Raw genomic sequence first — 51,296 nt, 5'->3', positions numbered from 1 at the left:
TGCTGCGGCGTACGCGATCGCCTCTTGCGTGGGCAAGGAGGAGCTTTCGGAGGACTACATCATTCCTTCGGTTTTCAACCGGAAGGTGGGTCCTGCGGTCGCCCGTGAGGTATCCCGAGCGGCGCACCGGACGAAGGTCGCCCAGCGGGCATCGAAGGCGTACTCGGAAATCCACCTTGTATCCTAAGGAAGCCGCGGTGCAGCGGGCCGAAGGAGGCGTCGCCACTGCCAGGATGCGGAGGTGCCGGATCCCGGACCTGACCGGGATGACCGTCGGAACCTGGCAGATCCTATACGAGACCACGGAAGAGGACAACCCGTACTGCATGTGCCGGTGCGTACGGTGCGGCGTCAAAAAGAGGATACTGGCCATCAAGATCCGGAAAGGATATGTGCTCAGGTGCCCGGAATGCCGGATCAGGCGGGAGTTTTTCGGGGAAGTTCAAAAAGAGTTTTAAAAAGCCTTTCGGGCGCTTGAACTTATCGGATATGGGGGTAGAATACATTATTTGCGCCAAGGCCGGCCGGGGGTATGCCGGCGGCCAGGCCCGCCGCAACGGAAGTCGGCAAACCCCGTCAGGTCCGGAAGGAAGCAGCGGTAGCCGCACAGCTCCGTGTGCCGGCGGTTTCCCTGGCTGCCGGCGGACCCCCGGCCGGTAATCGGGCATGCCCTCCGAAGCTCCGATGCGTTGGGTTTTTGAATGCCGCATGGAGCGCAGGAGGACGGGGGCGGATACGCATATGGCGTACGAGGCGCTGGCCAGGAAATGGCGCCCGAAGGGGTTCGAGGAGGTCGTCGGCCAGGGGCACGTCACCCGGGCGCTTGCCAACGCGATCTCACTCGGGAAAATCCATCACGCTTACCTTTTCGCGGGAACGCGCGGAGTGGGGAAGACCACATTCGCAAGGATCCTCGCGCGGGCGTTAAACTGCGAAAAAGGCCCCTCCGCGGCTCCATGCCGCCAATGCTCCGCCTGTCTCGAGGTCCTCGCCGGCACGGCGGTGGACGTGCAGGAGATCGACGGCGCGTCCAACACGGGCATCGACGACGTCCGCAGGCTTCGGGAAAACGCCGCGTATGCCCCATCCCGCCTGCGATACAAGATTTACATCATAGACGAAGTTCACATGCTCTCGAAGTCGGCCTTCAACGGGCTGCTGAAGATACTGGAAGAGCCGCCGCCCCACACGGTGTTCGTCTTCGCGACCACCGAGCCGAACCGAATTCCCGACACGATTCTCTCCCGGGTACAGCGTTTCGATTTTCGAATGCTCACGGAAGAGGAGATCCTCGACCGCCTCCGGGAGATGGCGAATGCGGAGAAGATCGAGTGCGAGGAAGACGCCCTGGGCCTCGTGGCGCGCTACGCGTTCGGTTCCATGCGGGACGGGCAGTCGATCTTCGAGCAGGCGGCGGTGTCCGGAAACGGACGTATCGATGCGGCGCTCGTCGAGGAAATGCTCGGGCTGGTCGGCACGGAGGCGGCGCTCGACCTGGTGGGCGAAGTGGCGGCCGGAAATGCGGGAGAGGCGATCCGGAAATTTTCCGTCCTTCTGTCGCGGGGGGCGGACCTGAAATTTCTTTACCTTTCGATCGTGGATGTCCTGCGGGACGCCGCCGTCTGGAAATTCACGGAGAACGACGGCCTGCTTTTCCGGCATTCCCCGTCTTCGCTCGAGCGTTTGAAGGGGCTTTGCGCGGGGAAAAGCCGCGAGGAATGGATGTTCCTGCTGGATATCGCTTTCCGTTCGGAGAAGGACGTTCTCGGCACGGAGTTCCCGCGGTTGGGGTTCGAATTGCTGCTGCTGCGGCTGGTAAACGCTCCGGGGTTGCTCGACGTCGAGGGTCTGGCAGGGGAGGCGGCCCCTCCGCCGAAGCCCAGGCTGCACGCGGTTTCCGGTTCGCCGGAGACGGATTCTCCGCCGAGGGCCGCTTCGACGACCTTCGCGGCGCGCGGACCCGCGCCGGCGCCCGCAGCGGGAGCCAGGGACCAGCTGTGGGACGCCCTCCTGAAAAACCTGACCGGGAAAAAGAAGACGGTGCTGCTGAGTCTCCTTTCGCAGATGAAGGGGCGGCGCGAGGGAGACGAGCTGGTCATCTCGTCCCCCCATCAGTTCGTGCTCGACCGGCTGAAGGAAGACGACAAGTGGCCTGTCCTTATTCAGGCCGTCTCGGAAGCGGCGGGAAAGAAACTCGAGGTCCGGCTGACCGCTTCCGGGGAAAAAAAAACCCCTGAGACCGTAGACGCAGCCGCCGAGGAGGACCGGGCAAGGAGAAAAGCCCTCGACGATCCGTTGCTGGCCGAGGTGCTCAAGGAGTTCGAGGGGTCGACGGTGCTGGAAGTGCGGCCCGCCCCGCGCAAGGCGCCCGCGCCTCCGCCCGCCGCCCCCGAGGCGGAACCCGAAGAACCTGCGCCGGGCGAGTCCGATCCGGACGCCTGAGCGGTCCAGGTGATACATATTACCGGCCTTGGCCCGGAAGGTTTTTGCGCCGAGGTATTTTTCGCGGGCAAGGCGTCCCCCGCGAGGGGTAGCCCGTGAGGCGTGCGTAGCCCGGCAAACAGATCCCGAGGCGAATTGCCTTCCGGGGTCAATGACAGGGGATCGACGATGGATTTTCAGAACATCCTGAAACAGGCGCAGGAGATGCAGGCGCGCCTCGCCAAGCTCCAGGAGGAGCTTGCTCAGAAGACGGTCGAGGCGTCCGCCGGGGGCGGCATGGTGACGGTGACGGCGAACGGCCGCCAGGAGATCCTGTCCGTGCGAATAGAGAAAGAGGTGATCTCGCCGCAGGAAGCGGACCTCCTCCAGGACCTCGTACGCGCCGCGGTGAACGAAGCCCTTTCGCGTTCCCGGGAGATGATCGCCTCGGAGATGTCGAAGGTCACGGGGGGGATGAACCTCCCGGGGCTTCCATAGCGCGATGTCCTACCCGAAGCCGCTTCGGGGGCTGATCGCCCTGCTTTCCCGTCTACCCGGCATCGGGGAGAAGACGGCGACGCGCCTTGCGCTCCACATGCTGCGCATGCCACGAGAGTCCGTCCGGGAATTGGGCCAGGCTATTGCCGGGATCTCCGAGGCTGTGATAAGATGCACCAAATGTTTTAACATCGCGGATGTTGACCCGTGCTCCCTGTGCACGGACCCCGCGCGCCGGGATGACCTGATCTGCGTCGTTGAAGATCCTACCGACATTATCCCGATAGAAAAGAGCGGGGAGTACAAGGGCAGGTACCATGTCCTCGGGGGGGCGATTTCACCGATCGACGGCGTGATGCCGGAGGACCTGCGCATCCGCGAATTGCTGGAAAGGATTTCACGGGGAGGGGTGGAGGAAGTCATCCTCGCCACCAATCTCACCGCCGAAGGGGAAGCCACCGCCTCCTACCTGGCCGGGGTGGTCAAACCGTCGAACGTGCGCATCACCCGCATCGCTTACGGCATGCCCGTGGGCTCGGACCTGGAATTTACCGACGAGGTCACCGTCGGCAGGGCGATCAAGGGACGCCGGGAATTATAGAGAAATTCCATTCGAGAGGGGTTAAAGCAATGAGCAAGAGCGTGGCGGCGGCAAAACTGCCGGTCAAGAATGACCTCGGGTTCTTCGAAATCCGGATGGAGAGCATCGGGGGCCTGGGCGCCAACGTCGCGGGAAAGATCCTGACGGAGGCCGCCATTTTGCGCATGGGAATGAACGGAGCCGGGTTCGCCTCGTACGGCTCGGAGAAAAAGGGGACGCCCGTCAAGGCGTTCGTACGGATCTGCGAGGCGGGCCAGACGGTGCGGGTGAACAGCCCGATCGAGGAGCCGCACGTGCTGGCGATCTTCCACGAGGCGCTGGCCAGGACCGTGCCGGTGACCGCGGGGGCGATCCCCGGAAAGACCACGGTGATCCTCAACACGCGCAAGACCCCCGCGCAGGCGCGCGACTTCCTGAAGATCCAGGGCGGGAAGGTCGGCACGGTCGACGCGATGGAGGTCGCGATGGCCACTGGTTCCCGCGTGAACATGGTCATGATGGGCGCCATCGCCAAGGCCGCCGGTTTCTTCGACTGGAAGGCGCTCGAGGAGGCCATCGGGGAGGCGTTCGGGAAGAAATACCCGGCGCTGATGAAGGGAAACCTCGAGGCGCTGAAGCGCGGTTTCGACGAGGTGAAGTTCGAGGAGTTCCCGGTCGACGGGAAGTACCCGGCCACGCCGTTCAGGCGCGAAGTCCCCAAGCTGGGGTACGAGAACGCGCCCATCGGCGGGACGATCTACTCCGTGGGGAACATGCGGTTCAAGGACCTTTCCACCAGCCGCACCGGGATGATCCCGCTCTTCATCGTGGACAAGTGCACGCGCTGCGGAGAATGCGACCTGACCTGTCCCGACTACTGCTTCGTGTGGGAGAAGGGCAAGGATCCCAAGACCGGTAAGGACGGGATGATTCTACTGGGCATCGACTACCAGTTCTGCAAGGGATGCCTGCGTTGCACCCACATATGCAAGTTCGGGGCGCTGCTCCCCGTCAAGGAAGCGGAGCAGGACATCGACAAAATCACCGTAAAACACAAGCATCTGAAATAAGGAAATGAGGGAGAAAACGATGGTGCAGACGGCGAAGAAGACAGGTGCCCGGCCGGCGCAGGAAGTCGTGGTCAACAGCGGCAACGAGATCGCGGCGGTGGCGGCCAAGCACGTCAACTACCACATCATGGGGTACTACCCCATCACCCCGTCCACGGAGATCGCGGAGACGCTGGACGCGATGAAGGCGGAAGGGGAGCACACCATCCGGATGATCCCGGGAGACGGGGAGCACGGCGCAGCCGGGATTTGCTACGGGGCCACCACGGCGGGCGGGCGCGTCTTCAACGCCACGTCGGCCAACGGGCTGCTGTTCGGATTCGAGCAGCTTCCCGTCCAGTCGGGGACCCGCTTCCCGATGGTGTTCAACATCGTCACCCGTGCGGTATCGGGGCCGCTGGACATCCGCGGCGACCACAGCGACATCATGCTGGCGATGAACACCGGCTGGATCATCCTCATGGCCTCCGACGTCCAGGCGGTCTACGACATGAACATCATGGCGCCCAAGATCGGGGAGGACATGTCGGTCCGGCTCCCCGTGATGGTGGCGTTCGACGGCTTCTTCACCTCGCACCAGAAGCGCCGGGTGGAGATCTTCTCCGAGCCGAAAGAGGTGGTCCAGGAGTTTCTGGGACCGTTCGTCCCGACGGTGACGTCGGTCGATCCGCGCAAGCCCGTCACGATCGGCCCCTACATGAACGACCCCGACCTCATCAACAACAAGAAGCAGCAGGCCGACGCGATCGTGCGGGCCGACGCCGTGATCAAGAAGGTGTTCGCGGAATACGCGAAGATTTCCGGGCGTGAGTACCCCTTCGTCGAGCTTTACCGGATGGAGGATGCGGAGGCGGCGTTGTTCATCCTGAACTCGGCCGCGGAGACGGCCAAGGAGGCCGTGGACGCGCTCCGCAAGCAGGGGAAGAAGGTGGGACTCATCCGCCCGAACGTGATCCGGCCGTTCCCGCAGAAGGAGATCCGCGAAGCCTTGAAGAAAGTGAAGGGCCTCGTGGTCGCCGACCGGCAGGACAACTTCGGCGCATACGGCGGCGCGATGACTATCGAGGTCAAGGCCGCGCTCCAGGGGATCAGGGGGAACGAGACCCAGGTCGCCGGGCGGATCTACGGCGTCGGCGGGAAGGAGTTCTTCGTCGAGGACGCCGAGGCGATGCTGAACGAAGCGCTTGAGATCGCGAAGGACGGAGAAGTGAAAGTCCCCTACGACTACTTCGGGATCAATCCCGGCGAGAAGGGATACGAGCCGCCCAAGGCGTATGAACCCATCACCGAGGAACAGGCGTCCGGGATCGTACGGGTCGAGACTTCGCCTGAAGGAAAAATGGATGTGAGAGGCATCAACATGCGGGCCTTGACGGAGCGGCCTAAACGGGTCGGCCCCGGCCACGGCGCATGCCCCGGCTGCGGGATTTTCGTGAACCTGAACACGTTCCTGAAAGGCATCGAGGGGTTCGTGACCGTGCTGTTCCACACCGGCTGCGGGATGGTGGTCACCACCGGCTACCCGTACACCTCCCACAAGATCACCTACGTCCATAACCTATTCCAGAACGGCGCGGCGACGATGTCGGGAATCGTCGAGATGTTCGAGGAGCGGAAGAAGCGGGGAGAGATCCCGAAGGACGAGAAGATCACCTTCCTCATGGTCACCGGGGACGGCGGGCACGACATCGGCATCGGCCCGTCCCTGGGCGCCGCGGCGCGCAACAGCCGCATGATCATCATCGAATACGACAACCAGGGGTACCAGAACACCGGCTCCCAGCTCTCCTTCACCGTGCCGATCGGGCAGTCGACCTCCACGTCGAACTACGGTCCGGCTCAGAAAGGGAAGGCGACGCACCACAAGGACACGGCGCAGATATTCAACGCTGCGCACATCCCGTACGTCTTCACGGCGGCCGAATCGAACCCGCGGGACATGATCCGCAAGGCGGCCAAGGCGCAGAAGTATGCGGACGAAGGCCTGGTGTTCGGCAAACTGATCTCCATGTGCCCGCTGGCGTGGCGCACTGAAGAGCGTCTCTCGGTGCCGATCATCCAGGCGGCGGTGGACAGCTGTTTCTTCCCGCTCTACGAGATCGAGCACGGGATCACGACGCTCAACTACGACCCGGAGGAGAAGGGGAAGAAGGTCCCGGTTACGGAGTGGATCAAACAGATGGGGAAGACCAAGCACATGCTGAAGCCCGACTGCAAGCACGTGCTCGATGCTTTCCAGACCGAGGTGGACCGCCGCTGGCTCCGCCTAAAGGAGATGCACAAGAACCCGCTTTTATAGGGACGGTCCTGAATACTTGCATGGAAACCCGGGGAGCCCCCAAAAGCCTCCCGGGTTTTTTTATCTTCGACGCGCAGGAATCATATACAGGGACCAGGGCATCAAATCGGCGGTCCAGGTGGAAACCGGTTGGAATACTGTAGCGGAAAGGAATAAACATGGGACCTGTTTCCCATTTTCTCGCGGGAACGGCGGCGATATTACTGGCGGCGGGGCCGGTAAGGGGCTTTGCGGATGAGCACAAACATCACCACGAACATGCAGGACACAAGGAACACATGCATCATCACGGAGGGAAGGCGCCGCAGGAAGGTTATAAGCGGTCCGTTTCCTCTTATGAAGTGCCCGACGTCACCCTGAGGGGACCGGACGGTGCGGGGATTACGCTGCGTGAGGCGCTCGGAGGCGGAAACCCGGTTATGCTGAACTTTATATTCACGACGTGCCCCACAATCTGCCCCTTGTTGACCGCATCCGTCTCCAAGCTCCGGCAGGATCTCGGCGCGGACCGGGATAAAATCCGGATGGTGTCCATCACGATCGATCCTGAATACGACACTCCCGCCGTGATGAAGGAATATGCGAACCGGTTCTCCGCGGATTCCGGATGGATGTTCCTGACGGGGAGCGCGGCCGACATAGTATCGATCCAGCACGCCTTCGACGCCTACCGGGGAAACAAAATGAAGCATGCCCCTTACACCTACCTGCGCGCATCCCACGAAATTTCCTGGACGCGTCTCGACGGGATCCTGAGCGCCGAGGAGCTCGAACGCGAAGCCAGGTCGATCCTGACGGCCCGTTGACCGTACCGCCACGCCGCAGACCGGCAGGAAAGCGTCTCCTGACTCTCCTCGGGGCCATTGCCGTATCGCTTCCTCTTCTTGCAGGAGCAACCGATCCGAAACCCTTACAAACCGGAACAGGTGGCGGGCAAGAAGAACTTCACGGGAAGCGTATCTACCGGGAGGGATTGCTCCCCTCGGGGGAACCGGTGCAGGCGCGGATCCGTGATGACGTGCCTCTGGCGGGAAAACAGGCCGCATGCGTGAGCTGCCACCGCCGCAGCGGGATGGGCTCCATCGAAGGCCGCACGATCGCGCGTCCCGTGACCGGGACGGCCCTCTACCGTCCCTCGGAGCTATATGCGCGCGGGCCGTTCCAATCGCTGCGGAACGGGGCGGGGAAGTGGCCGGCATACACGGACGAGACGCTCGCCCGGGCGATACGCGAGGGGATCGATCCCTCGGAACGGATCCTCGGCCCGGCGATGCCGCGTTATCGGCTCGGCGACGGGGATCTACGCTTCCTGATTTCCTACCTGAAGTCCATGTCCGTTTCCGTCGCACCGGGCGTTACCGAGGAAACCATCCGCTTCGCGACCGTGGTCGACGGCCGGACCGATCCAGCGAAACGGAAAGCGATGCTGGACGTCCTTCGGACCTATTTTGCGGACATCGGCGGCGATCCGCGGAATATTTTACGGAAGGGAAAGCTCCCCGGACTGGCCGGGGCGAAGCAGTTCGGGGCGTTCCGGAAGTGGGAACTCGACGTATGGGAGATGTCGGGGCACGAAGCGGCATGGGAGGCCCAACTCGAGGAGCATTACAGGGCGCGGCCCGTCTTCGCCTTGATCGGCGGAATCGCCGAAAACGGATGGGGGCCGGTCCACCGTTTTTGCGAGAAGTACGAGGTCCCTTCCCTCTTCCCGAACGTTGTCCTTCCCGTCGTATCAGAGACAAACTATTACTCCTTCTACTTTTCCCGGGGGATGGCGCTCGAGGCGGAGGCGCTCGCACGGCACTTGGGAGGAGAAAGGGAGTCGATGCGGGAAGGTACGATCGTCCAGGTCTACCGGAGCGACGAGGCGGGAACGATTTCCGCCGAAGCGTTCAGGAGCGCCCTGCGCAAAAACAACGTCGCAGGCCTCAGGGACCGGCGCATCGGCGAAAACGAAGCACTGACGCCCGCCTTCTGGGCTGGCGTGACGGCGTCGGATCGGCCATACGCGGTCGTGCTCTGGCTTCGCGCCGCCGGACCGGGCGGACTCGGCCTTCCGGATGAGCCTGCGGTCCTCCCCGAACGGATCTATCTCTCTTCGGGACTGACGGGCGGAAGGAACATCCCGGTCCCGGAATCGCTCAGGGACAGGGTCCATCTCCTCCATTCCTTCACGCAACCCCTGGACGAAGAACGGCGAATGGCCCGTTCGAGAGCGTGGCTCCGGAGCCGGGGGATGGGGCGCGCTGAGGAACGCCTGCAGGCGAACACGCTGTTTGCGGCCGCGCTCGCGATGGAGGCGCTGGATCACCTGCTGGGCAATTTCTCGAGGGACTATTTCATCGAATGGATCGAGCACCAGGCGGAGGACGCGCTGACTCCCTCCGCCTATCCCCGCATGGCGCTGGGCCCCGGGCAGCGCTTCGCTTCCAAAGGTTGCTACATCCTGGGGTATTCGAAGGATGCGAAGGATTGGGTGACGCCCGTCGGCGGCTGGATCGTCCCGGATCGGTGACGCGCGGCAACCGCCGTCTTTTGATTTCTCTTTCCCTATGGTATCTTTCGCCTATGGCGCAAGGGCATTTCATCCTACGCGAGAAGGAATTCCTCGATTTTCAGGCCGTCCTGAAGAAACTCCTGGCGAATTCCTTCGCCAAAGTGGTCTTTCTTATCGACAAGAACGGGTCCCTTATCGCCTCTTCGGGAGAAACGGAGAATTTCGACACCACCTCCCTGGCTTCGCTGGCGGCGGGAAACATCGCAGCCACGGGGGGGCTTGCCTCCCTCATCGGTGAAAAGGAGTTTTCCATCCTTTTCCATGAGGGGGAACGGGACAACATGCACATCTCCGTCGTGGCGAACCGGCTGATCCTCGTGGTTATCTTCGACCGGCGCTCCTCCGTCGGGCTCGTGCGGCTGCGGACGCGCAGGGCGTCGGTGGACCTCGAAAGAATCCTCCGCGACATAGACGCCGGGGCAGCGAAAGAGGAAGAGGGAGACATCGAGGAGCTCACCGAGGCCGACATCGAGAGCCTGTTCAAATAATGTCCTTCATCAACTACTCGCTGCGCGAAATCAACTGCAAGATCGTGTACTACGGGCCCGGCCTGTGCGGAAAAACGACGAACTTGCAGTACATCTACCGCAGGATGAACCCGGATTCGCGCGGGAAGATGATCTCCCTTGCCACGGAAAGCGAGCGCACCCTATTCTTCGACTTTCTGCCGCTTTCGCTCGGCGAGATACGGGGCTTCAAGACCCGGTTCCACCTCTACACCGTACCCGGACAGGTGTTTTACGACGCCAGCCGCCGACTTATCCTGCGGGGAGTGGACGGCGTGGTTTTTTCCGCCGACTCCCAGCTCACGCGGATGGACGCCAACGTGGAGTCCCTGGAGAACCTTCAGGGAAACCTGCGGGAACAAGGTTACGACGGTGACAGGATTCCCCTCGTGATGCAGTACAATAAAAGGGATTTGTCCCAGGTGGCATCGGTGTCGCAGCTTCACGCGCTTCTCAATTACCGGAACGTCCCCGAGTTCGAGGCTGTGGCCACGACGGGGGTGGGCGTCTTCGAAACGCTCAAGGCCATCATCAAGCTGATCCTGATCGACTTGAAGAAAGGCGGGAGATAGTGTACCGTCTCGCAATCGGGATGGCGCATTAGCTTACTTCCGAATCCTTTCCCGGATTTCCGCGCCCATGACGGAACTCATTGCGACGATCGCATCACCACGGGAACTTGCCGGTACCGACCTAGGCCCTTATGACGCAGTTTGCCTGGGGAACCCGTATTGCCGCCGCGTAGAAGAAAACTTCGCGGAGGACGTATCCCTCCTCCCAGAAACCGTGGCCTCACTGCGCAAAGCGGGAAAAAAGGCGTACCTGACGACCCCGGCAGCCCCCCGGGGACGCGATCTCCCGCAGGTTGAGCGGATCATCGATGCCGCCCGCGCCGCCGGAGTCCAGGCGCTGGAGATCCACAACATGGGGGTGCTTCGGATCCTGCGCGAGAAGGGGAACCCTCTTCCCGCCCACATGGGAGCGTTCGCCAACGTATACACGCACCTTTCCGCGCAGGTGATGTCGGAGTACGGGGCGGTCCGCGTCCGCCCGAACGCGGAGGTCAGTTTGACGGAGATGGAAATCATCGCCCGCGAGGGAAAGGTGGAAGTCGAGGTCCTGGTTCACGGCAAGATCCCCCTCGGGGTGACCGACCGATGTTCGCTTCTGACGGAGCCGGAAGAGACCGACACGAAGTGCCCCGCCGCATGCCGGGAGGAGCATTGGCTGAACAAGAGCAAGCCCGGCCCTCTCAGCGGTTCCGAAACGGCCGGGAAGGGGAAACGCGAAGGAGGATGGGTGCTGAAAACGGTGGGAAAAGGAGTGTTGAGCGGCCGGGACATGTGCATGCTGGAGCATCTGCCCGCGCTCCTTTCCTCCGGGTTTTCCGTTTTTAAAATCGAGGGCTTATACGAAACAGCCGCCTACCGGTCGCAGATCGGCCGGGTGTATCGCGAAGCCCTGGAACTGGCTGCCTCGGGGCAGGAGTACGAAGTCGGCCGGGCATGGGCTGAAACCGTGAAAAGGCATTCCCGGGAGGGTCTCTGCAACGGCTATTACTTCGGCAAGACCGGAAGGCTTTACGTCGGCGCTGTTTTACAGGAAGGCAAGTCTAAGGTATAATTGCGCTTCCCAGAGCCACAACTTTGAGGAGGACGACTGGAATGGCGGAGCTTCTGGCATCCGGCGGGACCCCCGAGATGGTCCGGGCGGTTCTGGACAACGGAGCGGACGCGGTGTATGTGGGCGCCAAGGGGTGGAGCCGCCGCCGGGCCCAATATGAAATGGCCGACGATCAGATCATCGAGTCGGCGGAATATGCCCGCTCCAAAGGGAAGGTGCTCAGGGTCGCGTTCAATACCCTTCCTGCGTCCAGGGAAATCCCTCTCTTCATGGCCAAAACGGAGAAATTCTACAAAGCCGGGATCCGCGACTTCATCCTGACGGATGCGGGTGCGATGACCGCACTGTCACGCCGTTTCACGGATGTGCAGATCCATGCGAGCGTCGGGTGCACCATCATCAACGCGGAGGACGCCCGGTTCTACAAGGAAGCCGGCGCCACCCAGATCGTGGCCGAATGCCGCATGGGCCGCGACGAGATGCGCAGGATCAAGGAAGAGGCGGGGGTAGGGCTGGAAGTCCTCGTCCATGCCACGACCTGCTACACGCTTCTGGGCCGCTGCACGATGAGCAGCTACACCCGCCAGGAATGGCGATTCGACGAGGAAGGCAAGAACCACTTCCTCGGGAGCCCCAATCGCGGCGGGCTCTGCTACCGGGTCTGCCTGACCGAATGGGACCAGGTGGGGAAGAACGGCGAGGCGGAGGCAAGCGGCGTAGTCCTGCCGAATATCGCGTACTTCCTCGTCGACGACATCCCGTCCCTGATCGATCTGGGTGTGGACACCATCAAGATACAGGGCCGCGAGTATTCGGTCCCGCTGGTTGGGGAGATGGTCCGGTTCTACCGGGAGCTGATCGACGCCTACGTGAAGGATCGCCCTTCCTTCCGCCTCGAGCCGTGGAAGGAGCGGATGGCGGGGATCGTCAGCGCCCGTGACGCCGAACGGCGGGAGAAGACCGCAGGGCTCATCTCCGAGTCGCTGAGCGCTTAACCCTAATCCTCATATTCAATAATTCACTGAGCCTCCCGCGTACCTTGAGTCCGGCTCAGTGGCTCATGTCCCCTTCGCGGAAATACTCCTCGAGGGCGCGTTCCACCACGATGTCCGCCTGCACCTTTTTGTCCCGGCAGAACTCCCTCAGGGTTTCCGCCAGCTCCGCGGGAATCGAGACCGTGATCTGCTCCCTTCTCCCGTTTCCCGCTTTCCTCTGCCGCTCCCCGATCATCTCTTATCCTCCTTGATTTCGGATCTTTCGCTTGCACGCCGGTCGCCCGGCTGGTAGAAGCGGCGAAACACCGAGCGAAGACGCTCCTCGTCGGTGACGTCGCTCCGCTTGCCCAGGTGAAGCAGCTCTCCGTTCAGGAAGATGCAGTACCTGTCGAGCACCCGTAGGGCCGCGCCCAGGTCGTGCTCCGCCAGCAGGATCGTCACCTTCCCCTTGAGCGCCCCCTCGATAACGCCGAGAATCCGGTCGCGCACCTCGTTCGAGAGTCCCAGGAACGGTTCGTCGAACAGGAGGAGCGAAGGGTCCCCCATCAGAGAGCGGCCGATGACCAGCATCTGTCGCTCCCCTCCGGAAAGGATGCCCGCCGGCTCATTCGCCTTATCGCGCAGCACGGGAAAGAGATCGTGCACGTTCCGCCGGGAGATCTCCCGCTGCGCGGAAGTACGCAGGTACCCGCCCACGTCCAGGTTTTCCCGCACGGTCATCCTCAGGGCGACACGCGCCCGGTCGGAAACGTAATACACTCCCCGTGCGACCCGTTCGTGGGCCGGGAGGGGAGTGATGTCCTCCCCGTGGTAAGTGATCCTCCCTTCCGACACCGGCGCAAGCCCCGCAACAGCCTTTAGAAATGTGGTCTTGCCCGATCCGTTCGCACCGAAAACGGCGACGAGCTCCCCCTGTCGTACCGATAGCGTGACGCCGCTCACCGCCCGCACCGGGCCGAGCCGGACCGTCAGGTTCTTTACCTTCAGATCCAACTGCTGCTCCTCCCGACGAACCCTGATGAGAAATGCGGGTTAACCCGCCTCATGGTTCCCGCAGTCGTTCCCGTTCCCGTGCGCGTGGTGCACCGAAGGCACGTACTTCGCGAGGTCTCCCGGCTTCCCCTCCCAGAAGACCCGCCCGTCCTCGATCGCCACTACACGGTCGCATAGTTCCTCGAGGATCAGCGGGTTGTGCGAGATCAGCAGGAACGAAGTGTCCTCTTCCCGGTGCAGGGTGCGCATGAGGGCCACCAGCTCCGCTTCGTCCCGCGCGGAAAGTGCGGAGAACACCTCGTCGAGCAGGACGAACTTCGGCCGGCAGGAGATGGCCCTGGCGAACTCGAGGCGCCGCAGGCATCCCTGGGAAAGTTTCGCCGCAGGCCAGTACCGTTGGGCGAAGAGGCCCGTTCTCACGAGGAGGGCGTCGAGATTTTCCTGGAATCCGGGATGATCCGCTTCCTTGCCGCTCCTCTTTCGAGCCGCCTCGCCGCAAAGCAGCGCAACCCTCACCGATTCGACGACGGTAAGGGAAGGGTACGGATCGGGGATCTGGAACGTGCGGGTGATTCCGATGCGGAAGCGCGCGTCCATGGAGAGGTTCGTCACGTCCTTCTCTCCGAACAATATCCTCCCTTTGTCGGGACGCTCCAATCCGGAGATGATGTTGGCAAGGGTTGTTTTCCCCGAACCGTTCGGCCCGAAGAGGCCGACCACCTCTCCCCGCCCGATGGAGATCGTCACCCCCCGCAGGACGCGGTTGGTCCCGAAGGATTTCACGATCTTTTCCGCGACCAGCAGTCCGCTCAACGGATTTCCCCCATTCTTGCCGTCATCCTGCGCGCCCTCGCCCTTTCCCGCAGCGTGCCCGCGATACCGGCGGGAAAGAACCGCAAGGTGAGCAGCAGCGCCAGCGCGTACAGGAGAACCCTCGCTGCCGGAGAGAACCCGGTTCCCTGGAGAAGCGAATGGAACAGGAGGGCGGCGAGTATCGGTCCCACGATGGTCCCCCTTCCGCCGACGGCCGCGAATGTGGCCGCCTGGAAAGAGAGTTCCAGGGAGAAATCGTCGGCGGTGGCGCGTCCCACGCATGCGGCGAACCCAACTCCCGCAGCCCCCGCCAGCGCTCCCCCGATCACGAACGCAAGGAGTTTCCGCTTTCGGATATCGACTCCCGATGCGCGCGCGGAGAGCTCGCTGCCGGAAAGGGCCGTCCATATGAGCCCTGTTTCCGAACGGGCGATCCGCAGCATGATCCAGGTGCATGCGACGAGGAAGGCGAGCGCGGCGTAGTAGGCGGTCCATGGGGACAACGGCTGGATGCCGAGGACGACCGGGATGCCTCCCTCACCGCCCCACGAATAGGCCCCCTGGGGGCTGAAGAAGGTCTGGCCGAGGAAAAATTCATGCGCCGCTTCTCCCAAAGCGAGGGTCAGGAGCGCGACGAAGGGGCCCTTGAGCGGGGCCGACAGCATCCCCACCGCCGCGCCGGCAGTCGTGGAGAGGACCAGCGCCGCCCCGGCCGCCAGCGGGAACGGCCAGTCGAGAAGGCTCGTGAGAAGCGCGCAGGCGTAGGTCGCGACGCCGAAGAAAAGGGCGTGGCCGAGCGAGATCTGGCCCGCGAGTCCTCCGACGATGTCCCACGACCCCGTGTAGACGGCGATCAGAAAGCCGATCGTCAGCACGTCCAGCAGAAAAGCGTCGAGCCCCGCAAGCGGCAGCAGCAGGAGGATGCCCGCCCCGGCGGCCAGGACGCCTGGGATCTTTCCGATGGGGGGTTTCTTCACATCAGTAGTCCCGCACCGGGCCCGCCGTGCCCAGCCCTTCGTGGCGAATCACAAGGAGAAGGCATATGACGGCCAGCGACAGGACGTACGACCAGTGCGGTGCGATGAGATAGGCGCTCACGTTCGAAAGCAGCCCCAGCCCGGCTGCCAGGAAGAAGATGTTCCACACCTTCTCCATCCCGGAAGCGATGACGACGATGAGAGACAGGATAAGGGGAACCCTGCCCATCGTCGGAGTTATCGTCGCGGCGGGTGCGAGCAGCGCGCCTGCCACGGCGGCGATGGAAGAAGCGGCGCCGAACGTCAGGTAGCGTATCTTCTCGACGTCCATGCCTACCGAGCCGGCGATCTCCTCGTCCTCCGCGATGAGTTTTAAGGGGAGGCCCCACGGTCCGGACAGGAGAAGCGAAAGACCGCCGATAAGCCCCAGGGAAACGAGGAAGGAAACCACCCCCCAGCGCCGGAAAGTGACGCCGCCGATCCGGGCGAGGGGAGCGCCGAGGTCGATCGACAGCGGGTGGGGGCCCCACAGAATCTGGGCCGCCTGCTCGAAGAGGATGGCGAACCCGAGCGAGCCGACCGCCACCGAGAAAGGGTGGGAACGCACGGGGTTGATGAAGCTTTTCCCGAGGAACACGCCGAAAGCGAATGCGATGACCGCGGCCATGAAAACGGACGCGAGAGGGTTCGCGATCCCCCGGCTCCCGAGCACGTACGCGACGTATGCGCCCAGCGTGAAAAACGCCCCGTGGGATAGATTGACCACCTTGACGACGCCGAGGATCAGCGCCAGTCCTGCGGCCATAAGCGCGTAGGAAGCCCCCGTGAAGATGCCGTCGACAAGGACCTGGGCGAGGGATTCCACGGCGGCGCCGTCCGTTACTTCAGCGCCGGGGGAAGACGATCCGGCTGCCGTCCTTTTCCCACCGGATCACGGTTCCGTGGAGGTCCCGCGCCCCGGCGCCCCATGCCGCCTGGTGGGATGCGTCGAACCGGTACGTCCCCGCCACGCCGGGAAAGGCGCCTTTCTCGAGGGCGGAAATCACCGCATCCGTATCCTGCCTTCCCGCCGATCGGATAGCGGCGAGAAGGACCGCCACCGCGTCATGCGGCAGGGTGTCGCTATAACCGACGGGGGAATAACCGAACCGCTTCGCGAAGGCCTCCACGTAACGGGTCGCGGCGTCGGTGGAGCCCTTCCAGGCGGCAGCCTGAACATATAGCGGGCCGGAAAGCGGGAGGGTCGACGCCACCCGCTCGTCTCCCAGCGATCCTCCCACAGAGAGGATGGGGACAACGCTTCCTCCCTCGCGGATCCGCTTGACGAAAGAAATGGAGTTTTTCCCGGGGTCCCCCAGCACGAGAAAGTCGGGGGACGCCGCGGTCGCGGCCACGGCCACCGGCTCGAACGCGGGGTTGCGCGGGCTATAGAACGCCTCGTAGACCGGGACTATCCCGTGCCCGGCCAGGGATCTTTTCAGAGCTCCCGCCAGTTCGCGGTTCCAGCGGATTCCCGCTCCCACGAAAGCGTACGTCTTCGCCTGGTGCTGCCGCAGGAATTCCGCCATCATGGCGGCCCACTGGGGTATCGAATAGCTGACCCGGAAGACGTACCGGTAGCGGGGATAGTCGCGCTTCACTCCGTCGGTAATCTCCGCGGTCGCCGCCACGGGGACAATGAGGATTTTCCGGGCGGCCGTGGCCGCCTCGATCGCGCCGATCGTTTCCTCGGACAGGTAAGCGCCGACTATGGCGAAGACCCTTTCCCTCGAGATCAGGCGCATCGTTTCCGATTTTGCGGTTTCGACGCGTCCCTGGGAATCGGCTACCACAAGCTCAATCCGTCGCCCGAGGACGCCTCCAGCCTCGTTCGCCTGCTCCACGGCCAAGGTGGCGGCCTCGAGAAAAGACGATCCGCCCGAAGCGAACGGACCGGAAAGAGGCGCAACCACCCCTATCCTGATCGACTGTTGGGATGCGGGGCCGGCCGCGAACGACGGAAGGGCGGCGGCAAGCGCGGTCAATCCGGTGATAAGCGCGATGATACGCAACAACCGCGGACCGATCATGGGGAAAAGATACCATATACCGCTTCGTCAACGTGTGCGGGAAGTGAAAAACGCCTCTCCTTCCCAGGCAAGGCTGTCCACACGCATTTCACCGACGATGTCGAAGTTTCCGTCGAACTCGAATACGACGACATAACGGTCGTCCGCATCGAGGACCCTGACCCAGTACCGGTCGTCTCCCAATTCGCCTGCGTCGAGCGTCCAAAGCTCGGGAACATCCATCATCCATTGCGCCAGGACCTGCTTTACGCTGTACTCCTTTCCCCGAACCGCGACCGTACCGGCCCCTTCCCGGATCGCTCCGTACCTCTCCTCCATCCGGATCCTGCCCGCGCTCGGCATTATTTCCTCACCCTCTGATTCCATGATACCGCCTATGCTGGATGGAGATCGGTTGCAGCAACGGATGCCCGCCCCAAAGGTGCGCTTACAGCATGCTTTGTGCTGCCATCGCCGAGGGCTGGCCGGCGGGCGAGCCGCCGAGACGGGGTGCCCCTCGCGGGGGCGTCGAGCGACGAAGCGGGAGCCAGGGAGGGCGGAGCGAGGAGCTCGCGAGCCGTAGCTCGGCCATGGACGGCCGGGCAAGGCGTCCCCCGCGAGGGGTACCCCGCGAGGCGTGCCGAGCCCGCCGGGAAGCCCTCGACTCCGGCGGGGACCCGGCCTTGTCTATGCGCCGGCGGGAGGCTTGCGGGAGGACAGTGACCACTTGAGCAGCGGCGGCGTTGCGAGGGTGGTCAGCAGCACCATGATGATGACGGCGGAATACGTGGTGGCGTCTATGATGCGCTCGCCTGCGAGCACGAGGGTCGCCCCGATGCTGGCGAAAATCAGCCCGACCTCCCCCCGCGGTATCATGCCGAACCCGACGGCCCACCGGTTGATATCCTTCCCCCATACCCCGAGCGAGCAGGCCTGCTTTCCGACGATCGCGGCTATCGTCAGCGCCAAAGCCAGCCATAGCGTTTCCGCGGACGAGAACACCCGCAGGTCCACCTTCGCACCCATCTGCACGAAGAACACGGGCGCGAGAAATTCCGACAGGGGCTTGAGAGCGTTCTCGAGCTGGCGTATGTTGCGCTCTCCGAAAGCCTGGAAGTGGACCGGCTCCAGGATCAGGCCTGCCGCGAACGCGCCGACGATGGGAGCGAGTCCCGCCCGGCCCGCAAGGAAAGAAAGCAGGAAGCAGAAGGCGAGGGAAACGCCGACCAGAACCCCCGGACCGCGCAGCTTCGCGGCCGTCGAGAAGATTTTCGGCGTCAACAGGGCACCGAGCAGGAGCGAGCCGGCGAGAAATCCCACCGCCTTGAGGACGATGACCGCCTGCGGCCATACTCCGGGAGCCTTTCCCCCTTCCGCGGCCAGGATGACCCCCGAGACGGATGCGAGGATTATCAGCCCGAGCACGTCGTCGATCACCGCCGCCCCGAGGATTATCCTCGCCTCTTTCTCGCGCGATTTCCCGATGTCATGCAGCACTCGTGCGGTGATGCCCACGCTTGTCGCGCACAATGTCGCGCCGAGGAATGCGTGGGCGTAAGGGGAGGCCTCCGGCAGCAGCCAGATGCCTACGAGCCATCCCAGTCCGAAGGGGGCCGCCACGCCGAGCACCGCCACCATAAAGGACGAGAGTCCGACGCGCAGAATGTCCCGTATGGTCGATTCAAGCCCGACTTCGAAAAGCAGAACGATAACCCCGATCCGCGCCAGGATGTCGACGTAAGGGTCGGCGGCGATTCCTTCGAAGCCCCCGAGGCCGAACAGTCCGAGGTTTCCTATCAGTATCCCTGCGCAAAGTTCTCCGAGAACGGCGGGTTGCCCCAGCCTGACACAGAAGTGCCCCATGAGTTTCGCCGACAAGAGGATGAAGACGAGGAGGAACAGGAGCGGAAGGGAGGGATCCTCGCCGGCGGCGTGCGCCGCGGACGGCAACAGTAGAACGAGCGGAACGGCGATTATCGACCACCGGTTTCTCGATGTCACTCGGCCCTCCCGTTCTCGCTTTTGATATGGACCGTCCGTTGCGGGAACGGGATCTCGATGCCCTCATCCCGGAGCCTGCGCAGTATCCGCTTCCTGAGTTCGTGCTGCACGAGATACTGGTCGACGAATTCCCCCACCTGGCAGATGAGGGTAAAATCGAGCGAGTATGCCCCGAACCCCGGTATGAAACGGACGAAGGGCGCAGGTTCGCCGAGAAGCCCCGATACCTCTCCGACAGCCTTGGCCGCGACCTCGCCGAGTATCCGCTCCACCTCGTCCGGATCCGCGGAGTAACTGACCGATACCGGGATGAGCAGGGACATTTTCTTCTCGGGCAGGGAGAAGTTGGTCAATACGCTTTGGGTCAGCTTGTGGTTCGGGATGACGACCAGGTAGTTCGACAGCATCCTGATCCTGGTGGATCTCCAGGTGATGTCATCGACGTATCCTTCCTGCCCCGTCTCCAACCGTACGAAATCGCCGACCCGTATGGATTTTTCGGCAAGGATATAGATGCCGGCGAAGAGATTGGCGAGCGTGTCCTGGAGGGCGAGCGCGACGGCGAGACCTCCGACGCCGAGTGCCGTCAGGATCGGCGTTATGGAGATCCCGGCCGCGGAAAGAACGAGGAGGAACCCCACCACCAGTATCGATCCCTTGACGATCCCCTGGGCCAGGCCGGTCGCCGGGACGGGAAGATCCGTTTTCCTTATGTACTCGCCGAAAAATCTGCCTGCCAGGTTCGTGGCCGCGATGGTTACGGAAAGAATCAGGAGGACCTGGACCGCCTTGCTTATGTATGAAAGGTGCCGGTCCGGAAGGTCCGATACCGCGACTCCCGAATAGATCCCGATTGCGAGGCACCAGTAAAGGGATGGCGTCCGGAGTGAGGCGAGCAGGATGTCGTCGGCCCGCGTCTCCGTTTTCTCCGCCCATCGATGAAAAAGGCGGATCGCCACTGTCCTTACGACGCAGAGCGCCGCGGTGACCGCCAGAGCGACAAGGGCGGGAACCAGGAACGGTTTCAAGTCTCCTCCTGCCGGGCGAATCGACGGATGTCCGATACACTTCTACTTCCGTAATACTATTTGACGCGGGGGCGCTTGGAAAGGATCACAACACTTTCCATACGACGGCGCGCAGCGACGGCGCCTTCCGGTTTTACCGATGGAATTTAATACCGCTCCCCGGAGACGATTCTTTTCCGGTACACCTCGAGGATCTCCTTGCGGCGAAGAACGCCGATCAGTTTCCGCGAGTGCGGATCGGCGACGACCGGCAGTTGCGCCACGTTCCTGTAACCGAACTTCACCAGCGCATCATGGACGGTTTCATCGGGGGTGACCGCCACCGGGTTCGGAGTCGCTATATCCCGGACCAGGACGAGGGAGGAAAGCCCCTCCTCCTTGATGTAAGGCCGTATGTCCGTGAATGAGACTACGCCGGTCAATTCCCCGGATTCTCCGGTCGTGTAAAGATAGTCCACCGGATCTTCCAGAAAGCGTCGGGACAGTTCCGCAAACGTCGCGGTCGAGGCTATGGTATGGGCTTCCGGCCGCATCGCCTCCCGGACGGGCAAATTTTTCAGCACGCCCGATTCCCTACCCCCCGAAAGGTCGATCCCTCTGCGGTGAAGCTTGAGGGTATAGAGGGAGAAGCGGGAGAATCGCCCGGCGACGAGCATCGACGATATGACCGCCGCCAAAAGGGGGAGGATGACCGAATAGTCCCCGGTGATCTCGAACAGAATGAGAATGGCGGTAAGCGGGGCTCCGATCACCGGAGCGAGAAACGCGGCCATCCCCACAAGGACGTATCCACCCGCGCTCCCCGCGATCGCCGGAAGCCAGGAGGAAAGAACGCCGCCGGCGGACGCCCCGATCATCCCGCCGATGAAGAGAGAGGGGCCGACGATGCCGCCCGAACCGCCCGACCCGAGGGATAACGAGGTCGCGGTCATTTTCAGGAAAGCGATCCAGATCGCGAGCAGCCAAGGCAGGTTTCCGCTGACCGCCGTGCCCAGCGTGGCGAGATCCGTGCCCAGCACCTGGGGGAATTCGACCGCTATTAGACCCGTCAATCCCCCGCCGACCGCCGCCCGCAGCCAGCGCGGGATGCCGGAAGAGGAGAACTTCCCTTCCGCCGACTCGAGTCCCCGTATGAACAGTATCGCGGCTGCGCCGCAGGCCGCGCCCAGGACCAGGCAGAGCCCGATCTGGGGCGCGCCTGCGAACACAATGTGCGGTACGCCGTCCAGGAACAGGAGGTTTCCGATGAAGGCGCGCGAGACTGCGGTGGCGGCCACGGACGAGACTACGATCGGGGCGAACATCTGCGCGGAGAAGTCCCCGAGGATAACCTCGAGAGCGAAGAAGACCCCCCCGATCGGGGCATTGAACACTGCAGCAATGGCCGCCGCCGCTCCGCACCCCACGAGGCTTCTCATCCGCTCCCCCGAAACCCGGAGGAATCTTCCGACTCCTGATCCGACGGCGGCTCCGAGAACGGCGCTGGGAGCGAAACGCCCCGCTGACCCTCCGGATCCGATCGTCAGCACGGCTGCGATGGTTCTAAGCGCCACCGCGCGCAGTCGCATCACGCCGCCCCGGATCGCCACCGATTCCATCGTATGCGGTATGCCGGTTCCTTCGGCTTCCGACGGGAAGAAGTGGATCAAGGGAGCTATCAGAAGACCGCCCAGGGCCGGGAGGAGGAAGACCAGGAAACCACGCGAGCCCATGGCGGGAAACAACCGTCCGAAGAAGAATGTTTCGGCGAAACGGACCATGTACAGGAAGGCCCCCGTCGCCAGGGCGGAGGCGACCCCGATCGCGGAAGCAAGAAGTATGTGGAATGTCTGGTCCCCGATTCGGAGTCTTTCGACGCCCGAGAAGAAAAGCGACCTGAAACGGTCCGTGAAATCCCGGAACAGCTCCTCGATGCGCAGCCGGGATAAGAGGGATTTCCCGTTCATGCGGATCTATCCGGTATTTCTCATAAGTCTCCTGCGCATGTTGATCAGGATACAGAATATTCGTCCCCGAAGGTGAGCCTTCCGTACGGCAATGGCGCCTCAGGTGCCGGGGGTTGAAACGTACTTGCACCCCGTGACGTCATACAAACATCCGCAGCGCTTCACAGGAGATGAAGTGCGTTTTTCCCTGCGTTTTATTGTTCCACTGTTGCTTGCCCTCGCGACAATCGCTTATGCGGTCGTGCCGCTGGTGGACCGGCTGACGCTGCGCTGGTCCGTGCGCGACATGGACATGAGGTCGAACCTGGTGGCCAACGCCATCCACGATTCGATCCGGGATTCGCTGAGCGCGGGGTCGATAGACAAGACGCTCAATCTATTCAACAAGATCACATTGGACGAACGTTTATATGCGCTGGGGTACTGCAATGCATCGGGCGGCCCGCCGATCGCCACTGCGACGTTTCCCGGCGAGATAGGCTGCGTTAATCTCGACAGGTTCGCCGATCCTTCGCAAAAACTTCTCCAGAGCCAAAAAGGCCCGCTGCACGTGGCGGTCGTAGGAATCGAGATGGATGGCTTGAAGGTCGGCAATCTTGTCCTGGTCCACGACATGAGCTTCGTGCAGCGCCGCAGCGAGGAGACCAAGAGGTATGTGTTCTACTTTTTCATCGGACTCGGCGTGATCGTGTCGCTTATCACGGTGGCGATCGCGGAGCTTAGTTGGCGCGGATGGGTGAGAGGTGTCCGCGCCCTGCTGCGGGGAGAGGGGTTGCTGCGGCCGTCCGTTGCCGATCCTCCGTCGGCGGCGCCGGAAGCGACGGCCCCCGAGCTGGCACCTATCGAAAGCGATCTGCGTACGATCATACGCGACATGGAATCCGAGTTCCGCGCCCGCGACGAAAGCCAGATCACCTGGTCCCCGGATGCGTTGCGTGCCATCCTTCGAAACGATCTTCGCGGAGAGGATGTCCTCGTCGTATCCAACCGGGAGCCGTACCTACATATACGCCGCGACGGACGCATCGTGGTGTCGCGTCCGGCAAGCGGACTTGTTACCGCCCTCGAACCGGTAGTACGCGCCTGCTCGGGGACGTGGATCGCCCACGGCAGCGGATCGGCCGACCGCGAGACGGTGGACTCCTTCGGCCGCATCGCGGTTCCCCCGGGAAAACCGTCCTACAGCCTCCGCCGCGTATGGCTGACGGAAGAGGAGGAGGCGGGCCATTATTTCGGCTTCTCCAACGAAGGGCTGTGGCCTTTGTGCCACATTGCGCATGTCCGCCCGGTATTCCGCGCCAACGACCTGAAACAGTATACCGAGGTGAACAGAAAATTCGCGGACGCAGTCTTCGAGGAAAGCAAGACAGCCGACCCGATCGTCCTTGTACAGGATTATCATTTCGCCCTTCTCCCCCGCATGATACGGGAGAAGATGCCGGACGCCACAGTCATCACCTTCTGGCACATACCCTGGCCGAACCCGGAAACGTTCGCGATCTGCCCCTGGAAGGAGGAACTGCTCGACGGACTGCTCGGAAGCAGCATTCTCGGTTTCCACACCAGGTTCCATTGCAACAACTTCCTCGACACCGTGGACCGTACGCTGGAAGCCCGCGTAAACCGTGAAACGTTCGAGGTCGTCTACGGCGGCAAGCCCACCGCCGTCAAGCGGTACCCGATCTCGATCGAATGGCCCCCGGGCGAGGAACTGACCGGAAAGCCGGTCGCGGAGTGCCGCACCGACGTTCGCATCCACAACGGTCTGCCGCCGGACCAATTCCTCGGCATCGGCGTGGACAGGCTCGACTACACCAAGGGGATCGTCGAGCGGTTTCTCGCGATCGAGCGGCTGCTCGAGATGGAGCCGCGCTGGATCGGGCGGTTCAGCTTCATCCAGATCGCGGCGCCCAGCCGTTCGAGGATCGAGGAGTACCGGGAATTCGATGTGCGCGTCCGCGCGTTGGCGGAAAAGATCAACAGGCGCTTCTCGAAGGGAGGCACGCCGCCCATCGTCCTGAAGGTGGAGCACCACGAGCCGCCCGCCGTCTACGAGCACTACCGGGCGGCGGAAGTGTGCTGCGTGAGCAGCCTTCACGACGGCATGAACCTGGTGGCGAAGGAGTTCCTGGCTTCCCGCGACGACGACCGGGGCGTGCTGATACTCAGCCGGTTTACGGGGGCGTCGCGTGAACTGCCGGAGGCGCTGCTGGTCAACCCTTACGATATCGATCAGTGCGCTGCGGCGTTCCATCTCGCGCTTACGATGCCCGCCACCGAGCAGCGCGACCGAATGCGCATCATGCGGGGGTTGATCAGCGAATTCAACGTCTACCGCTGGGCGGGCCGCATGCTATTGGATGCCGCCGGTATGCGCAAACGGGGCAGGCTGCGGGAGTCTATCAATTGAATTCCGGCGCCCGGCGGCTGTGGGTCTTCGATTTCGACGGAACCCTCTCGCCGCTGGTTCCCGACAGGAACGCGGCCCGGTTGCACCAGGCGTCCCGCTCCCTGCTGAAACGGCTTGCAGCCGACCCCCGGAACCAGGTCGCAGTTCTTTCGAGCCGCTCCCTCGAGGACCTTGCCCGCAGGGTCCCGCTCCCTGATCTGTTCCTGGGCGGTGGGAGCGGACTGGAATGGCGTCTTCCGGATGACCGCAGGGTTCTCCCCGGAAAAGACGCTCAAAAAAAACTGGAGAAGACTCGGGGGGCTGTCTTTCCCGCCCTCGCCAGGCTTTCGGCATTACCGGGGGTGGAACTGGAAGACAAACGTTGGTCCGTCGCGGTTCACTTCCGCCGAATTTCGCCCGGCGAGCGGTATCGTTTGCCATCGATGATCCACGGTCTCAAAAAACTTCCTGGAATCCGCGTCTTCGAGGGACCTGCGGTTGCCGAAGTGCAGTTCCTTCGTTCCGCCGCCAAGTCGTTCGGGATACGCAGGCTTTGCGGGATACTGAAGTTCGATCCGTCCTGCGGAAGCATCTTCTATGCGGGAGACGACGAAAACGACGCAGCGGCGATGCGGTGGGTCATCTCGAAGAACGGGATCGCGGTCGCGGTCGGGAACAGTATCAGGATTCCGGCGGTCCGGCACGTGGACGGGCCTATGGAACTCTCCCGTATCGTCCGGGAGTTGGCCGATTCTCCCCCGCCGCAGCAGAAGCCTGGTGAGAAATGCGGGTTAGACTTCAGCCGAGGAAATCCTCCAGCTCCGCGATCGTGAAGCCTGCCTTTCTGAGCGTGTCCTTGACTGAGGGCACGTCGATCGTCACGAGGCGCAGGAAGGCGGCGAACCGGTCGTTGTGCGGCGCGAGGACGATGCTTCGCACCTCTATTCCCTTCTCGCTGATAAGGCCGACCAGCTTCCGCACCGAGGCGATATCCCGCGGAAGGAGGACCTCGATCCTCGCCCCGATTCCCTCGATATCCAGCGTCTCCACGAGCGCCGCCAGCACGTCCGCTTTTGTAATGATCCCGATGACGCGGCTCCCCTCGACGACCGGAAGCGCTCCCAGCCGTTTTTTCTGAAGGATGAGGAGGGCGTCCTCCACCGTGTCCCACGGTGTCACGGTGATGACCTCGCGTGTCATGATCTCCCCGACTGTCTTAGAGCCCACCGGTCCCGTTTCGGGTTGGACCGGACGCACCGCGGCGTTGCGGATATCCGAGTCGGAAACGATCCCGACGAGCCGGCCGTCCCGTACCACCGGCAGCCTGTGGATCCGGTGCCCGGCGAGAAGAGAGGCCGCCTGTTCGAGCGTATCCTCCGGCCCGACCGTGATCACTTTCTTCGTCATCCTTTTTCCGACGAACATGAACACCTCCTTGCGGGTTAAACCTGTTGGTTCTCGCTCCTTCCCTGAAGCGTCCTTAAGTGGGCGATCACGGACGCGGCGAATGCCGGCCGGTGATATCCCCCCTCGAGGACGGAGACAATTTTCCCCCCGCAATGCCGGTCCGCCGCCTCGCATATCCTGCGCGTCATGTACACAAACGAACCGTCCGTCAGTTCGATGTCCGCGATGGGATCGTCCCGGTGCGCGTCGAACCCCGCCGAGATCATGATCAGGTCCGGCCGGAACCGGTCGATTTCGGGGAGGGCTTCCCTGTCGAACAGCTCGGCCAGTTCCGCATCTCCCGCATGAGGCCGAAGCGGTATGTTCAGGGTGGCCCCCTGGCCGTCCCCCTTTCCCCGCTCCATGCGCCTTCCGGTGCCGGGGAAGCAGAAGGTCGGATGCTCGTGAAAACTCAGGAAATACGTGAATGGGTCCTCCTCGAAGATCTCCTGGGTGCCGTTCCCGTGATGGACGTCCCAGTCGAGTATGAGGATGCGTTTCACGCCGTAGGCCGCGCGGGCGTAAACGGCGCCGACTGCCACGTTGTTGATGAAGCAGAATCCCATTGCGGCGTTCCGCGTGGCGTGGTGCCCCGGCGGTCGTACGGCGCAGAAGACGTTCTCCACCCGTCGGTTCATCACAGCATCGACCCCGGCCATGACGCCGCCTGCCGCCAGCAGTGCGACTTCGTAGCTGCGCTGCGAAAGGGAGCAGTCGCGTGTCCTGAAGTGGCTTGCCCCGCTTGCCGCCGCTTCGCGGAACGATTCGATGTAGGCATCGTCGTGGATCTTCCCGATGAATTCCCGGTCGGCGGGGTAGGGCTTCAGGAACACCAGGCTGTCCCGGAGTCCGTCCCGGTCGATCGCCTTCAGCAGCGCCTCCAGGCGTTTGGAATGCTCGACATGGCCTGTGGGCGTCCTGTGCTCGAGGTACCGGTCGGAATAAATGAATCCCGTTCGGCGAGGAGTGTCGGTATAGATGACCTTGTACCCGTCCCATGAGTCCGAGGAGAGGAGAAATGCTTTTCCAAGCGGCAGCAGGACCTCTTCCGTATTGATGGAGTCCTTTTCGAGGGCGTAATACCCCTCCTTATCCCGGTAGACGGGAATTTTCAGGTCCCGCCGGAACAGCGCGACGTCGTATGCGTGGTTCAGCCGGTCGATTTCCCATTCGTTGACAGGAAGGTTCTTCGATCGAACCAGGTCGGCAAGCCCCGTCTTCATCCGCTCCACGCCGGAGCCGTCCATGCAGTCGAAGCCCTCTTTTGCCCAATAATATTTACCCACGGAGAGAGAGGCCTTAAGACGGAATTGATGGAAGCCGAGCCTCCCGAAAAGCTCTTCGTAATAGCGGAACAGGTCGGACGCGTATCCGGAGCTCTGCTCCCTTAAGGATATGTTTTCGATGAAGACGATCTTGAGCATACGTCCCCGGAAAAGCCCGAGAAGTCCCGGCCCCCGCTCATGCTCCGTACGGAGGAACATCGTCAGGTCGCCGATGTGCTCCTCCCCGTGGACGATCCGGGTGTCGTAGACGAGGCGATCCCTGGCGAACAGCAGCATGCACTCCCGGTGCGCGAAGTCGCGGAACCTGGCCCCCAGGAGCTCGAGAAGCCGATTGGGCAAGATCCTGTTGCCGAACAAGGACTCCCAAAGAGCGAGCTGCCTTACGTGAGGCGGAGGATCCCTTATCAGGAATTTTGAACCGGATTCGGATTTCTTCAGGATTTCCGGGTTAACCTCGGCGCCGAACAGTACATGCTCCGACGCAAGGCGGGAGAGTTCGGAAAGGATCAACTCCTTCGATGGAGGGGGGTCGGACAGGACCAGTCCGCGAAGAAAGGATCCCGGTTCAACGCTCATCGTTCGACGATATCACAGGGGGATGCCCCCGCACCGCGAGTTCTTGGGAACGTCCCGGTTCTGTGTGTGCCGCAATCCATGGCATATAAAAAAGGAAGGGCCCCTTTTGGGGGCCCTTCCGGGTGGTGCATCCGACATGCGGCCTGGGGAGAAGCGATCGTTACGCAGCTCCCTTGAAGACCGGCCGCTTGGAGAAGAAGCAGAGCACTAAGCCGATCACGCACGCCACGGTGATCGCGTACATGGCGTTCGTGACGGCGCCCGTCGCCGTCTTGATGTAGGCGATCATGAACGGTCCACCGAGTCCGGCGACACCCCACGCCGTGAACAGGTAGCCGTAGTTCTGGCCGAGGGACTTCGTACCGAAGTAGTCCGCCGTGAGCGAGGGCATCAGGGCCAGGTATCCCCCATAGGCGAAGCCGACGATGCAGATCCCCACCAGCCACTTCATGAAGCTGTCGGCATTGGGAAGGATCAGGACGAACGCGATCATATATTGCGCGAACATCAGCATAACGGTCTTCTGGCGGCCCAGCTTGTCTGAGATCGACCCGTGCACCAGACGGCCGAGGCCGTTCAAGAGCGCCATGATCCCGAGTCCGCCCGCCGCAACCGCCGGGGTGAGCTTGGCGACTTCCAGCCCGATCGGAACCGCCTGCCCGATGATCATGAGGCCCGCGGCCGCGCCGAAGAAGTAGATGATCCACAGTAGCCAGAACTGCCCGGAGCCGATCATCTCGTTCGGTGACCAGTCGGCTTTCTGCGCCACGCCCGCCGCGGGGGCCGGGGGGTTCCAGCCGGCAGGCTTGTAACCCGCCGGGGGAGCCTTGAACATGCTGCCCGCGCCGCAGACGCATGCGATGAAGACCACACCGAGGACGTAGAACGTTGTCGCGAGACCCTGGGCGGCGACCAGCTTGTTGATGAGTGGTCCGAAGATCAGCGTTCCCGCGCCGAACCCGAATACCGCGAGGCCCGTGATCGTCCCGCGCATATCGGGGAACCACTTGATGCAGGTTGCGATCGGGGTCACGTAGGCGAACCCGACGCCCAACCCACCGAGGACTCCATAAGAGAAGACCAACCCGCCGACCGTCGGGTGCAACACGCCCGAGAGGATCGCGCCGGCGCCCAGCAGCAGCCCGCCGAAGATCGCGACCTTCCGGGGACCGGCCTTGTCCTGCCACCTTCCCGCGAAGATCATTCCCACGGCGAAGAAGAAGAGCGAGGCCATGAACGGGTAGCTGGCTTCCTTGACGCTGTACCCGAACTGCGCCTTTAACGGTCCCACGAATACCGACCAAGCATAGAGAACTCCCAAGCACAATTGCAGCACGAGGGCCGCGGCGACCATCAACCAACGATTTGTCAATTTCTCTTCCGCCATTCGTTACCCCTCCTTCAGGTTATTACTCCTGTCATCTCCTAAAAACCGAACCCTCCCAGCCTTGCCGACGAATCAGCAGACCACCCCCTTTCCTGGAAAAAACAGTTTTACCCTATAAAATCGGTTCCCCTATATCTACCTCAACCGGGAAGGGGGTGTCAAGAAATTTTGTAAACATGGTTTTATTGAAATCACTTGCAAGGTTTCCCGAGTCACGGATTTTAAGGGGTTATCGGTGCGCATAATAAAACAGCTTATTTATTAATGGCTTGTCCATTCGCCATGAGATTACTCCCAGCAGAATCGATTGCCGTTCCGCTCCCATCATAATGATTGTGAAGTGTTCCCAAGGAGGATGAAATGACCCCATTTCAGGAGATAAAGAAGGTGCGCGGGATGAAGGCCGTCGGGGCCCGCGTCGACGCTTCCGTATGGAACCTGGACACCGCCTTTTCCAGGCTGTACGACAAGGCGATGGAGCGGAAGATCATGTTCAAGCAGCCGGGGGTTGGGATCCGGCACGAACGTCTCGGCGTGCCCGATCCCTTCCACGCGGATTACGAGGTTCTGTATCCGCTGATCGAGGAGGCGATCGGGGAGATAGAGGATCCGGTCCCGGGAATGGAGATCGTGACTCTTCCCGAGCAGGAAGTCGCCTCCTTCGCCCATAGGGGGCCGTACGACTGGATTCCTTGCACCTACGAAAAAGTGCTGGACTGGCTCCGGGAGAACCGGTATGAAATAGCCGGTGAGACCCGGGAGGTGTTCCTGGTGGCTCCCGAGCCGCACGCGGGCGGGACGCAGGACGACATGCTGACGGAGATACAGGTCCCGATCCGCCTTCGCTCCGCGGCCTGAACGGTGGGGAGCTATCCCCCTTCGCTTGGAGCTTCGGGGGGCAAGCGGCGGACAAGTCCGGGAGGTTGCGTAAATCCAACTGGGAGTGTGCGGTTGAGCGACAGGGAGAAGATTTACCTGACTCACCTGTCATCCTGTGCCGGCTGAGCGTCGAAGCTGGGGCAAGGGGTCCTTGCCCGGGTGCTTTCCGCGATCCCTCCTCCCTCGGATCCGAGGGTGATCGTGGGGACTTCGCATGCAGACGATGCGGGTGTCTTTCTCCTCGAAGAGGGGGCGGCGCTGGTCGCGACGGTGGACTTCTTCACTCCGATCGTTGACGATCCATACACCTACGGGGCCGTCGCGGCGGCCAATTCCCTGAGCGATGTTTACGCGATGGGTGGCGAGCCGCTGTTCGCCCTTGCGGTCGCCGCCTTCCCGAACGATTCGAAGATCCTCCCCCTGCTTTCCGACGTGATGGCCGGGGCCGCAGACAAGGCGAAAGAAGCGGGGATCTGCATCATCGGGGGGCACACGGTCACTGATAAGGAACCGAAGTTCGGACTTTCCGTCACCGGCCGGGTGAACCCGGCCAGGATCTGGCACAACCGTGGGGCGAAGGCGGGCGATCTCATCGTATTGACCAAGCCTCTCGGTACCGGAGTGGCGACCACATGCATAAAATGGGGGATCGCCCCGAAGGAGACGGAGAACATCGTTATAGAGTCGATGTCACGGCTGAACGCGGCGGCTGCCCGGGCGGGACGCGTGGCGGAGATCCACACTGCGACCGACGTCACCGGTTTCGGACTTCTCGGCCATCTCCTCGAGGTCCTCGAGGGAAGCGGGCTTTGCGCTGAAATACGCCATTCTGAAATTCCCGTCTTCCCCGGAGTGCGCGAGTTGATGAAACGGAAGATCAGCCCGGCGCTGGAAAAGGTGCGCGGGTTGCCCGGGGCCGGATGGATCCATCGCACCTTCGGCATCCATCCCATACCGAGGAGCTCGCGGGAGAACATCGCCCACCAGCAGGCGAAGGTTCGGTTCCCCCCCCTCTTTCCCGAAGACGAAGTGTTTCTGATGGTCGATCCGCAGACTTCGGGCGGGCTGCTGATGTTCGTTCCGGAGGAGCGGGCGGATGCGTTGCGCGGTGCGCTCGCCGGAGCCGGCCAGCAGTCATGGTGGATAGGGCGCACTCACAGGCTGACTTCGCCGGAGATGCCGCGCATCACGGTCGTGTGACATACGGCGGGGCATCCTCGCGGGGGCGGCCACGGCCCGAACCCGCAGTCGGAGGTGACGGAATGGAGCGCCTTGTTTCCGTGGGACTGCTCGTCTCCCGCATCCTTGTTTCCTGCATATTCATCTATTCCGGGGCAGGGAAGGTGCTCGCTTTCCAGCAGACGCAGGCTTACATGGCTGGCGCCGGGATGCATGCGACCGGATTGTTCCTGGTCCTTGCGATCCTGTTCGAGCTGGGGGGAGGGCTCTCGGTACTGTTGGGGTATTACCCGAGGCTGGGCGCGCTTGCCCTGATCCTCTTCCTCGTTCCGACCACTTTCGTATTTCACCGGAACTTTTCCGACGCCGCCCAGATCGCCCACTTCGCCAAGAACTTCGCGATCATCGGCGGGCTGTTCGCGATCGTCGCATCCGGCGGCGGCGAGTTCTCCCTCGGATGCAAGCCGTCGAATCCCGCAACTCAAAATCAGGGACGTTCTTAAAAACGTTCTTAAAAACGGGGACGTGTACTTAAAAACAGGAACGTCCCTGTTTTTAAGTACGGGAACGTCCCCGTTTTTAAGAACGTTTTTAAGAACGTCCCTGATTTTGAGATAAGATGGCGTAATCAGCCGTTACGGAGGTGGATAGATGGGCAAGGTAGACATCGGGCGTGTGAGATCGCTTTCCATCAAGTGCCTCTCCGAAGTCGCATGGCACGACAACAACAGGATGCGGCTCGATGTCCGGGAGTCCGGCGGACTGCAGGCCGACCAGTTCGACGTCAAGTGGACTCCGGGGAACGCCGCCGGGGTCTCCGCTCTCATAGAGTCGATCGACGGCGGCGGACGCCCGCGGAAGATCCTGATGGACACTGGCTGGGACGTGGAGTACATGGACGGCGTTTTCCGGCGCGAGGGTGTCGACGGGATGCTCTCCCGGGGAGAGATCGACTTCCTGTACGTCACCCATGAGCACGTGGACCATTTCTGGGGTCTGCCCGCCGTTCTCAAGTACCGCCCCGATATAAAGATCCTCCTTCCCGCGGGATTCTCGGAAAAAAGCCTGGAGATCCTTAAACAGAGCGGGCACACGGGGAAGGTGAAGGAGCTCGGGCCGGAGGCCCCCCACTTCCTGTTTCCGGGATGCGCATCGGCCACATTCGACATCCCCATATTCCTGAAGACCCACGGGGAACAGGCCCTCTACATCCACGTCGAAGGACGGGGGATGGTCACTGTCACGGGATGCTGCCACCCCGGGGTGATCACGCTCCTCGAATACGCCAGGGAATCGTTCGATGGATTTACGGAGTTCCACGGAGTTTACGGCGGGCTGCACATCTCCCCGTTCGAGGAGTGGGGCCCCGCCCAGGACGAGCTGCTGGACAAGCTAAAGACGTTCAGGCTGCAACGCCTTGCCTGCAACCACTGCACGGGGATCCTTACCGTTCAGAAAATGCTGGAGCGGGGTATGCCCGTCGTCATGGGATCGGGCGCGCAGGGCAGCCAGAGCGAATATTACCTCGGGAACGGGGACACGATCGTCTTCTGACGGACGTGCCGGATTTTTACCGCATCGTTCCGTCAGGACAGGTAGCGCTCCCTCCACATCGCGAAGACGAGGAGCGCCCAGAGGCGGTACTGGTGGTCCTGCCGCCCCGAGAGGTGTTCTTCAACGACCCGGGAAACACCCTCCGGCAGCAGGAACCCTTCCCTGCGGACCCGGTCCTCGCCCAGATATTCCTCCAGGAGGGGCTTCAGCTCGTTGCGCAGCCAGCGGTTGACCGGGATGCCGAACCCCATCTTCGGACGGTCGATCAGCTCCTTCGGAACGAGGCGGTAGAGGACCTTGCGCAGGAGGTATTTGGTTTCTCCGCCGCGCACCTTTAAGTCCATCGGAAGCCTCGCGGCGAACTCCACGATCCTGTGGTCCAGCAGGGGGACCCTCGCCTCCAGGGAGTAAGCCATCGAGGCCCGGTCGACCTTCGACAGGATGTCGTCCACCAGGTAGGTGCGTATGTCGGTGGCCATCGCCCGCTCGACGACCCCTCCCCACCGGTCGTCCAGAAACGTCCGGTAGTAGGACAGGTGCGAGTCGTCCGTCACTTCGGGGATGATCTCCGCAAGCCGCCCCTTTTCGAAGATTCCTACCGTATGAAAATAGAATTGGGCCGGGTCGCCGTGGCGCAGGCTTTCGGCCGCCCGCTGCACCTTGTGGACAGGGATGCGCGACAGGAGCGAGCAGAGAGGGCGGCGCACGACGGCCGGTATCCCCTGGAACGTCCACCCTTGCCTGACCCACTCGTAACGGGGATAACCGCAGAAAAGCTCGTCCCCCCCGTCTCCCGATATGCTGACGGTGACGTGGCTCCGCGTGAATTCCGAAACGAGCATCGTCGGGATGGCCGATGAATCCGCGAACGGCTCGTCGTACGCCTCCGGAATTTTCCGTACAAGGGCGAGCGCCTCCCCGGCGGTGCAGATTTTCTCGTGATGGTCCGTCCCGATATGCTTCGCCACTTCCCGGGCGTATCCCGACTCGTCGTATCCCCTTTCCCTGAACCCGATGGAAAAGGTCTTCACCTGCGCTGTGGCCGCCTTCTGCATGAGAGCGACGGTGAGGGAGGAGTCGATCCCTCCTGAGAGGAAGGCCCCAAGCGGGACGTCGCTGATCATCCGGTATTTTATGGAGGAAGAGAGCAGGCCGGAGAGTTCCTCGAGGTACTCCTCCTCCGAACGCGCCGGCCTTCTCCCGTATCCCCAGTGGTCGGATAGATCCCAATACGTCCTGTCGCGCACGTTGCCGTCGGGCAGGACCTCCATGATATGGCCGGGGAGCACCTTGCGGGCGTCCCGGAAGATTGAATGGGGTGCGGGGACGTACTGGAACTCGAGGTAGTACTGCAGCGCCTCCCTGTCCACCTCGCGGGAGAAGGAAGGGCAGGCGAGGAACGGACGGAGGGTGGAGGCGAACATGACGAGTCCCGGCGCCCGCGCCAGGTAGAGCGGTTTGATGCCGAGCCGGTCCCGCACAAGGAAGAGTTTTTCCGCATGCGCGTCCCACAGGGCGAATGCGAACATGCCGATGAACCTGGCGACGGCCCCCCCGACCCCCCACTCGCGGCAGGCGGCAAGGATCACCTCGGTGTCGGATTCGCCGCGAAAGGTATGGCAGGCCTTTTCGAGGTCTTTCCGTATCTCCCGGTAGTTGAATACCTCGCCGTTGTAGGAAAGGACCGACAGCCGGTCGGCTCCCGACATCGGCTGGGCGCCGCCCTCCGTTAGGTCGAGGATGGAAAGCCGCCGATGAGCCAGGCCGACACGTCCGTCGCCGGATATCCAGGCGCCCGACGCATCGGGTCCCCTCACCGCCAGCGGCTCCCCCATCCGGGCAAGCATCTCGATCCCCGGCCGGGTTTTCCCGTGCGCCAGGAAGCCCGCTATTCCGCACATTGGGTCATGTCCGCATGGGGGCGACTTCCGCCTCGTAAAGCTCTTCGTAAAGGGATGCGATCTCCATCGTCATCCGTTCCAGAGAGAACCGTTCGACGGCCCGCCGTCTTCCCGCCGCGCCCATCGAACGCGCACGATCCGGGTCGCGCAGGAGCGCAAGAATAGCTTCGGCGAGCGAAGACGGGTCACCCGGCGGTACGAGTATCCCCGTTTCCCCGTCGAGCACGGCTTCCGGATTGCCTCCAACCCGTGTGGCGACAACCGCTTTCTCCGCCGCCATCGCCTCCAGGATCACGTTCGAGAACCCCTCTTCGTGCGAAGGATGGACGGCGAAGGTCGATGCTGCGAGAATCGCCCCGGCGTCGGCTCTCAACCCGGCGAGGAAGACGTTTCCTGCAAGCGAAAGCCTCGCAATTTCCTCCCGAACCTCCTCCATCGCCCCGGCATCCCGGCCGACAAGGACGAATCGCGCCGAAGGGAAGGCATCCGCCACGATTCTTGCCGCCCGAACGAGATCGATGTGCCCTTTATAATGAAAGAGGTTTGCCACGTACGTAGCGACCGGCGCTTCTTCGTTGCCTGCAAGCTCCGGAAGGAGCCGCCCGATCGGCCCTGGATCCCGTGCGGCGGTATCGATTCCATTGTAGATCCGCCGGATCTTCCCTTCCCAGAACCGCTCCGTCTTTTCGACGTCCCGCCGCACCGCGTCTGAGTTCACGAGGACGATGTCCGCCAGCCGGTACCCAAGCGGTTCCGCCCGGCTCAGTAGAGTGTGCGATGCCTTGTAGTTGGAAAGCGACCTGCGGCTGACAATCACATTTTTCACCCCCGCCAGCCGCGCTGCGACGGGGCCGATGACGCAAGCGGCCGGCAAATAGGCATGAACTATGTCAGGGCGCTCCCGCCGGTAGAATCCCGCCAAGGTGACAATGGCGCCGATGTGGTCGCGCACCCCGGGCCGTACCTGCCGGTGAGCCTCGGGATTCCCACCGATGATCGAGACCGGCATGAGATCGGAGAATTCCCGGAACAGGCTCCCTCCTCCCGCCGTCGTCGCCAGCGAAAGGGAGAACCGCGCGCGGTCGAGCGACCGGGCAAGCGACAGGATGTGCCTCTCCGTTCCGCCCGCCTCTATATTGGGCAGGAGGTAGGCGATCTTCACCGGCGATCCGCGCAATCCGTCCGCCTCATGAGATATTTCATACCATAATTGGAAGTTGTTAGAATGTATGAGCTGCGATACCTTGCGGCGCAGGGCGGCAATTCGAGAGGGGACAGGATATCCTCGGCCACACCGATCACAGACCGAAAACGGTGATCGAGCCATCCCGCGGATGGCGGATGCTCAATTTGGGGGAGCTTCGGGAATGCCGCGAACTCCTCTGGGTCTTGATTCTTCGGGACATAAAGGTTCGATATAAACAGACCGTTATGGGGGCGGCATGGGTGATTTTACGCCCGCTACTCGGTATGACCGTGTTCACTCTGGTCTTTGGCATGCTGGTCAAGGTCCCCTCGGACGGATACCCATATGCGATCTTCGTTTTTTCCGCGCTCCTTCCCTGGAACTTATTCGCCGGTTCCGCCGGAGCGGCCGGCAATTCTATCGTTGGTTCCTCGGGGCTCATCGGCAAAGTCTACTTTCCCCGCCTCATCATACCCGTGGCTTCTGTGGGAAGCGGGATCGTCGACCTGGCCGTGTCCTCGCTATTTCTGTTGATCCTTCTACCGCTGTTCGGCGTGGGATGGAGTGCCAATCTGTTGGCCGTTCCCTTCCTCACTCTCGCGGTCCTTTTCCTCGCTCTCGGTGTGGGTATCCTTTTCTCCGCTCTCATCGTGGCGTACCGGGATTTCATCGCCGTCATGGTATTCCTTCTTCAGTTCTGGATGTTTGCCACACCGGTGGTCTACCCGTCCAGCCTGGTACCGGAAACGTGGAGATGGGTTCTTCATTTGAATCCGATGGCGGCGTTGGTCGAGGGATTCCGGTCCGCCTTTCTTGGAAAACCCTTCGACGGCGTCGGATTGTCCATTTCCGTCGTCATGGCGGGAGCCATCTTCCTCGCTGGAGTGGCATATTTCGAAAGGGTTGCGGGGAAATTCGCGGATGTCATCTGACGTTATCCGACCCGGTCCTTTGAGGAATGCATGCCGGCTATAAAAGCGAAAAACCTGTCCAAGCAATTCGTCATCGGGGGGAGGAAGAACGATCGGGACAGCTTCCGCGAGATGATCACGGATTCACTGCTTGCCCCATTCCGCAGGTTTCGGAGGCTCGGTGGCGCTGCGACGCCCGAAGAGCGTTTCTGGGCCCTGAAGGATGTGAGCTTCGAGGTGGAGCACGGGGAAACGGTCGGCATAATCGGAAAGAACGGGGCGGGGAAGTCCACTCTTCTCAAAATCCTTTCGCGGGTGACCGAACCGACTGCGGGGTGGGCCGAGCTTGACGGGCGGATCGGCAGCATCCTGGAGGTGGGAACCGGTTTCCACCCCGAACTTACAGGCAGGGAGAACATATTTCTAAATGGATCGGTCCTCGGAATGAGCCGCGTGGAGATCCGGAAGAAGTTCGACGAAATCGTCTCCTTCGCCGAGGTGGAGAAGTTCCTCGACACGCCGGTGAAGCATTATTCTTCGGGAATGTACATGCGACTGGCATTCGCCGTGGCCGCGCATCTGGAGCCGGAGATCCTCATCGTGGACGAGGTGCTCGCAGTTGGGGACATTCAGTTCCAGAAAAAGTGCCTTGGAAAAATGGAGGAGGCCGGAAAGGAAGGGAGGACTATCCTTTTCGTAAGTCACAATCTTACGGCTATCCGGGCGATGTGCACCCGTGTTCTCCTGATCGAGGACGGAAAGTTGGTTTGCGATGGAGAACCGGCAACGACGTTTGCCCGTTACGTGGGCGCGCCGGTGGGGAACCTTCTGGTTCGAGAATGGCCGGAAGCTGCAAAGGCGCCGCAGAACGCCTCCGCAATCCTTAGGAAGGTAATCGTCCGCGACGAGGATGGAAAGGTGCCGGCAGGTATCTGCACCGATACGCCGTTCTCCATCGAGGTTGAATACGGTGTGAAAAAGGAGGGGGCTTCGGTCGGGATCAACCTGATCTTCTACGACAGCGAGAATGTATGTGTACTGGCGTCCATCAACAACCATGAGTCTAATTGGTACGGCAAGCCGATGCCGGCTGGTATATATCGAAGCGTGTGCCGGGTGCCGAAAAACCTGCTGAACAACGTCTGTTATACGGTGAGCATCGTGCTATTCGGAAAGAACTATACGGATGCAGTCGTTGCCGGCGAAGTCGTCGCCATAGACGTCCAGGACGGCATTGAGACGCGCGGTGACTACTTCGGTGCCTATGCCTGCAGGATCCGGCCGGACTTTCCGTGGGCTACTGACAAGGTGGACGCATGAATGGGGGTTAAAGCGTTGTTGCTGCGATTCCTCGACAGAGTGCTGGGGAGGGCCGGGGTGGGGGATGGCGGTCTAACTCCACAGGAAGAGGCGATCTATAACAAGGGGGAACGTCTCATCCCCGGGATAACCCACGATTCCCGGGAGGTCACGCGTCACACCAGTTCCTATGAATTTTTCCGGAAGGTCATCGAGACCGACTTGGCTTTGGACGACGGACTTCGCATCCACGGTCGAGTCGAGATAGTGGACTTGGGGTGCGGAGTAGGCCATGGATGTCTCACGCTTTCCGGTATTCCGGGTTCCCGCATCACGGGCGTCGATGTCTCGCCGGAATGCATCGCGTACGCCAAGCACCGCTACGGTGCGGATAATGTGGCCTACCGTGTATGCGACCTGCGCGCATACGTGCCGGAGATGCCGATGTTTGACTATGTCGTTTCGCGCGGTGCCCTGGAACATCTGCCGAACGGATTGCTCCTGGCCAATGGTACACGATGGCGCAATCGCATCCTGTTCGACGTCCCCTACAACGAACCGGGAGAGGCCAACCCCCATCACGCGCTGACCGGGATCACCGAGGATGCCTTTTCTATTTTCCCGGATGCCGAGTTCTTCTATCAGGATCTGGATGGAATCATCTACGATGCCCTGCGCAAACCTGCCAAGCCCAACATGATTCTCTGCGTATGCAGCCGGCCCGATCTGCCAAGGGTCGTTGCCCAGGGGATTCCGTTCCCCTTGCCTGCATGGCAATCGGGGCCGGTCACGGCCGAAAACAGATGAGCATACGCTGGCTGGAAAGGGGGGAACTGATTCCAGCCGTTGTCGACCGGCTGGAGAAAATAGAGGTGGTTCTGGATATCGGATGTGGGATTGAACCTCAGAACTACGTCCGCCCGATGGTCCATATCTGCTGCGAGCCTTTCGGACAATACGTCGAGTGCCTCAAGGAGAAGACCGCTAAGAGCTTCGACCGCACCTTCCTCATCGTACAGGCCGCATGGGAGGATGCGGTGAGCATATTCCCGCCGAAATCGGTCGATACGGTTTTTCTTGTAGATGTTATCGAACACATCGAGAAGGAAGCGGGCGCCCGCCTGCTGCAGTCGACTGTCAGGATCGCGCGGCGGCAGGTGGCGGTGTTTACGCCGCTCGGATTCCTACCCCAGCACGCGGAAGGAATGGACGCCTGGGGGATGGACGGCGCTTCCTGGCAGGAGCATAAATCCGGCTGGCTTCCGGAGGACTTCGAGGAGTTTTGGGATATCTACGCTTCTCGTGCATTTCACACTGTCGACCATAAGGGAAGGCCTCTTTCGCCTCCACACGGCGCGTTCTGGGCGATCATGACCCACAGCGAGGAGGCTTCGGTCGGGGCCGAGACGCTGGACAGGAAGAAAAGGATAAAAAGGGTTCATGACCTGTCCGTCGAGAATACCTCTGCTGACCTTGACGGCTTTATCCTCGCTATGCGGGGAGTCCTTCGGGGAAGGTCGATCCGATGGGGGAGGCGACTGGTCGATTCCCTGGTTGCCTGGGATCGAAAGCGAAGGTAGGCGTTTGCGTAAAATTGCCATCGTTTCCCATGTCCTCCCCCCGTCTCCCTCAGGGCAGGCGGTTGCTCTCTACCGGCTGTTGTCGGGAATGCCGAGAGAGAAGTACGTCCTGATCTCCCGGGAGGATTACGAAGGGGATAGGGGGGAGGATTCAGCCTCGGTGAAGCTCTCCGCGCGATATTACCGGCTTCCCCCCCCGTATCGGCTCCGAATTCCGGGGATTGCCGCGTCCCGTGCGGCTGAATACCTGAATGCCGGAATCGCGATCCGAAGCAGGGCCCGGCAGATAGCCGAACTCGTCCGAAGAGAAGAATGCGGTATCCTTATCGGCTGCACGGGAGACCTGTACGACCTGCCGGCCGCTGCACTGGCAGGACGGCGGACGGGGTTGCCGTTTGTGCCCTGGATTTTCGACGACTATGTTTATCAATGGACGGGCATATCGGGGAGAATCGCTTCACGCTGGGAGCCGGTAGCCATCCGGGACGCGTGCGCGTTGATCGTGCCTAATGAGCATGCGCAGAAGGAGTATGAAAGACGTTACGGGATCCATGGCACCATCGTCAGGAACCCATGTCACATACCGGATCTCGCGTGCCTGGACGGGGAGGAGCGTGTATTCGAGCGGGGCGCGGCCCATATCGTCTACGCTGGTGCCGTTTACCATGCGCAGAGAGATGCATTCCTGAACCTTATCGCAGCGATCCCGAAACTCGTTCCGAATAGAGTGCTGCTGCACATATTCACCGCGCAATCCGCTGCGGAACTCGAGGCACAGGGAATCGCCGGACCGATGGTGGTCCGCCATCCGCACATCCCCCATTCGGAAGTGGCGGCGATCCTGCGTCAGGCCGATATTCTCTTCCTGCCGCTGGCCTTCCGTTCCCCGATCCAGGAAGTCATCCGTACTTCCGCACCCGGGAAGATGGGAGAGTATCTCTCCGTGGGCAGGCCTATTCTGGCGCATGTTCCCGCTGATTCGTTTGTAAGTTGGTATTTCCGGGAGAACGGCTGCGGGCTTGTTGCGGACCGGGACGATTCAGAGTTGCTCGCCTCGTCCATCGATCAACTGCTTACGGACCGACAGCTTGGAATCGAACTCGGAATCCGCGCTCGTTCCGCCGCGGAGCGGGACTTCGAAGAGGAAACCGTCAGAGCCGTGTTTTTCGAAGCGATCGGATCCTTCACGAATGCTCGACAGCACAACGAAGTCCGGGTTGTTAAGATACCGGCGGATGAGGGGAAGGCCTGATCGCGATGCGTATCCTTCTCGTCGCCATGGCGAACAGCATTCACACGGCCCGCTGGGTCGGGCAGATCGCCAATGAGGGGTGGGACCTGCACCTCTTTCCGAGTACGGACACCTGGATCGACGTACATCCGGACATGAGGAACGTCACCCTGCACCACACGGGATTCAGGAATCCGCCCCGAACCCAGAACGCCGTCCGGTTCCGGGGGGTCTCCTTCGCGGGGCGCGCGAAGGACATGTGGCGACGAAGGGTCCTGAAGGAGGAAGGGACGGAACACCAAGCGAATCGCCTCGCCCGCCTGGTGGACCGCCTTTCGCCCGACATTGTTCACTCCCTCGAAATCCAGCATGCGGGCTATTTGAGCCTGGAAGCACGGCGGCGGCTGGGTGGGTCTTTTCCCCCGTGGATCGTGACGAATTGGGGCAGCGACATTTACCTGTACGGCAGACTGGCGGAACATGCTCCGAGGATACGGGAAGTTCTCTCCTCCTGCGATTACTACTCCTGCGAATGCCTTCGCGATGTCGCCCTGGCGAAATCATTCGGCTTCGGCGGGATGGTGTTTCCCGTTTTCCCCAACACCGGTGGATTCGACATGAAGGAAATTGCGTCTCTCCGGCAGCATGGGCCCTCCTCTGCACGACGGGCGATCATGCTTAAAGGGTATCAGCATTGGGGAGGAAGGGCGTTGACGGGGCTTCGCGCGCTTGAGAGGTGTGCCGACCGGCTTGCAGGATATGAGGTGTGGATCTACTCGGCCACCCCGGACGTCGCGGTCGCCGCGGAGCTGTTCGCGAATTCGACGGGCATCCCTGTTACGCTTATTCCGAAGGATACGCCGCATGCGGAAATCCTGTCCCGGCACGGACGGGCAAGGATCTCGATAGGTTTGAGCATCAGCGACGCCATTAGCACTTCGCTGCTTGAAGCGATGGTCATGGGGTCGCTTCCGATCCAGTCGTGGACCGCATGCGCCGACGAATGGATCGTGGACGGAAAGTCGGGGCTTCTCGTACCGCCGGACGACCCCGAGGCGGTGGAGGCGGCCCTCAGGAGGGCGTTGAGCGACGACGAACTCGTGGACAAAGCGGCGGAGATCAATCTGCGTACTGCCGCTGAACGCCTCGACCGTGAGCGCATCCGACGGATGGCCGCCGGTTTCTATACGCAGGTCGCCGCGGGAACCGGCTGCAGTGGCTGAGGCGGAGTTAATAGCCGGCCGGAGAGAGACAGGATGAGGTCCATATTCCGGGAAACGGGAAGGCGATTGGCCACGTCTGCTCTATGTGCCGCCGCACGGTTCACGGCGGCCGTTCTGGGGCGATGGCATTCGGATGTGTCCGAGAGGATGGTGCGGGATATCTTCAACGCCGGGGGATTCCATTTTCTACGGCCGCATTATTATCTGCCGATCCCCGACAATGCCGATCTCGAAGCGGGGTACCACCTTGCCGGGTCCGATCTTGCGGGCCTGGAGATGAACGACGCGGCTGGACTTGATCTTATGGAGAATGCGCTCACTCCGTATATCTCCGAGTTTCGGCAGCGGATTCCCTTGAAGGAAGAGGCGGATAACGATCCGAAGCGGTTTTTCCTTCTCAACGGCACATTTATGGCGGTCGATGCCCAGGTATACTACGCATTGATACGCTCTTTCCGGCCTGGAAGGATCATGGAGGTGGGCGGCGGCCGTTCCAGCCTGCTGGCGGGGATAGCCTGCATCCGGAATCGCGAGGAGACGGGCCGGGAATCGCGGCTCGAGGTAATCGAGCCGTACCCGGGCGAATTGTTCCACGGCGGATTTCCCGGATTATCGGAGCTTCTTCCGGTGAAGGTACAGGAAGTGCCGCTCGAACGCTTTACATCCCTCCGCGCCGGCGACATCCTGTTCACGGATTCCTCCCACGTTCTACGCGCGGGAAACGACGTACAGCGGCTGTACCTGGACATATTCCCGCGCCTTGCGCCGGGGGTTCTGGTGCACGTTCATGACGTGAGTCTCCCCGGACCCTATCCCCGCGTTTATTTTGAGAACGGCTGGTACTGGAATGAGCAGTACCTTCTTCAGGCCTTCCTCGCTTTCAACTCCCGGTTTGAGGTGCTCTGGGCGGGAAACCGCCTGATGGTACGCTATCCCGAAAGGATACTCGCGGTGTTTCCGGAATTTCTCAAGATGCGGGAACTCTATCCCCAATCCGAACCGACAAGCTTCTGGATGAGGGTGCGCCGATGAAACCCCGTCGGGTCCTGGTCCTTGGTGCGGCCGGCATGCTCGGCCATGTGCTCTTCTCGTCGTTTTCCGAACGGGGGGACATGGACGTTTTTGCGACGGTACGGGCCAGGGAGGGCCTCGACCGATGGTTCTCCGAGGGTCTTTTCGCGAAAATCCGCGGTGGGGTGGACGCGGAACACTTCGATTCCGTGTGCGCCGTGCTGAACGACATCCGGCCGGAGACAGTCGTAAATTGCATAGGGGTCGTCAAGCAGCTTGCGGCGTCGAAGGACCCCGTCCTGTCGATTTCGGTCAACGCGCTGTTCCCGCACCTGCTTGCCCGGGCATGCCGGGAGATCGGGGCGCGGTCGATCCATTTCAGCACGGATTGCGTTTTTTCGGGGGCGAAGGGAAATTACAGCGAGGATGACCCGCCGGATCCGCCGGACATGTACGGCCGGACGAAACTGCTGGGAGAGGTCGACTCTCCCGGATGCCTGACGGTCCGCACATCCGTCATCGGTCATGAATTATCCGGAAGAAACGGGCTGCTGGAGTGGTTCCTGGGGCAGGACGCGAAGGTAAAGGGATTCGCAGGAGCCGTCTTCTCGGGCTTTCCCACCGTGGAACTGGCGAGGATCCTTTGCGAGCGCATCTTTCCGAACGAAGAATTGGCGGGGATTTACCACGTTTCCTCCGAACCCATCGCCAAATTCGATTTGCTCAAACTCGTGGCGGAAAGGTACGGAAAGAAGATCGCCATCGACCGGGAATTGTCGTTTTCAGCCGACCGGTCTCTCGATTCGTCGAGGTTCCGCAAGGCGACCGGATACGAGCCGCCCGCGTGGCCGGAGCTCGTATCGATGATGCACGCCCATTTCCTCGATTCCCCGCTGTATGCGTCCCGTGCGAGAATCGGATGACGCGGCGCCGCGCCCCGGGCCGCAGGACGGGAGGACAGGCATGAAGTCTCTCTTCAAGGACAAGACGATCGTCGTAACCGGAGGCACCGGCTCGCTCGGAAAGGTGCTCTCGCGGCGCCTTCTCTCCGGCGAACACGGCATGCCCAGGAAGATCATCGTCTTCTCCCGCGACGAAGCCAAGCAGCACCTGATGCGGATCTATTACCAGCAGAAGAGGATAGTCACCGACGAGGTGATCTACCGGAACTTCGAACAGCTCCTGGAATTCCGCCTGGGGGACGTGCGCGACTACTCCTCCGTTTGCTCGGTCCTGAAAAACGCCGACATCGTGGTTAACGCGGCGGCCTTGAAGCAGGTCCCGTCATGCGAGTATTTCCCCTTCGAGGCGGTCAGGACCAACGTCGGCGGCGCGGAGAACATCGTGCGCGCGATACGCGAGAACGACCTCAAGGTGGACGCGGTCGTCGGCGTGTCCACCGACAAGGCATGCAAGCCGGTGAACGTCATGGGGATGACCAAGGCCTTGCAGGAGCGGATCTTCATCTCGGCGAACATAGCGATTCCTTCCACCCGATTCGTATGCGTGCGGTACGGCAACGTTCTCGCCTCCCGGGGGTCGGTGATCCCCCTGTTCCACGAACAGATCCGGAACGGCGGGCCTGTGACCGTCACAACCGAGGAGATGACGCGTTTCCTGCTTCCGCTGGAAAGGGCGGTGGAGACCGTCTTCGCAGCGCTCGAATCGGCTCTGCCGGGCGATATCTACGTGCCAAAGGTTCCCTCGGCCCGCATGATAAACGTCGCGAAGGCGCTTGTCGGAGACCTGCCCGTAAAGATCGAGATAACCGGTATCCGTCCCGGCGAGAAGGTCCACGAGGTGATGGTATCGGAAGAGGAAGCATGGCGGACATTCGACCGGGACGGGTACTACGCCATCAGGCCCCTCCTGCCCGAACTGATGAAGGCGGAGCACGGGCGTCCGGCGCTTAACCGGGAATACAGCTCCGGCGACTCGCTGTTGACGCTCGAGGAAACCCGGGATCTGCTTACGAAGCACAATCTCATGGTAGGCCGGGCGCCCGAGGAGGAGGAAATGCTCCGATGAAGGTCCTTACCATCCTCGGAACCCGCCCGGAGATCATTCGTCTGAGCTGCGTGATCCCGGTCCTCGACGGACTCTGCGAGCATGTCATCCTCCATACCGGCCAGAACTACGAGCGGTCGCTCAACGACGTCTTCTTCGAGGAGATGGAGATCCGGCCTCCGAACTACATGGTGACGTGCAGGGCGGAAACTCCCATGGCGCAGGTGGGGGCGATCCTGGCGGAAAGCGAACGCCTGATGATCGCGGAAAAGCCGGACCGCCTCCTGGTCCTGGGCGATACGAACAGCGGCCTCTCCGCGATCGCAGCCAAGAGGATGGGAATCCCCGTGTTCCACATGGAAGCGGGGAACCGCTGCTACGATGACCGGGTTCCCGAGGAGGTCAACCGGCGGATAATCGACCACACGAGCGACGTCCTGTTGCCGTACACGGAACGGAGCAGGGCGAACCTGCTTCGCGAGGGGATCGAGGGGGAGCGGATCTTCGTTACGGGCAATCCCATCAAGGAGGTCCTCGACCGCTACGGTCCGAGGATCGCGGAGAGCCGCGCTCTCGAAAATCTCGGGCTGGCCGCCGGAAAGTACTTTCTCGTTACCCTGCACCGGGCCGAGAACGTCGACGGGGACCGTCTTGCGAAATTCGCCGAAGCGTTCCGCGGAATATACGAGGAGCACCGGCTTCCCGTCATCGTGAGCCTCCATCCCAGGACGCGGTCGCAGTTGTTGCGCCGGGGAAAGACGATGGATTGCGACGGAGTGCGGACAATGGAACCGCTCGGGTTGTTCGACTTCGTCAACCTGGAGAAGAGGGCGAAATGCGTCCTTTCCGATTCGGGCACCGTGCAGGAGGAGTGCTGCCTGTTCGGCGTCCCTTCGGTCACGCTGCGCGACGTAACCGAGCGCCCGGAAACGCTCGAAGCGGGGAGCAACATTCTCAGCGGTGCGGAGCCGGAGTCGATCCTTTCATGCGTGAGAACGGTTCTCTCCCGGACTTTCGAATGGTCCCCGCCGCGGGAGTACCTGGCGACGGATGTAAGCGGCACGGTGGCGAAGATCGTTCTCGGATACAACCGGCGGTAGCGTGGAGTCCCGGCCGTACGTTTCCATAGTCATTCCCGTATATAACGGTTCGAACTACCTGGGCGAGGCGATCGACAGCGCCCTGGCCCAGACCTATCCGAACATCGAAGTGATTGTCGTCGACGACGGATCCGACGACGGGGGCAAATCGGAGAAGATCGTCCTTTCCTACGGGAACAGGGTCCGGTATATCCGGAAGGAAAACGGCGGCGTCGCTTCCGCACTGAACCTCGGCATCCGGGAAATGCGCGGGGAGTACTTTTCCTGGCTCAGCCATGACGACGTCTACCGGCCGGAAAAAGTGGAGGCGCAGGTCGAATGCCTGGCTCATATGGGGCGCGATGCGATCCTGTATGGCGATTACGAGCTGATCGACGAGCGGGGGCGGTTCCTGGAGACGGTCCGTACCGGGCACATGACCGCTCGGGACTTCCGCATGGCATTGATCACGGACATTGCGGTCAACGGCTGCACGACGCTCGTTCCGAAATGTTTCTTCGAAACCGTGGGCGTCTTCGACGAGAGGCTCAGGACAAACCAGGACTACGACCTCTGGTTCCGGATGGCATCGAGGTACACGTTCGTTCACGTCCACAGGATCCTTATCGGATCACGGGTTCACCCCGGCCAGGGAACGCGCCGTATGGCCGATACCTGTCTTGCGGAAGGGAATGCATATTTCATGCGTTGTCTCGATGCCATAGCGGCCGATTATGCCGCGGGCGGTTGTCCGGGCTGGCTGCATCGCTTCTTTTTCATGGCTGCGGTCCGGCTGAAGAGGAGAGCCTACTTCCCCGCGTCGCAGCACTCTCTGGAACTTTATCTGCGGCATTCCGCGGAAGGGGCGCCGGGCTCGGCGGTCCGCAGGGCAATTGCGTACGGGTATCTCGATATCTGCGACAGTTTCCCGGTGCGAAAGGCGATCGGATTGCCGGGTTACCTTGGACGGAAGTGGGACCGTCTCCGGAGAATATGCGGGCGGCAATCCTGGCCTGCAAGAAGGACATAGATGCCGGGATGAAGCGGTGAAACGTAATCTGTCATCGCGGGGCGTCGCGACGGCGATCGTTGCGGCCGTAGCGCTCGCGTGCAGTCTCGTCTTCGTCTTTTCTTATCCGTTACCGCCGCTGACCAGCGACGATATCGGGTATATGGCGCTGGCCCGAAGCGTGGCGCAGGGGACCGGTTTTTCGGAGGACGGAGGGATCACTCCGGCGGTGTACAGGCCTCCTCTCTTTTCGCTCCTGCTGGGCGGCTGGTTCCGGGCGACGGGGACCTCGTCCATCCTGTCCGCCTCCGTTTTCCAATCGCTTCTTCACACCCTTGGGACCGTCGCGGCGTTCGGCCTTTTTCTTGAGATCATTCCATCCCTTGCATGGGCGTTCGGAGCCGCGTTGTTCATTGCCGTGAATCCGCTTCTCGTAAGCCGGGTGGCCTTCGTCCTCCAGGAGCCGACGGTCCTGTTGTTCACGATGATTGCGGCATGGTTGACGGTGCGGCTCGTCAAGGCCCATTCGGCTGCGAAAGCCGCCTTGTCCGGGGCGGCATGGGGAGTTTGCACTCTGGCCAAGGTCGTATCCTGGTACGTTCCCTTGCTGATTGTCGCAATGCGGTTCCTGCCTGCGAGGTTCCGCTTTACGCTTCGGGGGAAGGAGGTCCTGGCCCTTTTGTTCTGCTTTACCGCGGCGATCGCTCCGTGGACGATCCGGAACTATGTTCACTTCAACCGTCTCATACCGGTGAACGGCCAGGGAGAGGGATTGCTCGAATGGAATGTATCTCACGCGGAAATCCCCGGCGAGGCGCCGGGGGAGGAGTACGTGAAGAAAGTCCAAACGGGGAACTTTACCGAAAATCAACGAAAGGAACTGTTATGGAATTACGTCAAGGAACATCCATACCATTTCCTCGTGCGTCGTACCGCGCGTAACGTCATCCACTTCGCCGCGCCCTCGAGGGACTGGTGGATACTTCGAGGACATTGTGCGCCCGGCGAGCACGGGACGTTGTATTGGATACTGACATCCCTGTTTCACATTCCGTTGTTTCTTTTTCTCGTGTACCGTACCTGGCAATTCGGGAGTGGGCTTGCGCCGCCCGGCTTCGGTTTCGTCATGCTTCTCTATTGGACATACTGGATCGAGCACGCGCTGTTGTGGGGGGATCCTCGATACGGCCTTGCGGTATATCCGATTCTAGCCGGAGCGGTCCCGCCTTTCGCCGGCATCTCTAAGATGGGCGGCGACACCTGATATAGAGGGACCCTGCGAACTCGCGGAGAAGGGGAATCTTCTCCAACATGCGTCCCGTTGCACCGACAAGCCCGATGAGCCGTTCCGGGGTGTGCGGGTGCAGCCAATCGAACGGCGTTATCTCGATCATGTCGAAACCAGCTTTTCCCAGGCGACTGCGGAGACGCCAACGCAGGAAGGCCGTTTCGTCCGGGGAAACTTGCGGAAACCACTTCCGCATGAAAGTGAATTTCCGCTCGATGACGATCTGTGGGTTGAGCATGTTGGGCTCGGCGAAACTCATGATCCCCCCGGGTTTGAGCAGTTCGAAGATCCGGAAAAGTGCTTTTTCGAGATCCAGATGATGCAGGACGGAAGATCCTATGACCGCGTCGAACGGGCCGTCCACGTCGCACTCCTCGAACTGCTTTCTCTCGAATCGAACCCTGTCGGGCGGAAGGTTCCGGGCGACGGCCATTTCAAGGAGATCGGAGGATATGTCGACGGCAACGATCCGGGACCCGGTCCGCGCGAACATTTCCGTGAACAGTCCCGTGCCGCACCCGACCTCCAGCGCCAGCACTCCCGGCCCCAGATTTGCGCCGGTAGCGATTCGTTCCGCCCTCCTCCCGGCGCGGACCTGGCCGGCGGGTGTCTTCCACCCCCAGACGGATTCCGGATCCACTTGAGAGAGCTTTTTCCCGTGTGCGATTTCGCGATCCGCCCGTCGGGACATCATTCCGGTCACGGTTTACGCCTGATCCTTTATACGAACTTGATACGCCGGAGCGCGAACAGGCACATCCGCAAGAGCAGCCATCCGTGGCGGAAACGGGAAATCTGCGTTGTACCGTACGTCCGCTCGCGGTACCTGATCGGCACTTCGACGATTTTCAGGTCGAGCTTTGCCGCGCCGAAGATCAGGTCGAAATCCCCGAACGGGTCGAACTCGCCGAAGTAGCTCCTCTCGGCCGCGATCCGTTCGTAATCCTTCCGGAAGAGCGCCTTGGTCCCGCAAAGCGTGTCCTTGAACGGCTGATCGAGAAGCCAGGTGAACGCCATGCTGAAAAATTTGTTTCCCAGGGTGTTCAGTGACCGCATGGCCTGCTTTTCCATCGCGTAGACGAGGCGGGATCCGTTGATGAATTCGCCGTGGCCGGACGCCAGCGCCCGGAAGAATTTCGGAAGGTCTTCCGGGGGCACGGTGAGGTCTGCGTCCAATATCATGAGGACGTCTCCCGATGCGGCGGAGAAGCCTTTCCTGACCGCGTCTCCTTTACCTGTGCCGTTTCCCTGCCGTATGAGCTTGATGTCCTTGCCGGGATTCGAGGAGATTACCCGCTCTATTTCCTCTGCCGTGCCGTCGGCGGAATTTCCCTCCACGAAGATCAGTTCGGTGTGCCGTCCCATCGCCGGCGTTCTCGCCACCGCCTGCTCGATATTTCCCCGCTCATTGCGTGCCGGGATGATAATGGAGCAGGTAAGAGAATCTTCCGCAACCGGCTCGGGAACCGGACGGGCGACGATCAACTCCATCAGGCAGAGTTTTCTCAAAATCGGCAGGTTCGAAAGAACGCGGTTGCAGAGCGGGGAAAGAAGGGGAATCCTGACTGGAAGCAGCAGTCTGTACCCCTTGTGAATCGTCTGGAAGCCGGTGAGGGAAAACAGGTTCTGTATGTCCCCCAGGGCCAGCCAGTTAAGGTCCGGCTGCGGCCGTTTCAATCCGAGCTGTTCCCCGAGTTTAAGCAACGGCTCCCAAAAATAATTGAAGTACGTGACGATCACGCGAGTACGAAGATGGCACACCTTGCGGAGTTCCTCGAAGGCACGCTGGACGTCTTCGATGTATCCGATGGTGTCCGAGAGGATGACGTAATCGAACGTTTCATCGACCGGCAGGTCCTCTGCGTCACCTTCAAGGAAGGAGAGATCCGGATACTTCGCGCGGGCGATCTCAACCGTCTTCGGGCTTACGTCCACACCAACCCCGCGCATCGGTGCGAGCGCATGCAACAGATCGCCGGTCCCGCACCCGATTTCGAGCACGGAGGAGCCCGGCGGCACGTGGAATCGAAGAATCTTCTCGATCGATTCGTAGTAGTACCGGTTCTTGGCCTTCCAGCGGTCGGACTGCGGAGCCTGGGAGTCGAGATACGAGATCAGGTCCGGTTTCGCGGGCATCTACCCCGCGCCCCCGGCGGTGTTCCACCTATTGATCAGCGCCCCGATGATCGTGGTCATTTCCGCGATTCCGTCCACCGGGATCTTTTCGTCCACGCCGTGGATCCGGCCCATGTCGCCCCGCTCGAGCAGCAGCGGCATCAGCCCGTATGTTTCCACCCCGGCCGCCCGGAAGAAGCGGGAGTCGGTGAACCCGGTGGACAGGTAAGGAAGCACTACGGCATCGGGATGAACGGTGCGGACGGCGTCCGCCATCGCGTCGTAGAGCGGCCCCCGGGGCGAGCCGGACGGCTTCTCGGAGAAGAGCGTCACCACGTAGACGTCGAGATCGCGCAGCATCTCCCGCACCTGCGCCGCCACCTGTTCGGGGTCCTCGCCGGGGAG

General features: G+C 61.7%; 49 protein-coding genes and 1 other RNA gene. 32 read left to right on the top strand and 18 right to left on the bottom strand.

The window, feature by feature from the left end:
• The 14 genes from HY896_00830 to HY896_00765 form a co-directional block, all read left to right on the top strand.
• Window positions 1–187: hypothetical protein (locus tag HY896_00830; protein MBI5574889.1), on the top strand; the 187-nt coding region annotated here is incomplete at its 5' end.
• A complete protein-coding gene (locus HY896_00825) occupies window positions 177–458 on the top strand; it encodes a hypothetical protein (protein MBI5574888.1) in 282 nt (93 codons plus the stop codon). The genes HY896_00830 and HY896_00825, both read left to right, overlap by 11 nt.
• Window positions 459–540: 82 nt before the next feature.
• An RNA gene (gene ffs, locus HY896_00820) (signal recognition particle sRNA small type) lies at window positions 541–640 on the top strand.
• A 68-nt stretch (window positions 641–708) separates the two neighbouring features.
• Entirely contained in the window at window positions 709–2,442 is a 1,734-nt protein-coding gene (gene dnaX / locus HY896_00815; protein ID MBI5574887.1) for a DNA polymerase III subunit gamma/tau, read from the top strand.
• Between the two features lie 168 nt (window positions 2,443–2,610).
• Window positions 2,611–2,919 (top strand): YbaB/EbfC family nucleoid-associated protein, encoded by a 309-nt coding sequence (locus HY896_00810; GenBank protein MBI5574886.1) that lies wholly within the window; start codon window positions 2,611–2,613, stop codon window positions 2,917–2,919.
• A gap of 4 nt (window positions 2,920–2,923) precedes the next feature.
• The gene (recR, locus tag HY896_00805) at window positions 2,924–3,520 is read left to right on the top strand and encodes a recombination protein RecR (GenBank protein MBI5574885.1); all 597 of its coding nucleotides are present in this window, start codon (window positions 2,924–2,926) and stop codon (window positions 3,518–3,520) included.
• A 29-nt stretch (window positions 3,521–3,549) separates the two neighbouring features.
• A complete protein-coding gene (locus HY896_00800; protein ID MBI5574884.1) occupies window positions 3,550–4,569 on the top strand; it encodes a 2-oxoacid:acceptor oxidoreductase family protein in 1,020 nt (339 codons plus the stop codon).
• Between the two features lie 19 nt (window positions 4,570–4,588).
• Window positions 4,589–6,868: a pyruvate synthase gene (locus tag HY896_00795; GenBank protein ID MBI5574883.1), complete on the top strand. Its 2,280-nt coding sequence runs from the start codon at window positions 4,589–4,591 to the stop codon at window positions 6,866–6,868.
• Between the two features lie 158 nt (window positions 6,869–7,026).
• Complete coding sequence (locus HY896_00790) at window positions 7,027–7,674, top strand: SCO family protein (protein ID MBI5574882.1); 648 nt, start codon at window positions 7,027–7,029, stop codon at window positions 7,672–7,674.
• A 188-nt stretch (window positions 7,675–7,862) separates the two neighbouring features.
• Window positions 7,863–9,383: a hypothetical protein gene (locus tag HY896_00785; protein MBI5574881.1), complete on the top strand. Its 1,521-nt coding sequence runs from the start codon at window positions 7,863–7,865 to the stop codon at window positions 9,381–9,383.
• Between the two features lie 53 nt (window positions 9,384–9,436).
• Complete coding sequence (locus tag HY896_00780; protein ID MBI5574880.1) at window positions 9,437–9,913, top strand: roadblock/LC7 domain-containing protein; 477 nt, start codon at window positions 9,437–9,439, stop codon at window positions 9,911–9,913.
• Complete coding sequence (locus HY896_00775) at window positions 9,913–10,503, top strand: GTPase domain-containing protein (protein MBI5574879.1); 591 nt, start codon at window positions 9,913–9,915, stop codon at window positions 10,501–10,503. Before HY896_00780 ends, HY896_00775 begins: the two co-directional genes overlap by 1 nt.
• A 67-nt stretch (window positions 10,504–10,570) precedes the next feature.
• Window positions 10,571–11,554 (top strand): U32 family peptidase, encoded by a 984-nt coding sequence (locus HY896_00770; GenBank protein MBI5574878.1) that lies wholly within the window; start codon window positions 10,571–10,573, stop codon window positions 11,552–11,554.
• 41 nt (window positions 11,555–11,595) lie between these two features.
• Complete coding sequence (locus tag HY896_00765; GenBank protein MBI5574877.1) at window positions 11,596–12,549, top strand: U32 family peptidase; 954 nt, start codon at window positions 11,596–11,598, stop codon at window positions 12,547–12,549.
• Between the two features lie 55 nt (window positions 12,550–12,604).
• On the opposite strand, the gene HY896_00760 is transcribed toward HY896_00765, so the two are convergent.
• From HY896_00760 to HY896_00715, 10 genes are all read right to left on the bottom strand, one after another.
• The gene (locus HY896_00760) at window positions 12,605–12,784 is read right to left on the bottom strand and encodes a hypothetical protein (GenBank protein ID MBI5574876.1); all 180 of its coding nucleotides are present in this window, start codon (window positions 12,782–12,784) and stop codon (window positions 12,605–12,607) included.
• Window positions 12,781–13,542 (bottom strand): ATP-binding cassette domain-containing protein, encoded by a 762-nt coding sequence (locus HY896_00755; protein ID MBI5574875.1) that lies wholly within the window; start codon window positions 13,540–13,542, stop codon window positions 12,781–12,783. The genes HY896_00760 and HY896_00755 overlap by 4 nt, the downstream gene beginning before the upstream one ends.
• 39 nt (window positions 13,543–13,581) lie before the next feature.
• Entirely contained in the window at window positions 13,582–14,355 is a 774-nt protein-coding gene (locus HY896_00750) for an ABC transporter ATP-binding protein (GenBank protein MBI5574874.1), read from the bottom strand.
• Complete coding sequence (locus HY896_00745) at window positions 14,352–15,332, bottom strand: branched-chain amino acid ABC transporter permease (GenBank protein ID MBI5574873.1); 981 nt, start codon at window positions 15,330–15,332, stop codon at window positions 14,352–14,354. Before HY896_00745 ends, HY896_00750 begins: the two co-directional genes overlap by 4 nt.
• Window position 15,333: 1 nt before the next feature.
• Window positions 15,334–16,197: a branched-chain amino acid ABC transporter permease gene (locus HY896_00740; GenBank protein ID MBI5574872.1), complete on the bottom strand. Its 864-nt coding sequence runs from the start codon at window positions 16,195–16,197 to the stop codon at window positions 15,334–15,336.
• A gap of 19 nt (window positions 16,198–16,216) precedes the next feature.
• Entirely contained in the window at window positions 16,217–17,401 is a 1,185-nt protein-coding gene (locus tag HY896_00735; protein ID MBI5574871.1) for an ABC transporter substrate-binding protein, read from the bottom strand.
• 27 nt (window positions 17,402–17,428) lie between these two features.
• Window positions 17,429–17,767: a hypothetical protein gene (locus HY896_00730; GenBank protein MBI5574870.1), complete on the bottom strand. Its 339-nt coding sequence runs from the start codon at window positions 17,765–17,767 to the stop codon at window positions 17,429–17,431.
• A 300-nt stretch (window positions 17,768–18,067) separates the two neighbouring features.
• Complete coding sequence (locus HY896_00725) at window positions 18,068–19,243, bottom strand: cation:proton antiporter (protein ID MBI5574869.1); 1,176 nt, start codon at window positions 19,241–19,243, stop codon at window positions 18,068–18,070.
• A gap of 134 nt (window positions 19,244–19,377) precedes the next feature.
• Window positions 19,378–20,409: a mechanosensitive ion channel family protein gene (locus HY896_00720; GenBank protein MBI5574868.1), complete on the bottom strand. Its 1,032-nt coding sequence runs from the start codon at window positions 20,407–20,409 to the stop codon at window positions 19,378–19,380.
• 146 nt (window positions 20,410–20,555) lie between these two features.
• Window positions 20,556–22,355, bottom strand: coding sequence for a chloride channel protein (locus tag HY896_00715; GenBank protein MBI5574867.1), 1,800 nt, complete (start codon window positions 22,353–22,355; stop codon window positions 20,556–20,558).
• Between the two features lie 91 nt (window positions 22,356–22,446).
• Here HY896_00715 and HY896_00710 point away from each other — a divergent pair, with 91 nt between their 5' ends.
• Window positions 22,447–24,765, top strand: a complete 2,319-nt coding sequence (locus HY896_00710) for a trehalose-6-phosphate synthase (protein MBI5574866.1) — start codon at window positions 22,447–22,449, stop codon at window positions 24,763–24,765.
• Window positions 24,762–25,577, top strand: a complete 816-nt coding sequence (otsB, locus tag HY896_00705; protein MBI5574865.1) for a trehalose-phosphatase — start codon at window positions 24,762–24,764, stop codon at window positions 25,575–25,577. Before HY896_00710 ends, otsB begins: the two co-directional genes overlap by 4 nt.
• Here otsB and HY896_00700 read toward each other — a convergent pair.
• The 3 genes from HY896_00700 to HY896_00690 all read right to left on the bottom strand — a co-directional run bounded on the left by HY896_00700 (window position 25,543) and on the right by HY896_00690 (window position 29,439).
• Window positions 25,543–26,169 carry a CBS domain-containing protein gene (locus tag HY896_00700; GenBank protein ID MBI5574864.1) on the bottom strand — a complete coding sequence of 209 codons (627 nt, stop codon included), beginning with the start codon at window positions 26,167–26,169 and terminating at the stop codon, window positions 25,543–25,545. The two genes, otsB and HY896_00700, sit on opposite strands and share 35 nt — an antisense overlap.
• 17 nt (window positions 26,170–26,186) lie before the next feature.
• Window positions 26,187–28,052 carry a histone deacetylase gene (locus tag HY896_00695; protein MBI5574863.1) on the bottom strand — a complete coding sequence of 622 codons (1,866 nt, stop codon included), beginning with the start codon at window positions 28,050–28,052 and terminating at the stop codon, window positions 26,187–26,189.
• Between the two features lie 160 nt (window positions 28,053–28,212).
• Window positions 28,213–29,439: an OFA family MFS transporter gene (locus HY896_00690; protein MBI5574862.1), complete on the bottom strand. Its 1,227-nt coding sequence runs from the start codon at window positions 29,437–29,439 to the stop codon at window positions 28,213–28,215.
• A 360-nt stretch (window positions 29,440–29,799) separates the two neighbouring features.
• Between HY896_00690 and HY896_00685 the strand changes: the two genes are divergently transcribed.
• From HY896_00685 to HY896_00670, 4 genes are all read left to right on the top strand, one after another.
• Complete coding sequence (locus tag HY896_00685) at window positions 29,800–30,297, top strand: GyrI-like domain-containing protein (protein MBI5574861.1); 498 nt, start codon at window positions 29,800–29,802, stop codon at window positions 30,295–30,297.
• A gap of 180 nt (window positions 30,298–30,477) precedes the next feature.
• Window positions 30,478–31,518, top strand: coding sequence for a selenide, water dikinase SelD (selD, locus tag HY896_00680; GenBank protein MBI5574860.1), 1,041 nt, complete (start codon window positions 30,478–30,480; stop codon window positions 31,516–31,518).
• Window positions 31,519–31,580: 62 nt separating this feature from the next.
• Window positions 31,581–32,000, top strand: a complete 420-nt coding sequence (locus HY896_00675) for a DoxX family protein (GenBank protein ID MBI5574859.1) — start codon at window positions 31,581–31,583, stop codon at window positions 31,998–32,000.
• A gap of 148 nt (window positions 32,001–32,148) precedes the next feature.
• A complete protein-coding gene (locus HY896_00670; GenBank protein ID MBI5574858.1) occupies window positions 32,149–33,051 on the top strand; it encodes an MBL fold metallo-hydrolase in 903 nt (300 codons plus the stop codon).
• Between the two features lie 32 nt (window positions 33,052–33,083).
• Here the strand turns inward: HY896_00670 and asnB are convergent, their stop codons facing one another.
• Together asnB and HY896_00660 are read right to left on the bottom strand one after the other, a co-directional pair.
• Complete coding sequence (gene asnB, locus HY896_00665) at window positions 33,084–34,952, bottom strand: asparagine synthase (glutamine-hydrolyzing) (GenBank protein MBI5574857.1); 1,869 nt, start codon at window positions 34,950–34,952, stop codon at window positions 33,084–33,086.
• A gap of 4 nt (window positions 34,953–34,956) precedes the next feature.
• A complete protein-coding gene (locus HY896_00660) occupies window positions 34,957–36,129 on the bottom strand; it encodes a glycosyltransferase (protein ID MBI5574856.1) in 1,173 nt (390 codons plus the stop codon).
• A 164-nt stretch (window positions 36,130–36,293) separates the two neighbouring features.
• Here HY896_00660 and HY896_00655 point away from each other — a divergent pair, with 164 nt between their 5' ends.
• Genes HY896_00655 through HY896_00600 form a run of 12 tightly spaced genes read left to right on the top strand, consistent with a single transcriptional unit; the run spans window position 36,294 to window position 48,752 of the window.
• Window positions 36,294–37,070, top strand: coding sequence for an ABC transporter permease (locus HY896_00655; GenBank protein MBI5574855.1), 777 nt, complete (start codon window positions 36,294–36,296; stop codon window positions 37,068–37,070).
• 30 nt (window positions 37,071–37,100) lie between these two features.
• Window positions 37,101–38,369 (top strand): ATP-binding cassette domain-containing protein, encoded by a 1,269-nt coding sequence (locus HY896_00650; protein MBI5574854.1) that lies wholly within the window; start codon window positions 37,101–37,103, stop codon window positions 38,367–38,369.
• Complete coding sequence (locus HY896_00645) at window positions 38,370–39,155, top strand: class I SAM-dependent methyltransferase (GenBank protein MBI5574853.1); 786 nt, start codon at window positions 38,370–38,372, stop codon at window positions 39,153–39,155.
• On the top strand, window positions 39,152–39,928 hold the full coding sequence (locus tag HY896_00640; protein MBI5574852.1) for a class I SAM-dependent methyltransferase: 777 nt from the start codon (window positions 39,152–39,154) through the stop codon (window positions 39,926–39,928). The genes HY896_00645 and HY896_00640 overlap by 4 nt, the downstream gene beginning before the upstream one ends.
• Before the next feature lie 4 nt (window positions 39,929–39,932).
• Complete coding sequence (locus HY896_00635; protein MBI5574851.1) at window positions 39,933–41,180, top strand: glycosyltransferase; 1,248 nt, start codon at window positions 39,933–39,935, stop codon at window positions 41,178–41,180.
• A 5-nt stretch (window positions 41,181–41,185) separates the two neighbouring features.
• Window positions 41,186–42,382 (top strand): glycosyltransferase, encoded by a 1,197-nt coding sequence (locus HY896_00630; GenBank protein ID MBI5574850.1) that lies wholly within the window; start codon window positions 41,186–41,188, stop codon window positions 42,380–42,382.
• 33 nt (window positions 42,383–42,415) lie between these two features.
• Window positions 42,416–43,414, top strand: a complete 999-nt coding sequence (locus HY896_00625) for a class I SAM-dependent methyltransferase (GenBank protein ID MBI5574849.1) — start codon at window positions 42,416–42,418, stop codon at window positions 43,412–43,414.
• On the top strand, window positions 43,411–44,316 hold the full coding sequence (locus HY896_00620; GenBank protein MBI5574848.1) for an SDR family oxidoreductase: 906 nt from the start codon (window positions 43,411–43,413) through the stop codon (window positions 44,314–44,316). The genes HY896_00625 and HY896_00620 overlap by 4 nt, the downstream gene beginning before the upstream one ends.
• Before the next feature lie 40 nt (window positions 44,317–44,356).
• Complete coding sequence (locus HY896_00615; GenBank protein MBI5574847.1) at window positions 44,357–45,421, top strand: polysaccharide biosynthesis protein; 1,065 nt, start codon at window positions 44,357–44,359, stop codon at window positions 45,419–45,421.
• A complete protein-coding gene (gene wecB / locus HY896_00610; protein MBI5574846.1) occupies window positions 45,418–46,500 on the top strand; it encodes a UDP-N-acetylglucosamine 2-epimerase (non-hydrolyzing) in 1,083 nt (360 codons plus the stop codon). Before HY896_00615 ends, wecB begins: the two co-directional genes overlap by 4 nt.
• Before the next feature lies 1 nt (window position 46,501).
• Window positions 46,502–47,509 carry a glycosyltransferase gene (locus HY896_00605; GenBank protein MBI5574845.1) on the top strand — a complete coding sequence of 336 codons (1,008 nt, stop codon included), beginning with the start codon at window positions 46,502–46,504 and terminating at the stop codon, window positions 47,507–47,509.
• Between the two features lie 16 nt (window positions 47,510–47,525).
• A complete protein-coding gene (locus tag HY896_00600; protein ID MBI5574844.1) occupies window positions 47,526–48,752 on the top strand; it encodes a glycosyltransferase family 39 protein in 1,227 nt (408 codons plus the stop codon).
• On the opposite strand, the gene HY896_00595 is transcribed toward HY896_00600, so the two are convergent.
• From HY896_00595 to HY896_00585, 3 genes are all read right to left on the bottom strand, one after another.
• Complete coding sequence (locus tag HY896_00595) at window positions 48,730–49,479, bottom strand: methyltransferase domain-containing protein (GenBank protein MBI5574843.1); 750 nt, start codon at window positions 49,477–49,479, stop codon at window positions 48,730–48,732. The two genes, HY896_00600 and HY896_00595, sit on opposite strands and share 23 nt — an antisense overlap.
• A gap of 17 nt (window positions 49,480–49,496) precedes the next feature.
• Window positions 49,497–50,912, bottom strand: a complete 1,416-nt coding sequence (locus tag HY896_00590) for a glycosyltransferase (protein MBI5574842.1) — start codon at window positions 50,910–50,912, stop codon at window positions 49,497–49,499.
• Window positions 50,913–51,296 (bottom strand): M20/M25/M40 family metallo-hydrolase (locus HY896_00585; GenBank protein MBI5574841.1); only part of this gene is annotated, 384 nt, incomplete at its 5' end. It lies immediately after the preceding gene.

Source organism: Deltaproteobacteria bacterium, from assembly GCA_016218975.1.
Lineage (GTDB): Bacteria > Desulfobacterota > Deferrimicrobia > Deferrimicrobiales > Deferrimicrobiaceae > JAENIX01.
The sequence above is the reverse complement of the archived record's forward strand: the minus strand, read 5'-3'. Positions and strand labels throughout refer to the sequence as shown.

Coding starts and splice junctions, on each gene's coding strand:
- HY896_00640 (MBI5574852.1), top strand. CDS start 39,152: ATGAGCATACGCTGGCTGGAAAGGGGGGAACTGATTCCAGCCGTTGTC.
- wecB (MBI5574846.1), top strand. CDS start 45,418: ATGAAGGTCCTTACCATCCTCGGAACCCGCCCGGAGATCATTCGTCTG.
- HY896_00690 (MBI5574862.1), bottom strand. CDS start 29,439: ATGGCGGAAGAGAAATTGACAAATCGTTGGTTGATGGTCGCCGCGGCC.
- HY896_00685 (MBI5574861.1), top strand. CDS start 29,800: ATGACCCCATTTCAGGAGATAAAGAAGGTGCGCGGGATGAAGGCCGTC.
- HY896_00790 (MBI5574882.1), top strand. CDS start 7,027: ATGGGACCTGTTTCCCATTTTCTCGCGGGAACGGCGGCGATATTACTG.
- HY896_00800 (MBI5574884.1), top strand. CDS start 3,550: ATGAGCAAGAGCGTGGCGGCGGCAAAACTGCCGGTCAAGAATGACCTC.
- HY896_00620 (MBI5574848.1), top strand. CDS start 43,411: ATGAAACCCCGTCGGGTCCTGGTCCTTGGTGCGGCCGGCATGCTCGGC.
- HY896_00650 (MBI5574854.1), top strand. CDS start 37,101: ATGCCGGCTATAAAAGCGAAAAACCTGTCCAAGCAATTCGTCATCGGG.
- HY896_00725 (MBI5574869.1), bottom strand. CDS start 19,243: ATGGGGCACTTCTGTGTCAGGCTGGGGCAACCCGCCGTTCTCGGAGAA.
- HY896_00630 (MBI5574850.1), top strand. CDS start 41,186: ATGCGTATCCTTCTCGTCGCCATGGCGAACAGCATTCACACGGCCCGC.
- HY896_00700 (MBI5574864.1), bottom strand. CDS start 26,169: ATGTTCGTCGGAAAAAGGATGACGAAGAAAGTGATCACGGTCGGGCCG.
- HY896_00730 (MBI5574870.1), bottom strand. CDS start 17,767: ATGGAATCAGAGGGTGAGGAAATAATGCCGAGCGCGGGCAGGATCCGG.
- HY896_00645 (MBI5574853.1), top strand. CDS start 38,370: ATGGGGGTTAAAGCGTTGTTGCTGCGATTCCTCGACAGAGTGCTGGGG.
- HY896_00590 (MBI5574842.1), bottom strand. CDS start 50,912: ATGCCCGCGAAACCGGACCTGATCTCGTATCTCGACTCCCAGGCTCCG.
- HY896_00615 (MBI5574847.1), top strand. CDS start 44,357: ATGAAGTCTCTCTTCAAGGACAAGACGATCGTCGTAACCGGAGGCACC.
- HY896_00675 (MBI5574859.1), top strand. CDS start 31,581: ATGGAGCGCCTTGTTTCCGTGGGACTGCTCGTCTCCCGCATCCTTGTT.
- dnaX (MBI5574887.1), top strand. CDS start 709: ATGGAGCGCAGGAGGACGGGGGCGGATACGCATATGGCGTACGAGGCG.
- HY896_00655 (MBI5574855.1), top strand. CDS start 36,294: ATGCTCAATTTGGGGGAGCTTCGGGAATGCCGCGAACTCCTCTGGGTC.
- recR (MBI5574885.1), top strand. CDS start 2,924: ATGTCCTACCCGAAGCCGCTTCGGGGGCTGATCGCCCTGCTTTCCCGT.
- asnB (MBI5574857.1), bottom strand. CDS start 34,952: ATGTGCGGAATAGCGGGCTTCCTGGCGCACGGGAAAACCCGGCCGGGG.
- HY896_00710 (MBI5574866.1), top strand. CDS start 22,447: ATGGCGCCTCAGGTGCCGGGGGTTGAAACGTACTTGCACCCCGTGACG.
- HY896_00780 (MBI5574880.1), top strand. CDS start 9,437: ATGGCGCAAGGGCATTTCATCCTACGCGAGAAGGAATTCCTCGATTTT.
- HY896_00715 (MBI5574867.1), bottom strand. CDS start 22,355: ATGAACGGGAAATCCCTCTTATCCCGGCTGCGCATCGAGGAGCTGTTC.
- HY896_00760 (MBI5574876.1), bottom strand. CDS start 12,784: ATGATCGGGGAGCGGCAGAGGAAAGCGGGAAACGGGAGAAGGGAGCAG.
- HY896_00810 (MBI5574886.1), top strand. CDS start 2,611: ATGGATTTTCAGAACATCCTGAAACAGGCGCAGGAGATGCAGGCGCGC.
- HY896_00670 (MBI5574858.1), top strand. CDS start 32,149: ATGGGCAAGGTAGACATCGGGCGTGTGAGATCGCTTTCCATCAAGTGC.
- HY896_00695 (MBI5574863.1), bottom strand. CDS start 28,052: ATGAGCGTTGAACCGGGATCCTTTCTTCGCGGACTGGTCCTGTCCGAC.
- HY896_00735 (MBI5574871.1), bottom strand. CDS start 17,401: ATGATCGGTCCGCGGTTGTTGCGTATCATCGCGCTTATCACCGGATTG.
- HY896_00795 (MBI5574883.1), top strand. CDS start 4,589: ATGGTGCAGACGGCGAAGAAGACAGGTGCCCGGCCGGCGCAGGAAGTC.
- HY896_00765 (MBI5574877.1), top strand. CDS start 11,596: ATGGCGGAGCTTCTGGCATCCGGCGGGACCCCCGAGATGGTCCGGGCG.
- HY896_00770 (MBI5574878.1), top strand. CDS start 10,571: ATGACGGAACTCATTGCGACGATCGCATCACCACGGGAACTTGCCGGT.
- HY896_00775 (MBI5574879.1), top strand. CDS start 9,913: ATGTCCTTCATCAACTACTCGCTGCGCGAAATCAACTGCAAGATCGTG.
- HY896_00625 (MBI5574849.1), top strand. CDS start 42,416: ATGAGGTCCATATTCCGGGAAACGGGAAGGCGATTGGCCACGTCTGCT.